The organism is Burkholderia sp. LS-044, from assembly GCF_004803625.1.
Taxonomy (GTDB): Bacteria; Pseudomonadota; Gammaproteobacteria; order Burkholderiales; family Burkholderiaceae; genus Burkholderia; species Burkholderia cepacia.
Genome location: NZ_SSWO01000012.1, coordinates 57,672 through 114,957, shown reverse-complemented (window position 1 = coordinate 114,957; position 57,286 = coordinate 57,672). Strand labels below are relative to the sequence as shown.

50 protein-coding genes (2 of these 50 only partly in view) are annotated in these 57,286 nt (G+C 68.5%); 21 read left to right on the top strand and 29 right to left on the bottom strand.

Annotation, left to right across the window (positions count from 1 at the left end; genetic code table 11):
* A protein-coding gene (locus E9536_RS27610; protein WP_136471349.1) for a bifunctional enoyl-CoA hydratase/phosphate acetyltransferase crosses the window boundary here: on the top strand, nt 1–806 show its 3' portion. Its footprint begins 187 nt before the window's first position; only the last 806 of its 993 coding nucleotides appear in the window; its start codon lies off the left edge, out of view; its stop codon occupies nt 804–806.
* A 41-nt stretch (nt 807–847) separates the two neighbouring features.
* Nucleotides 848–1,888, top strand: coding sequence for a zinc-dependent alcohol dehydrogenase family protein (locus tag E9536_RS27605; RefSeq protein ID WP_059696792.1), 1,041 nt, complete (start codon nt 848–850; stop codon nt 1,886–1,888).
* Nucleotides 1,889–1,981: 93 nt separating this feature from the next.
* On the opposite strand, the gene E9536_RS27600 is transcribed toward E9536_RS27605, so the two are convergent.
* A complete protein-coding gene (locus tag E9536_RS27600) occupies nt 1,982–3,385 on the bottom strand; it encodes an MBL fold metallo-hydrolase (RefSeq protein WP_060082651.1) in 1,404 nt (467 codons plus the stop codon).
* Nucleotides 3,386–3,673: 288 nt separating this feature from the next.
* Here E9536_RS27600 and E9536_RS27595 point away from each other — a divergent pair, with 288 nt between their 5' ends.
* On the top strand, nt 3,674–4,120 hold the full coding sequence (locus tag E9536_RS27595; protein WP_021163484.1) for a hypothetical protein: 447 nt from the start codon (nt 3,674–3,676) through the stop codon (nt 4,118–4,120).
* Nucleotides 4,121–4,154: 34 nt separating this feature from the next.
* On the opposite strand, the gene E9536_RS27590 is transcribed toward E9536_RS27595, so the two are convergent.
* The 10 genes from E9536_RS27590 to E9536_RS27545 form a co-directional block, all read right to left on the bottom strand.
* A complete protein-coding gene (locus tag E9536_RS27590) occupies nt 4,155–5,630 on the bottom strand; it encodes an efflux transporter outer membrane subunit (RefSeq protein ID WP_136471347.1) in 1,476 nt (491 codons plus the stop codon).
* The gene (locus E9536_RS27585; protein ID WP_059696786.1) at nt 5,608–6,693 is read right to left on the bottom strand and encodes a biotin/lipoyl-binding protein; all 1,086 of its coding nucleotides are present in this window, start codon (nt 6,691–6,693) and stop codon (nt 5,608–5,610) included. The genes E9536_RS27590 and E9536_RS27585 overlap by 23 nt, the downstream gene beginning before the upstream one ends.
* Nucleotides 6,690–7,394 (bottom strand): ABC transporter ATP-binding protein, encoded by a 705-nt coding sequence (locus tag E9536_RS27580; RefSeq protein WP_211097502.1) that lies wholly within the window; start codon nt 7,392–7,394, stop codon nt 6,690–6,692. The genes E9536_RS27585 and E9536_RS27580 overlap by 4 nt, the downstream gene beginning before the upstream one ends.
* The gene (locus tag E9536_RS27575) at nt 7,391–8,527 is read right to left on the bottom strand and encodes an ABC transporter permease (protein WP_136471343.1); all 1,137 of its coding nucleotides are present in this window, start codon (nt 8,525–8,527) and stop codon (nt 7,391–7,393) included. The genes E9536_RS27580 and E9536_RS27575 overlap by 4 nt, the downstream gene beginning before the upstream one ends.
* A 28-nt stretch (nt 8,528–8,555) precedes the next feature.
* Nucleotides 8,556–8,744: a DUF2964 family protein gene (locus E9536_RS27570; RefSeq protein WP_059696780.1), complete on the bottom strand. Its 189-nt coding sequence runs from the start codon at nt 8,742–8,744 to the stop codon at nt 8,556–8,558.
* A 182-nt stretch (nt 8,745–8,926) separates the two neighbouring features.
* A complete protein-coding gene (locus E9536_RS27565) occupies nt 8,927–10,051 on the bottom strand; it encodes an ABC transporter permease (protein WP_060082649.1) in 1,125 nt (374 codons plus the stop codon).
* A gap of 2 nt (nt 10,052–10,053) precedes the next feature.
* Nucleotides 10,054–12,846 carry a ribosome-associated ATPase/putative transporter RbbA gene (gene rbbA, locus E9536_RS27560; protein WP_136471341.1) on the bottom strand — a complete coding sequence of 931 codons (2,793 nt, stop codon included), beginning with the start codon at nt 12,844–12,846 and terminating at the stop codon, nt 10,054–10,056.
* The gene (locus E9536_RS27555) at nt 12,843–13,916 is read right to left on the bottom strand and encodes an efflux RND transporter periplasmic adaptor subunit (RefSeq protein WP_027792315.1); all 1,074 of its coding nucleotides are present in this window, start codon (nt 13,914–13,916) and stop codon (nt 12,843–12,845) included. Before E9536_RS27555 ends, rbbA begins: the two co-directional genes overlap by 4 nt.
* Complete coding sequence (locus E9536_RS27550) at nt 13,913–15,409, bottom strand: efflux transporter outer membrane subunit (RefSeq protein WP_136471339.1); 1,497 nt, start codon at nt 15,407–15,409, stop codon at nt 13,913–13,915. The genes E9536_RS27555 and E9536_RS27550 overlap by 4 nt, the downstream gene beginning before the upstream one ends.
* Before the next feature lie 209 nt (nt 15,410–15,618).
* Nucleotides 15,619–15,807 carry a DUF2964 family protein gene (locus E9536_RS27545; RefSeq protein WP_027792317.1) on the bottom strand — a complete coding sequence of 63 codons (189 nt, stop codon included), beginning with the start codon at nt 15,805–15,807 and terminating at the stop codon, nt 15,619–15,621.
* A gap of 279 nt (nt 15,808–16,086) precedes the next feature.
* Here E9536_RS27545 and E9536_RS27540 point away from each other — a divergent pair, with 279 nt between their 5' ends.
* Genes E9536_RS27540 through ftsH form a run of 3 tightly spaced genes read left to right on the top strand, consistent with a single transcriptional unit; the run spans nt 16,087 to nt 19,229 of the window.
* The gene (locus E9536_RS27540; RefSeq protein WP_060082730.1) at nt 16,087–16,734 is read left to right on the top strand and encodes a BON domain-containing protein; all 648 of its coding nucleotides are present in this window, start codon (nt 16,087–16,089) and stop codon (nt 16,732–16,734) included.
* 38 nt (nt 16,735–16,772) lie between these two features.
* On the top strand, nt 16,773–17,282 hold the full coding sequence (locus tag E9536_RS27535; RefSeq protein ID WP_060082646.1) for a BCAM0308 family protein: 510 nt from the start codon (nt 16,773–16,775) through the stop codon (nt 17,280–17,282).
* Between the two features lie 33 nt (nt 17,283–17,315).
* Nucleotides 17,316–19,229 carry an ATP-dependent zinc metalloprotease FtsH gene (ftsH, locus tag E9536_RS27530; RefSeq protein ID WP_059696770.1) on the top strand — a complete coding sequence of 638 codons (1,914 nt, stop codon included), beginning with the start codon at nt 17,316–17,318 and terminating at the stop codon, nt 19,227–19,229.
* A gap of 23 nt (nt 19,230–19,252) precedes the next feature.
* Here the strand turns inward: ftsH and E9536_RS27525 are convergent, their stop codons facing one another.
* Nucleotides 19,253–21,046: an adenosylcobalamin-dependent ribonucleoside-diphosphate reductase gene (locus tag E9536_RS27525; RefSeq protein ID WP_136471337.1), complete on the bottom strand. Its 1,794-nt coding sequence runs from the start codon at nt 21,044–21,046 to the stop codon at nt 19,253–19,255.
* 230 nt (nt 21,047–21,276) lie between these two features.
* Between E9536_RS27525 and E9536_RS27520 the strand changes: the two genes are divergently transcribed.
* From E9536_RS27520 to E9536_RS27510, 3 genes are all read left to right on the top strand, one after another.
* The gene (locus E9536_RS27520) at nt 21,277–22,239 is read left to right on the top strand and encodes a 1-phosphofructokinase family hexose kinase (RefSeq protein ID WP_060082643.1); all 963 of its coding nucleotides are present in this window, start codon (nt 21,277–21,279) and stop codon (nt 22,237–22,239) included.
* On the top strand, nt 22,236–23,027 hold the full coding sequence (locus tag E9536_RS27515) for a polysaccharide deacetylase family protein (protein WP_136471335.1): 792 nt from the start codon (nt 22,236–22,238) through the stop codon (nt 23,025–23,027). The genes E9536_RS27520 and E9536_RS27515 overlap by 4 nt, the downstream gene beginning before the upstream one ends.
* Nucleotides 23,028–23,195: 168 nt before the next feature.
* Nucleotides 23,196–23,384, top strand: a complete 189-nt coding sequence (locus E9536_RS27510; protein ID WP_059696763.1) for a hypothetical protein — start codon at nt 23,196–23,198, stop codon at nt 23,382–23,384.
* 32 nt (nt 23,385–23,416) lie between these two features.
* On the opposite strand, the gene E9536_RS27505 is transcribed toward E9536_RS27510, so the two are convergent.
* Entirely contained in the window at nt 23,417–23,929 is a 513-nt protein-coding gene (locus E9536_RS27505; protein ID WP_059696761.1) for a lecithin retinol acyltransferase family protein, read from the bottom strand.
* Nucleotides 23,930–24,380: 451 nt separating this feature from the next.
* On the opposite strand from E9536_RS27505, the gene E9536_RS27500 reads away from it, so the two are divergent.
* The 4 genes from E9536_RS27500 (at nt 24,381) to E9536_RS27485 (ending at nt 30,065) form a co-directional block, all read left to right on the top strand.
* On the top strand, nt 24,381–24,848 hold the full coding sequence (locus E9536_RS27500) for a hypothetical protein (RefSeq protein WP_060082641.1): 468 nt from the start codon (nt 24,381–24,383) through the stop codon (nt 24,846–24,848).
* A gap of 228 nt (nt 24,849–25,076) precedes the next feature.
* Entirely contained in the window at nt 25,077–26,297 is a 1,221-nt protein-coding gene (locus E9536_RS27495) for a putative glycoside hydrolase (RefSeq protein WP_060082729.1), read from the top strand.
* A complete protein-coding gene (locus tag E9536_RS27490; RefSeq protein ID WP_211097499.1) occupies nt 26,243–28,636 on the top strand; it encodes an exo-beta-N-acetylmuramidase NamZ domain-containing protein in 2,394 nt (797 codons plus the stop codon). Before E9536_RS27495 ends, E9536_RS27490 begins: the two co-directional genes overlap by 55 nt.
* A 295-nt stretch (nt 28,637–28,931) precedes the next feature.
* Complete coding sequence (locus tag E9536_RS27485) at nt 28,932–30,065, top strand: TIGR03364 family FAD-dependent oxidoreductase (RefSeq protein ID WP_247873515.1); 1,134 nt, start codon at nt 28,932–28,934, stop codon at nt 30,063–30,065.
* Between the two features lie 87 nt (nt 30,066–30,152).
* On the opposite strand, the gene E9536_RS27480 is transcribed toward E9536_RS27485, so the two are convergent.
* Nucleotides 30,153–30,800 (bottom strand): hypothetical protein, encoded by a 648-nt coding sequence (locus tag E9536_RS27480; RefSeq protein WP_211097498.1) that lies wholly within the window; start codon nt 30,798–30,800, stop codon nt 30,153–30,155.
* Between the two features lie 293 nt (nt 30,801–31,093).
* On the opposite strand from E9536_RS27480, the gene E9536_RS27475 reads away from it, so the two are divergent.
* A complete protein-coding gene (locus E9536_RS27475; RefSeq protein ID WP_211097497.1) occupies nt 31,094–32,203 on the top strand; it encodes a DNA alkylation repair protein in 1,110 nt (369 codons plus the stop codon).
* Nucleotides 32,204–32,240: 37 nt separating this feature from the next.
* On the opposite strand, the gene E9536_RS27470 is transcribed toward E9536_RS27475, so the two are convergent.
* The 4 genes from E9536_RS27470 to E9536_RS27455 form a co-directional block, all read right to left on the bottom strand.
* Nucleotides 32,241–32,873 (bottom strand): hypothetical protein, encoded by a 633-nt coding sequence (locus tag E9536_RS27470; protein WP_060061308.1) that lies wholly within the window; start codon nt 32,871–32,873, stop codon nt 32,241–32,243.
* A gap of 33 nt (nt 32,874–32,906) precedes the next feature.
* Complete coding sequence (locus E9536_RS27465; RefSeq protein WP_059696753.1) at nt 32,907–34,778, bottom strand: hypothetical protein; 1,872 nt, start codon at nt 34,776–34,778, stop codon at nt 32,907–32,909.
* Between the two features lie 173 nt (nt 34,779–34,951).
* Nucleotides 34,952–35,719, bottom strand: a complete 768-nt coding sequence (locus E9536_RS27460; protein WP_136471329.1) for a hypothetical protein — start codon at nt 35,717–35,719, stop codon at nt 34,952–34,954.
* Between the two features lie 56 nt (nt 35,720–35,775).
* Nucleotides 35,776–36,642: a PASTA domain-containing protein gene (locus tag E9536_RS27455; protein WP_136471327.1), complete on the bottom strand. Its 867-nt coding sequence runs from the start codon at nt 36,640–36,642 to the stop codon at nt 35,776–35,778.
* A gap of 336 nt (nt 36,643–36,978) precedes the next feature.
* Between E9536_RS27455 and E9536_RS27450 the strand changes: the two genes are divergently transcribed.
* The 5 genes from E9536_RS27450 (at nt 36,979) to E9536_RS27430 (ending at nt 41,692) form a co-directional block, all read left to right on the top strand.
* A complete protein-coding gene (locus E9536_RS27450; RefSeq protein WP_136471325.1) occupies nt 36,979–37,359 on the top strand; it encodes a hypothetical protein in 381 nt (126 codons plus the stop codon).
* A complete protein-coding gene (locus E9536_RS27445) occupies nt 37,343–38,290 on the top strand; it encodes a hypothetical protein (RefSeq protein WP_247873514.1) in 948 nt (315 codons plus the stop codon). The genes E9536_RS27450 and E9536_RS27445 overlap by 17 nt, the downstream gene beginning before the upstream one ends.
* A 150-nt stretch (nt 38,291–38,440) precedes the next feature.
* Nucleotides 38,441–39,043: a TetR/AcrR family transcriptional regulator gene (locus E9536_RS27440; protein WP_059696745.1), complete on the top strand. Its 603-nt coding sequence runs from the start codon at nt 38,441–38,443 to the stop codon at nt 39,041–39,043.
* 424 nt (nt 39,044–39,467) lie between these two features.
* Complete coding sequence (locus E9536_RS27435; RefSeq protein ID WP_021162521.1) at nt 39,468–40,187, top strand: response regulator transcription factor; 720 nt, start codon at nt 39,468–39,470, stop codon at nt 40,185–40,187.
* On the top strand, nt 40,187–41,692 hold the full coding sequence (locus tag E9536_RS27430; protein ID WP_136471323.1) for a HAMP domain-containing sensor histidine kinase: 1,506 nt from the start codon (nt 40,187–40,189) through the stop codon (nt 41,690–41,692). The genes E9536_RS27435 and E9536_RS27430 overlap by 1 nt, the downstream gene beginning before the upstream one ends.
* Nucleotides 41,693–41,711: 19 nt before the next feature.
* Here the strand turns inward: E9536_RS27430 and E9536_RS27425 are convergent, their stop codons facing one another.
* Nucleotides 41,712–42,815, bottom strand: a complete 1,104-nt coding sequence (locus E9536_RS27425; protein WP_059696744.1) for an AraC family transcriptional regulator — start codon at nt 42,813–42,815, stop codon at nt 41,712–41,714.
* Between the two features lie 452 nt (nt 42,816–43,267).
* Entirely contained in the window at nt 43,268–44,056 is a 789-nt protein-coding gene (locus tag E9536_RS27415) for an HAD-IIB family hydrolase (protein ID WP_136471316.1), read from the bottom strand.
* A 301-nt stretch (nt 44,057–44,357) separates the two neighbouring features.
* On the opposite strand from E9536_RS27415, the gene E9536_RS27410 reads away from it, so the two are divergent.
* Nucleotides 44,358–45,992, top strand: a complete 1,635-nt coding sequence (locus E9536_RS27410; protein ID WP_059685891.1) for an AMP-binding protein — start codon at nt 44,358–44,360, stop codon at nt 45,990–45,992.
* Nucleotides 45,992–47,146: an AraC family transcriptional regulator gene (locus E9536_RS27405; RefSeq protein WP_081066175.1), complete on the top strand. Its 1,155-nt coding sequence runs from the start codon at nt 45,992–45,994 to the stop codon at nt 47,144–47,146. Before E9536_RS27410 ends, E9536_RS27405 begins: the two co-directional genes overlap by 1 nt.
* Before the next feature lie 95 nt (nt 47,147–47,241).
* Here the strand turns inward: E9536_RS27405 and E9536_RS27400 are convergent, their stop codons facing one another.
* From E9536_RS27400 to E9536_RS27360, 9 genes are all read right to left on the bottom strand, one after another.
* Nucleotides 47,242–47,871: an ABC-type transport auxiliary lipoprotein family protein gene (locus E9536_RS27400; protein ID WP_136471314.1), complete on the bottom strand. Its 630-nt coding sequence runs from the start codon at nt 47,869–47,871 to the stop codon at nt 47,242–47,244.
* On the bottom strand, nt 47,868–49,538 hold the full coding sequence (locus E9536_RS27395) for an MlaD family protein (protein ID WP_060172824.1): 1,671 nt from the start codon (nt 49,536–49,538) through the stop codon (nt 47,868–47,870). Before E9536_RS27395 ends, E9536_RS27400 begins: the two co-directional genes overlap by 4 nt.
* Entirely contained in the window at nt 49,535–50,182 is a 648-nt protein-coding gene (locus E9536_RS27390; RefSeq protein WP_060198443.1) for a paraquat-inducible protein A, read from the bottom strand. The genes E9536_RS27395 and E9536_RS27390 overlap by 4 nt, the downstream gene beginning before the upstream one ends.
* Nucleotides 50,179–50,826, bottom strand: coding sequence for a paraquat-inducible protein A (locus E9536_RS27385; RefSeq protein WP_136471312.1), 648 nt, complete (start codon nt 50,824–50,826; stop codon nt 50,179–50,181). The genes E9536_RS27390 and E9536_RS27385 overlap by 4 nt, the downstream gene beginning before the upstream one ends.
* Before the next feature lie 381 nt (nt 50,827–51,207).
* Complete coding sequence (locus E9536_RS27380; protein WP_124918927.1) at nt 51,208–51,468, bottom strand: hypothetical protein; 261 nt, start codon at nt 51,466–51,468, stop codon at nt 51,208–51,210.
* Nucleotides 51,465–52,154 carry a response regulator gene (locus E9536_RS27375; protein ID WP_027792342.1) on the bottom strand — a complete coding sequence of 230 codons (690 nt, stop codon included), beginning with the start codon at nt 52,152–52,154 and terminating at the stop codon, nt 51,465–51,467. Before E9536_RS27375 ends, E9536_RS27380 begins: the two co-directional genes overlap by 4 nt.
* 113 nt (nt 52,155–52,267) lie before the next feature.
* Nucleotides 52,268–53,710, bottom strand: a complete 1,443-nt coding sequence (locus E9536_RS27370; protein WP_136471310.1) for an efflux transporter outer membrane subunit — start codon at nt 53,708–53,710, stop codon at nt 52,268–52,270.
* 4 nt (nt 53,711–53,714) lie between these two features.
* The gene (locus E9536_RS27365) at nt 53,715–56,858 is read right to left on the bottom strand and encodes an efflux RND transporter permease subunit (protein WP_136471308.1); all 3,144 of its coding nucleotides are present in this window, start codon (nt 56,856–56,858) and stop codon (nt 53,715–53,717) included.
* Between the two features lie 20 nt (nt 56,859–56,878).
* On the bottom strand, nt 56,879–57,286 hold the 3' end of the coding sequence (locus E9536_RS27360; protein ID WP_060061322.1) for an efflux RND transporter periplasmic adaptor subunit. It continues 750 nt past the right edge of the window; only the last 408 of its 1,158 coding nucleotides appear in the window; the start codon falls outside the window, past its right edge; it ends in the stop codon at nt 56,879–56,881.

Sequence of the window (57,286 nt, the reverse complement as noted above, 5' to 3'; positions counted from 1 at the left end):
TGGGGGCGGCGATCGAACCGCTGATCGTCGCGCCGCGCGCCAAGGTGCAACGCATGGCGAACGAGGCGGGCGTCGATCTTTCGAAGTGGACGATCGAGGACGTGCCGCACAGCCATGCGGCGGCGGCCCGCGCGGTCGAACTGGCGGCGGCCGGCCGCGCCGGCGCGCTGATGAAGGGCAGCCTGCACACGGACGAGCTGATGGGCGCGGTCGTCGCGGCCGGTTCGGGCCTGCGCACCGACAAGCGCATGTCCCACTGTTTCCTGATCGAGGCGCCGGCGTATCCGCGCCCGTTCATCCTGACCGACGCGGCGGTGAACATCGCGCCGGATCTCGCGCAGAAGGCGGCCATCACGCAGAACGCGATCGACGTCGCACATGCGCTGGGCGTTGCCTGCCCGCGCGTGGCGGTGCTGTGCGCGGTCGAAACCGTCAATCCGGCGATGCGCTCGACGCTCGATGCGGCCGCGCTCGCGAAGATGGCCGAGCGCGGCCAGCTCACGGGTGCGATCGTCGACGGCCCGCTCGCGTTCGACAACGCGATTTCGCTGCGGGCGGCGCACGACAAGGGGATCGATTCGCCGGTAGCCGGCCGCGCCGACATCCTGGTCGTTCCCGATATCGAAGCCGGCAACCTGCTCGCGAAGCAGCTCGAATACCTGGGGGGAGCCGTCAGCGCAGGCATCGTCGTCGGCGCACGCGTACCGATCGTGCTGACGAGCCGTGCCGACGGCATCGCCGTCCGGATCGCTTCGTGTGCACTTGCGACGGTGCTGGCGCAGGGTCGGCATCACCTGCAGTCCTGATGAATGAACCCGCAACCCTTTCTTTCGATGGAGGAACCGCGATGAAAGCACTCGTCTACCACGGACCCGGGCGCAAGGCGCTCGAGGAGCGGCCGAGGCCGGAACTGCAGTCGCCCACCGACGCGATCGTCCGCGTGACGCGCACGACGATCTGCGGTACCGATCTGCATATTCTCAAGGGCGACGTACCGACCTGCGAACCCGGCCGCATTCTCGGCCATGAGGGTGTCGGCATCGTCGAGCAGGTCGGCGCCGCGGTCGATTCACTGAAGCCGGGCGATCCCGTGCTCATTTCGTGCATCTCGTCGTGCGGCCGCTGCGAGTACTGCCGGCGCGGCCTGTATTCTCACTGCACGACGGGCGGCTGGATCCTCGGCAACCGGATCGACGGCACGCAGGCCGAGTACGTGCGCATCCCGCATGCGCAGACGAGCCTCTACCGGATTCCGCCGGGCGCGGACGAGGACGCGCTCGTGATGCTGTCCGACATCCTGCCGACCGGGTTCGAATGCGGCGTGCTGAACGGCAAGGTGCAGCCCGGCTGCTCGGTCGCGATCGTCGGCGCGGGCCCGATCGGGCTGGCGGCGTTGCTGACCGCGCAGTTCTACTCGCCCGCGCGGATCATCATGATCGACCCGGACAGCAACCGGCTCGAGGTGGCGCGGCGTTTCGGCGCGACCGATTGCATCGACGGCCGCAGCGGCGACCCGGTGGCGGAGGTCATGAAGCTGACCGACGGCGTCGGCGTGGATTGCGCGATCGAGGCGGTCGGCATTCCGGCGACGTTCGAGATGTGCACCTCGCTGGTGGCGCCGGGCGGCGTGGTCGCGAACGTCGGCGTGCACGGGGTCAAGGCCGACCTGCACCTCGAGAAGCTGTGGGATCGCAATATCTCGATCACGACGCGGCTCGTCGACACGGTCAGCACGCCGATGCTGCTGAAGACCGTACGCGCCGGGCGCCTCGATCCGACGCGCCTGATCACGCACCGGTTCTCGCTCGACGACGTCGAGCGCGCATACGACACCTTCGGCCGCGCGGCGCAAACCCATGCGCTGAAGGTCATCATCGAAGTCGGTTGAGAGCCGATCGCCGCGCCGCGCCGCGCGAGCACGGGACCCGGCGCGCGATGTCCGGTTCCCGCCGCGCCGGCCCGGGCGTCGACGGCGTCGCCGTCAGGATGAAAGCGCGGCCGGCTCGTGCGTGTCGCCCGATTCGACCGCGTCGAGATCGACGCACTGCGCGTAAGTCGGCACCTCGCACGGCCAGTGCAGTCGCTCCGCGATACGCCGCCGCATCGCATCGGCCGCCGCGGGTTCGCCGTGCGTGACGAAGGTCCGCACCGGCGCGCGCTGCATCGTGCCGAGCCAGCGGAGAATCTCCTCGTAGTCGGCATGCGCGGAGAGCGTCGTGATCGACTCGACCTGCGCGCGCACGCGCACGTATTCGCCGTGAATCTTCAGCGTCGGCTCGTGCGCGGCCAGCGCCGCGCCGCGTGTGCCGGCCGCCTGGTAGCCGACCAGCGCGATCGTGTTGCGCGCATCGGGCGCGTAGCGGCTGAGGTGGTGCAGCACGCGGCCGCCCGTCGCCATTCCGCTGCCGGCGATGATGACCATCGGGCCGTGATGGTCGGCGATCGCTTTCGACTGCTCGACCGACCGGATCATCGTGGCCGCGTGACCGAGCGCATTCGCTTCGGACGGCGTCAGCCGGTGCTCGAGAATATGGTGACGATAGATCTCGGTCACGTCCGTCGCCATCGGGCTGTCGAGATATACCGGGACACGCGCCATGCGGCCGGACGCCTTCAGCCGCGCGATGTAGTGCAGGATTTCCTGCGCGCGCCCGACGGTGAAGCAGGGCATCACCACGACGCCGCCGCGCGCGAAAGTCTTGTCGAACAGCGCGGCCAGTTCGTTCTCGGGGTCCGATTCCGGATGCAGACGGTCGCCGTACGTCGATTCGACGACCAGGAAGTCCGCATGCGCGGGCGCCAGCGGCGGCTGCATGATCGGGTCGTGATAGCGGCCGAGGTCGCCCGAGAACGCGAGCACTTTGTGATTCCAGTGCATCACGACGCTCGCCGCGCCGAGGATGTGCCCGGCCGGCAGCAGGCGGAACGCCAGGCCGCCGCCCAGTGCGGTGCATTCGTCGAACGCGACGGGCTTCAGCAGTTGCAGCGCGCGTTGCGCATCTTCCAGCGTGTAGAGCGGCTGTGCGGGGTGATGCTTCGAGTAGCCGTGGCGGTTCGCGAAGTCGGCTTCCTCTTCCTGCAGCCGCGCGCTGTCGCGCAGCATGATGTCGCAGAGTTCGGCCGTCGCGGCCGTGCAGTACACGGGCCCGCGATATCCTTCGCGCACCAGTACCGGAAGGTAGCCGGTATGGTCGATATGCGCGTGCGTGAGCACGACCGCGTCGAGCGTGTCGGGCGCGAGCGGCAACGGGCTCCAGTTGCGCAGCCGCAGGTTCTTCGTGCCCTGGAACAGGCCGCAATCGACCAGCACGCGCCGGTTGCCGTGCTCGAGCAGGTACTTCGAGCCGGTCACGGTTTCGGTCGCGCCGAGAAAAGTCAGTTTCATGGATGCCTCACCGGGAGTCGAGGGAGCAGTGAACCGATTACAGCGCGGATGCGCGTGAAGCGATTGATGGAAATCATGGATTGCCGTATCCGTGCCCGGGTCGGACGAGGTTCGTCCTTCAGCCGTTGCGGCTACGGTTTGACGTCAATCAACGCGCGGGCCGGACGGTGGCGCGATAGTGGTCGCATGCGCGAGGGCGATGTCGTGATTCCGCCCTCCGCGCGAGCCGCGTATATGCCGTACACACCATAGGCAGCGAGATTTCGACGCGATAGGGACGAATCCATCATGACGCTGATCGCCAACCTGGACGGCGCGCGGACCGGCTACCGGCTGTGCTTCGTCCGCGCGCCCTGGGCGTGGTTTACGTGCCTGCCGCTCGACCTGCAATGCGGCCAAAGCTGGGCCGACGTGCCCTATCAGGACGTCGCGCAACCGCCTTACAGCGATTCGCGCACTCAGCTGCTGCGCGTGGCGTTCGACGCGCCGCGCCTGCTGCCGCCCGAGGCCGGCCGGCACGGGCAGGACTGGAGCGTCGAGCAGATCAACGGCGGCGCGGTGCCGTGGCTGCGCAGCGAGGAATTCGTCGACGCGATGAAGCTGGCCGTGCCGGCGGGAGCGACACTCGCCGAATTCGTCGAGACGATCGAGGCTGCCGGCGGTACCGTCTACGGCCCGCTCGGCTGGGCCGAGTTGCCGCCCTGGCAGCGGCCGGACATCGTGGCGCATACGTAGACGGGCCGACTCCGGACGACCGCACTGCCGCGTTTCAGCCCGGGTCACCCCAGCCGCCGCCGAGCGCGACGTAGAACGCGACCGTGTCCTGCAGCCGCTGCGCGACTGCCTGCAGCCACGCAAGACGCGCCTGATGGTATTGCACGTCGGCGACCAGCAACTGCACGTAGCCCGAGATCCCCGCGTCGTAGCCGGCCTGCGTAAGCGTCAGCGCATCGTGGGCGGCGGCCATCGCGCGGGCCTGCGCATCGAGCGCCGTTGCGTCGTTCGCGAGTGCGCGCAGCGTGTCGGCGACCTGCGAGAACGCCGACAGCACTACTTGCCGGTAGGTCGCGTCGGCTTCGTCGTACGCATCCTGTGCCGCACGCCGCTGGTTCAGCAGCGTGCCGCCGTGAAAGAGCGGTGCGGTGAGCCCGGCGCCGACGCTCCATGCGCGGCCGGCCGGCGCGAACAGCCGGCCGGCGACGATGCTGTCGAAGCCGCCCGACGCGGACAGCGTGACATTCGGGTAGAGCGCGGCCGTCGCGACGCCGACCTGTGCACTGGCCACGTGCAGTTGCGCTTCCGCCTGCAGGATGTCCGGCCGGCGGCGCACCAGCGACGACGGCGCCGTATCCGGCAGGCTGGCCGGCAGCGCGATGCGCTCGAGCGACAGGTCGGGTGTCTGCCAGTCGGCGGGGTAGCGGCCGGCGAGCAGCGCGAGCAGGTCGTCGGCCTGGGCGCGTTTCTGGTCGAGCGCGGGCAGCGTCGCCTCGAGCGACGCCCGTTGCGATTCCAGCGTCAGCACCGCAACGTAGGCCGCCGCGCCGGCCGTCACCTGTGCGCGCGTCAGGCGGATCTGCTCGTCGAGCAGGCCGATCATCTCGCGTGTGGCCGCGGTTTCGTCCCGATAGGCGGCGCGCGCGACCATCGTGTTGACGACGTTGGCGGTCAGCATCAGGTATGCGCCCGCCAGGGCCTGGCGCTGTGCGTCGACGCCGGCCGTGAGCGCCTCGACCTGCCGCCGCTCGCCGCCCCACAGGTCGAGCGTGTAGCTGACCGTCGCCGACAGCGTGTACAGGTTGAAGATCGAGGCCGGCACTACCTGCCCGGTGCGCAGCGGCGCATAGCGCTGGCGCGACGCGCCGGCCTGAGCATCCGCCTGCGGAAAGAACACGCCTTCGCCGGCTCGCAGCGCATGTTCGCTGCGCCGCAGCGTCGCCTCGGCGAGATCGAGCGTCGGGCTGCCGGTCAGCGCCTCGCCGACGGTCGAGTCGATCGCACGGCTGCCGAAGCGCGTCCACCAGTCGCGTGTGAGCGGCTCGCTCGCCGACAGCGCCTGTGTCTGCCCCCCGGCTGTCCATGCGCCGGTCGCGGCGTCCGCGGCGACAAAACGCGATACATGCGGAACGGGCGGACGGGTGAAGTCGGGCCCGACCATGCATCCGGCCAGCGACGCGACGGCCGCGAGCAGGGCCGCCGCGCGCAGCAGGCCGCGGACGGGGCGATCATTTGCCGGCCACGTATACATCGACGATCTGCCCGGGAAACAACCGGACAGCCTTGTTCGGGACGATACGGAAAATGACCGGCAGCACCCGCACGTCGACGCGCTCGGTGCGCTGGTCGGACAATTCGATCTTCGGCGTGACGTACGGCTGCACGCGGACGAACTGGAGGTCGGCCTCGCCCGACGTACCGCGCACGAACATGTGGGCCTTCAGCGCGTGCAGGTCGGGCAACTGGTGGATCAGGATTTCGTCGATGTAGCAGCGCACCTGCAGGCGGTCGACCGGCGTGCCGAGCACCGCGACGGGCCCGTTGCCCCGCGTGTAGGTATCGTAGAGCCCCTGCGAGGTCAGGTACGAGCCGACGGCCGCGTTCATCGCGAGCACGGTGCCGTCCGCCGGCGCGCGCAGCGTGTAGCGGGCAAGCAGCGCGGCGGCCGCGTCGGCCGCGCGCCGCAGCGCGACGGCCTGCGCTTCCTGGTTGCGCACGTCGTAACTCCACGCGCCGGCTTTCGTCAGGCGATACTGCCGCGTCACGACGTCCAGGTTGGCCGCAGCGACGCGTACCGCGTTCGCGGCCGTGTCGAGCGCATCGCGGCTGACGGCCTTCGGGTCGATGTCGTACGCGCGCCGCTGCTTGTCGTACTGATCCTGCGCGAGCTTCAGGCTGGCCTGCGCGGCCGTGGTCTGCGCGGTGGCCACGTCGAGCACCTCGCGGCGCGGCTGCGCTTTCAGTTCGTCGAGCAGGGCGGCGGCCGCGTCGGCCTGTGCCGCGAGCTGCGCGGCGGTGGCGCGCTGCACCGAGTCGTCGATCGTCAGCAGCACATCACCGGCCTTCACCGGATCGCCGTCGTGCACGAGGATGCGTGTCACCGCGCCCGACACGTCCGGGTAGACGTTCACGTTCGCGCCGGCCGGCTGTTCGCTTTCGACGATGCCGTTCGCATAGACGCCGCGCGCGTACGGATTGGCGGCCGGCTTGAATACCGGTGGCTGCGGCGGTTCCTGACGGCTGTACACCCACGCGGCAACGACGCTTGCCAGGAAGCCGAGCAGGGCGGCCACGAACACGAGCCGGTGCTTCATCGCGCACCTCCGCGGTCGATCCCGTTCAGCTTGCCGTCCTCCATCCGCAGGATGCGATCCGCGTATTCGAAGATCCGTGCGTCGTGCGTGACGATCACGATGCAGCGCGTGTCGTTCAGCACCTGGTGCTTGACGAAGTCGATGATCATGCGGCCCGTGTCGCCGTCGAGCGACGCGGTCGGCTCGTCGAGGATCAGCAGGTCGGGCTGGCTGACGATCGCGCGCGCGATCGCGACGCGTTGCTGCTCGCCGCCGGACAGTTTGACAGGAGGCAGTTGCGCGCGATTGCCGAGCCCGACGACGTCGAGGTAGCCGAGCGCTTCGTGCATCGCCTCGTCCCACGGCCGGCGTTTCAGGATCAGCGGAATCGCGACGTTCTCCACGGTCGTGAGCCGCGGGAACAGGTGGTAGTCCTGGAATACGAAGCCGATCCGGTTCAGCCGGAAATCGGCGATCGCGTCGTTCGGCTGCGTCCACAGGTCGACGCCGTCGATCGACACCGAGCCGGATTCCGGCCGCAGGATGCCCGAGATCACGCTGAGCAGCGTCGTCTTGCCGCTGCCGGACGGTCCGACGATCAGCAGCATCTCGCCGAAGTTCGCCTGCATCGACACGTCGCGCAACGCCTGCGTGCGCGCGTCGCCTTCGCCGAACCACTTGCTGACGCCTTGTGCGTCGATCGCGACGTTCGCCATGGTCAGCCCCGGAAGATGTCGAACGGCTCGATGCGCCGCACGCGCCGCACGCCGAGATAGCTCGAGATCGTCGCGATCACGACCACCATCCCGAACGCGAGCGCCAGGTTGCCGAACGTGACGAGCGCCGCGTAATCCGGAATCTGCAGCTTCGCGAGGCTGATCATCAGCACGCACAGGCCGACGCCGATGCCGTAGCCGGTCAGCGCGGTGAACGTCGCCTGGAACAGGATCATCACGACGAGTTCGCGGCTTTTCGCGCCGATCGCCTTCAGCGCGCCGAACTTGTCGAGGTTCTCGAGGATGAACGCATAGAACGTCTGGCCCGAGATCGACAGGCCGATGATGAAGCTGATGATCGTCATCAGCATGATGTTGGTGCCCAGCCCGGTCTCGTACTTGTAGAAGCGTGCGATCTGCGCGATGAATTCGTCGCGCGTGTACGCGCGATAGCCGAGCGATTGCACGACGGCCTTGATGTGCGCGATGTCCGCGGCCGATTTCGGCTCGACGAGAATGTACGACGTCGTGAAGCGCGGCGACGGAATGTACCGGATCGCGCGAGCGTACGTGGTGTAGAGCGTCGGCGTGCCGAACAGCCCGCTGGCCGCCACCTTCGCGATGCCGACGATCACGCCGCGATGGTCGTTCAGTTCGAAATCGGTGCCGATCGACGGATTCTCGAGTTTCGGAAACTCGGGGTCCTGGATCGCGATGAAGCCGTTCTCCGCGTAGATGTCCTCGATGTGGCCCTGCAGCATCGTCGGACGGCCGAGCAGGCTCGCGTCGTCGAGGCCGACGACCGTCACGGCCTGGTAGGTGCCGGAGCGCAGCTTCACGAGCGCGGCGCCGGAGTAGAGCGGCACCGCATACTTGACGCCGTCGATGCTGCGCACCACGTCGAGCACGTAGTCGGGCATGCCGATGCTGTTCGCGATCGTCTTCACGGCCGGGTCCATCACCCACACTTTCGCGCCGATGTTGATGACGGACGCCGACGACTTGTTCAGGATCCCGGCGAACAGCGATGTCATCTCGATCATCAGCAGCACGGAGAACGTAATGCCGACGGTCAGCGCGGTGAACTTCGCGCTGTCGTTCACGAGCAGCTTGAACGCGAGGCGGAGGATGCCGTTCACGATGGTGAATGCAAGGGATGCGGGCGCATCACGAATCCTCGCCGACGGCCGAATTCAACTGTGCGACGAAAGCAGCGACGCCCGACACCAGCGCGACGATTGCGTACGGGAGGACATGCACGCCGACCAGCATCGCATGTACGACGCCCAGCAGCGACGCGAGTGCGGTGAACACGCCGAGCGTGGCAAGAACGATCCGGTTGGGCAGGCGCATCATGACGTTCTCCGGCGAGGCGGCCGCCGGCCGCCGTGAGCGCGATGCCGCCCTGCCGCCATCGCGGCCGCCGCGGCTATCACAGGACGTGTCGTCATGATCGCGTGAAGGGTGCCGGCACGGTTGATCTGTATCAACGGACGAATGGGGCCGCCGCGCGGGCGTCCGGCCGCCTGCCGGGCCGGTTACGCCATTTGGGCGATCGTCTTGCGAAAGCGGGTCAGCGACAGCAGGAACAGCGCGCAGCCGATCGCGAACAGCACGGCGAACTGGATCCAGACCGCATCGAGGCCCGCGCCGCGGTACAGGATGCGTTGCGCGAGTTCGACGAAATGCGTGGTCGGCGCGGCCAGCATGATGTCCTGCACGGCGAGCGGCATGCTCTCGCGCGGTGTCAGTCCGCCTGACAGCAGTTGCAGCGGCAGCAGCACGAGCACCAGCAACATCCCGAACTGCGGCATGCTGCGCACGAGCGTCGCGAGAAAGATCCCCATCGACGTCGTCGCGAACAGATGCAGCGCCATCCCGGCCACGAACAGCGGGATGGAGCCCGGAATCGGCACGTGCAGCGCTCCGCCCACGACCAGCGTCAGCGACGCGACGGCCGCCACCGTGACGACGAGCCCCATCGACCAGACCTTCGCGAGCATGATTTCCGCGGCGGTGACCGGCATCACGAGCAGGTGCTCGATCGTGCCGTGCTCGCGTTCGCGGATCAGCGCGGCCCCGGTGAGGATCATCGACAGCATCGTCACGTTGTTGATCAGCTCCATCAGCGCGCCGAACCACACTTCGTCGAGATTCGGGTTGAAGCGCATCCGCATCGCGAGATCGACGGGCGGCGACGAGGTGCCGCGATAGCGCCGCACGAATGCGTCGATCTCGCCCGACACGATCTGCTGCACGTAGCCGCCGCCGGTAAAGGCCTGCGTCATGCGGGTCGCGTCGACGTTGAGCTGGATCGTCGCATGACGGCCGGCGAGCACGTCGCGCTGGAAATCCGGCGGAATGTCGAGCGAGAACGTGTAGTCGCCGTTGTCGAGGCCGTGATCGGCCGCGGCCGCGTCGACGATCGGCGGCGGTGCGAACTGCGGCGGGAAGAACGCCGACGCGATGCGCGCCGACAGCGGCGATGCGTCTTCGTCGACGATCGCGATCGGCACCTTGTGCAGCGTTTCCGGGCGCGCGGTGGCCGCGACGTAGATCGACGCGCTGAACGTGTAGACGATCAGCACGAGCAGGATCGGATCGCGGGCGAGGCTCCAGAGCTCCTTGACCCCGAGCCGGAAGATGACGAGCAGGCGCGACATGGTCAGCGCTCCTGTTTGCGCAGCAGGACGGCGGTCATGGCCAGGATGGCCGGCGCCGCCGCGAGCAGCGGCCAGAACTGCGACGACAGGTCGCCCAGGCCGAGCGCCTTGTTGTAGACGCCGCGGCTGATCGCGAGCATGTAGGTGGCCGGGTAGACCGCCCCGATCCACTTGCCGGCGCCTTCCAGCGACGACAGCGGCGTGAGCAGCCCCGAGAACTGCACGACGGGAATCAGCGTGCCGACGATCGTCATGAAGATCGCGGCGATCTGGCTGCGCGTGAACGTCGACGCGAACAGGCCGATGCCCGTGGCCACCACGTTGAAGACCAGCACCGCGGCCGCGAGCGTGAAGAAACTGCCCTTGATCCGCACGCCGAACGCGACGTCGGCCAGCACGACCATCAGCAGGAAGTTCAGCATGGCGAGCATCACGTAGGGCGCCTGCTTGCCGAGCAGGAATTCCGCGCGTGTGACGGGCGTGACGTACAGGTTGACGATCGACCCGAGCTCCCGTTCCCGGACGACGGCGAGCGCCGTCAGCATCGCGGGCAGCATCAGCAGCAGCATCGGCATGATGGCCGGAATCATCGCCGGCAGGCTCCTGACGTCCGGGTTGTAGCGATAGCGCACGGCGATCTCGACGGCCGGTGCGAGCGACGCGCCGAGCCGGCGCTTCGCCTGGTCGCGCAGCCAGTTCTCGTGCATGCCGGCGACGTAGCCGCGGATCGTCTCGGCGCGCATCGGCATCGCGCCGTCGATCCACGCGCCGATTTCGACCCGGCGGCCGTGCGCGACGTCCCGCGCGAACCCGGGCGGAATCTCGATCGCGAGCGACAGCTGGCCGTTGCGCATGCGGCGGTCGATCTCGCGCTCGTCCGCGAGCGGCGCGCGCGGCACGAAGTAGCGCGAGCCGCCGAGGTTCTGCGCATAGTCCTGGCTCAGGATCGACTGGTCGCGGTCGAGCACCGCGAACGTCAGGTTGTCGACGTCGAGGCTGATGCCGATGCTGATGACGCACATCAGGACGAGCGACCCGAACAGGGCCAGCGTCGCGCGCAGCGGGTCGCGCCGCAGCTCCAGCACTTCCCGCCACAGGTAGCTGCCGGCACGCGCCGGGCTGAACCACGCGGCCGCGCGGGCGGCGGGGGCCTCGGGCGGCGCGTTCAGCCAGCCCGCGTCGGACGCGGCGTCCATCGGGACGCTGTCCGCACGCTGCGCATCGGTCAGGTACGCGATGAACGCCTCCTCGAGCGTGCCGGCGCCGCGCATGCGCACGAGTTCCCCCGGCGACGCGCTGGCGAGCACCCGGCCCGCGTGCATCAGCGAGATGCGATCGCAGCGCTCGGCTTCGTTCATGAAGTGCGTCGAGATGAAGATCGTCACGCGATCCTGCCGGGCGAGCTCGATCATCAGCCGCCAGAAGTCGTCGCGCGCGACGGGATCGACACCCGACGTCGGCTCGTCGAGGATCAGCAGTTCGGGCTTGTGCACCATCGCGACCGCGAGCGACAGCCGCTGCCGCATGCCGAGCGGCAGGCTTTCGGGTAACGCGTCGAGTACGCCGGTGAGCCCGAAGCGCCCGGCCATTTCGTCGACCCGCCCCGGTACGTCCGCCTCCGGCACGCCGAACAGGCGCGCATGCAGCACGAGGTTCTGCCGGACGGTCAGCTCGCCATACAGCGAAAACCCCTGCGACATGTAGCCGACCCGCCGGCGCGTGTCGATGTCGTCGGCCGCGACCGGCTGGCCGAACAGCGTTGCCGTGCCTTCGGAGGCCGGCAACAGGCCCGTGAGCATCTTCATCGTCGTCGACTTGCCGCAGCCGTTGGAGCCGAGGAAGCCGAAGATCTCGCCGCGGCGGATTTGCAGGCTCACGTGATCGACCGCGACGAAATCGCCGAACCGCATCGTCAGCCCGTCGGCCTCGATCGCGTAGCCGGCGGCGGGTTCGGGCTGAAACGGCGCGATCCGGATCGGCTCGTGCCCGCGCCGCTGCGCGTCCGGGAGCAACGCGACGAATGCGCCTTCGAGCGTGTCGCACCCGGTGCGGGCCAGCAGCTCGTCCGGGCTGCCGGTCGCCAGCACCCGCCCGGCGTCCATCGCGATCAGCCGGTCGAAGCGCCGGGCTTCGTCCATGTACGCGGTCGCCACCAGCACGCTCATCGCCGGGCGGGCGGCCCGGATGCGCGCGATCAGTTCCCAGAACTGGGCGCGCGACAGCGGATCGACGCCGGTCGTCGGTTCGTCGAGGATCAGCAGGTCAGGATCGTGGATCAGCGCGCAGCACAGGCCGAGCTTCTGCTTCATGCCGCCGGACAGCTTGCCGGCGGGGCGATCCAGGAACGGGTGAAGGCCGGTGCTGCGCGTGAGCGCGTCGATCCGGCGGCGCCGCTCCGCCGCATCGTGGCCGAACAGCCGCGCGAAGAACTGCAGGTTTTCCTCGACGGACAGCGTCGCGTAGAGGTTCCGGCCCAGGCCCTGCGGCATGTAGGCGATGCGCCGGCACACGCGCGCGCGATGACGGCGCGACGCCAGGTCGCCGCCGAGGGCCCAGACGCGCCCCTGCTGGATCGCGCGTGCGCCGGACACGAGCGCGAGCAGGCTCGACTTGCCGACCCCGTCCGGGCCGATCAGCCCGACCATGCGGCCGGCCGGGATGTCGAGCGTCACGTCGTCGAGCGCGGCCTTGTCGCCGTAGCGCAGCGAGACGCCGGACAGCCGCGCGACCGGCGCGGGTGCCGGCGGCGTTTCGGTCGCGCCGGCACCGGTATCGGCCGGGAGCGCCGATTTCATTGCGGCACCTTGATCGCGAGGCGCGCGGGCCACGCGGCGTTCGGATCGACCTTCAGCCACGCAACACCCGGCAGCCCGGTCTTGACGAGCTTCAGGTGGCGCTGCAGCAGGTCGCGGTCGATGCGCGCCTTCACCCGGAACATCAGCTTCTGCCGCTCGGTGGCCGTCTCGACCGTCTTCGGCGTGAACTGCGCGGTGCTCGACACGTACGACACGCGGGCCGGAATCACGTATTCCGGCGCGGCGTCGAGCACGATCCGCACGTCGGCGCCGAGCGGCACCCGGCCGACGACCGTCTCGGGCAGGAAGAACGTCATGTAGACGTCCGACAGGTCGACCACGTTGAGCACCTTGCCGCCGGCCGGCAGCACCTCGCCCGATTCGGCCACGCGATACTGCACGCGCCCGTCGCGCGGTGAGGTCAGGTCGCTGTCCGAGATGTCGGCCTGCACGCGCGCGACGGTCGCCTGTGCGGCCGTCACCGCCGAGTGCGCGGCGACCAGCTGGGCGCGGGTCGCATCGATCGCGGCCTGGGCTGCCTGCACCTGCGCGCGCGCCGCATTCACGGTCGCCCGCAGGCTGCCGGCGCGCGCGCGATCGTCGTCGAGTTCCTGCATCGACGACGCACCGTCGCGCGACAGCGTTTCGGAGCGCGCGAGCCGCCGCGTCGCCGCATCCAGTTCGCTTTCCCGCTGGACGACGACGGCCTCGGCCGCCGCCTTGTCGCTGCGCCGCTGCGCGACCTGCGCGTCGATGCTCGCCGCCGTGTTCACGGCCTGCGCCTCCCGGGCGCGCGCCTCGTCGAGCTGTGCCTGCAGGACGACCACGTCCATGCGCGCGAGCGGCTGCCCGGCCTTCACGAAGTCGCCTTCGTCGACGAGCATCGCGGTGACGCGCCCCGGCAGCTTGGTCGCGACGTCGATCTCGGTCGCCTCGATGCGGCCGTTGCCGCTCACGAGGCCGGCATCGGCCTGCCCGTCACGCCAGCGCGTCCATCCGAAATACGTGATGCCGATCGCGAGCACGGCGACGCCTGCCCCGATCAGAAGAGGGCGCTTGAGGGTTTTCATCGTGTGGAATCCGGATTCGTCGATTCGTTGGTCGGTCGCGCGGCGGCCGCGTCGCCGTCTTGCGTGGCGCCGCCGAGCGCGCCGTACAGCGCGACGCGGCTCGACAACAGCGCGCGACGCGTCATCACCCATTGCTGCTCCGCGTTCATCAGGTCCCGCTGCGCGTCGAGCACCTCGAGGAAGCGGGTCGCGCCGCTGTCGTAGCGCAGCTTCGCGAGGCGGGCCCGTTCGGCCTGCGAATCCAGCGTGGCGCGCTCGATACGCACCTCGTCGGCCAGCCAGTAGCGGGATGCAAGCGCATCGGACACGTCGCGAAACGCGCTCTGGATCGTCCGCTCGTACCGCGCGAGCGCTTCGTCGTGCTGCGCGTGCGCGAGCGCGAGATTCGAGCGGTTGCGGCCGCCGTCGATCAGCGGCAGCGTCACGTTCGGGATCACCGACCAGACGCCGGTGCCGGACGTCAGCAACTCATGCAGCGCGCTGCTGCCCGAGCCGATCGAGCTCGTCAGCGCGATGCGCGGAAAGAACGCGGCGCGCGCCGCGCCGATGTTGGCGCGGGACGCCTGCAGTTCGTGTTCGGCCGCGATCACGTCCGGCCGCTGCGCGAGCAGCGACGAGGGCAGGCCGGGGGCGAGCGACGGCGCGACGGCGGCGTCGTCGAGCGCGAGCGGCGTGCCGGCCAGATCCGGCGGCGCACCGACCAGCAGGGCCAGTGCATCGGCCGCCGATGCGCGCGCCTGTTGCAACTGGGCGCCGAGGGATTCCGCTTGCTGCAGCAGGATCTCGGCCTGCGTCAGGTCGAGGCGCGAGATCGCGCCGGCCGCATGGCGAAGCCGGAAAATCCGCAGCGACTCGCGGCGCGTGTCGATCGTCGCGCGGGTCAGCGCGATACGCTCGTCGTACTCGCACAGCGTCAGGTACGCGTTGGCGACCGACGTGATCACGCTCAGCGTCGCGGCACGCCGGGCCGCATCGCTCGCGAGATAGCGCTGCAGCGCCGCGTCCTTCAGGTTGCGCACGCGGCCCCAGAAATCGAGCTCCCATTGCGTCTCGGCCAGCCGCACCTCGTAGGCCTGGCCGATGAACGGGGTGGGCGTGAGGAGCCCGCCGGGTGCGCGAAACCGCGCATAGGCCGCGCCGGCGCCGATCGTCGGCCACTGATCCGCGCTGCGGATGCCGTAGACGGCACGGGCCTGTTCGACGCGCGCGACGGCCGCGCGCAGGTCGCGATTGTTGGCCAGCGCCTGCGCGATCAGCGCCCGCAGGCGCGCATCGACGAAGTAGTCCTGCCATGCGGGCACCGGCGCGGCCGCGGGCGTGGCGCCGGCCGACGGATCCGGAAAGGCGGCGGGGATCGGCGCGGCGGGACGTTGGTCCGGCGGGGCGAGCGACAGGCATCCGGAGAGCAGGCCGATACCCGTTGCGAGCGCAACGAAACGCCCGTACCGGGAAGCTGCAATGCGGAACACGACGGGAAGCGCGGTGGCGCGCATGGAAAGCCTCGGCGAATACGGAAACGCGGGGTGGCGCCGCCTCGTGGCGTCGCCGCTTCGGGTTCACTTATATCCGACGATTGACGCTCCTACCCTTGATCTGCATCACTTCGGCGGGAATGCGTTTCGAGCGGTGCTTCGGTTGACAGGCGCGCCGGAACATGGCCCCGGGCCGGCGGGTTGCGCCGGGCCCGACGCGGTCGCACGCGTCACGGCCGGTCGCCAGGGGCGAGGTTCAGCAGGACGGCGAACGAGAGGATGCTCAGGATCAGCGTGACGATCGAGTATCTGAAAACCCGCTCGTCGAACAGCATGCCGTGAATGATGCCGGCCAGCGATGCGAGCGCGATGAATACGCTGAGCGTCGCCAGCGAGATGCGGTATTGCCTGCGGTTCATGACGGTCTCCCGGGGAGCGGCTGTCGCAACGATACGAAGCGTGCGGGCCGCCACGAATGTCGCGGCGGCCGGGGACATGATCGCGTCGCACCCCGTCGCGCAGTTGATCTGCGTCAACGGAAAAATCGGGATCGAGTGTGCGCGAGTGCGGCTGCCGCAAGCACGGCGTTGATTGATCCTCGTCAAACCGCCGGCGCCGCCTTGCGCGATGCTGAATCCGGTGCGGCCCCATCGCCGATCGCGAATGTCGCGACCGGCACGGGCCGACAGGAGACGGCAATGAAGTCCGATGCAGCACTCAAGCAGGATGTCGAGCAGGCGCTGTTCTGGAATCCGGCGGTCGATGCACGGCGGATCGACGTCGACGTACGCGATCGGATCGTGACGTTGCGCGGCACGGTCGACAGCTGGGCCCAGAAACTGGAGGCGCAGAAAACGGCGCTGCATGTCGAGGATGCACGCGCGCTCGTGCTCGAACTGAACGTTGCACCGCAGGAGAACGCGTGCGCGGACCAGGAACTGGCGATCGCGATCACGTTCGCGCTCGGCTGGCAGGAGGCGCTGCGCGATCACAAGATTCGCGTCGAGGTCGATCACGGTTGCGTGACGCTCGACGGTGAAGTCGATCATGCATACCAGAGCCGGGCGGCGGAAAAGATGGTCAGCCGGATGATCGGCGTCGTCGGCGTCGCGAACCGGATCCGGGTGCGCACGGACCACACGGTGCCGGACGTCGGCACGCGGATCGCCGAAGCGCTTGCGCGTCGCGCGCGGCGCGAATCCGCGGGAATTGCGATCGACGCGGCCGACGGCGTCGTCACGTTGACGGGCAAGGTCGCGTCGCTCGCCGAAAGGCGCGCCGCGTGCGGGGCGGCCGGATCGGTGAGAGGTGTCCGGGAGGTCGTCGACCGGCTCACCGTCGGCTGACGGCTCGCCAGTGCCGTCCACTGCGAGGAGACGCAGTCATGAACCGTTCGAATTCCGGCCCCGGCCGACACCCTCTGCGCCACGACAGGCGCATGCAGCCGCATACGAAGGACAGTTACCGCGATCCGAAGCGGCCGAAGGGCGACAGGATCTGCGAAGGCTGCGGCGCCGTCTGCGACGCGGGCCGCTGGACGTGGTACGCGACGCCGCTCGACCGGCGCCAGCTCGAATGCCCGGCCTGCAAGCGCATGCGGGAAAACCTGCCGGCGGGCGAACTGGTGCTGCACGGCGCGTACCTGTGCGCGCACCGGGCGACGATTCTCGACCTGCTCGAGCGCCAGGCCATTCTGGAGACGAGCGAGCACGCGCTCGAACGCATCATGGAAATCGAGAAATCCGCCGATACGCTCGTCGTCCGCACGACGGGCGTGCACATGGTGCGACGGCTGGGGGAAGCGTTGCTGCATGCGCATCACGGCGATCTCGCGATCCACTATCGCGACGGCGAGGACATCCTGCGCGCGCAATGGACGCGCAACGACGCATGAACGGAGGGGTGTCCGGCGAGCGGGCCTGATGCGATGAAAAAATCATTCGATTACTCCGGACTGCTGATCCCGTTCGTGTTTGCCGCGCTGGTGGCGTATCAGCTGCTGATGACCCGGCCGGCAACAACGTCGATCCCGTATAGCGACTTTCACCGCCTGGTCGACGCGCGGCTCGTCGACGATCTGGACATCGGCCAGTCGTCGATCTCGGGCGTGCTGCGCATGCCCGAGGCCGCTGCGAACCTGCCGGCCTCCGACGCGGCCGCCGTGAAGAAGGCCGGGCCGCCGTGGCGCTTCACGACCAACCGGGTCGCTGACGATCGCCTCGTCACCGAACTCACGGCCGCCGGCATCCGCTATCGCGGCGTGTCGGATTCGGGCTGGCTGGAAACGCTTGCCGGGTGGATATTGCCGGTGATCGTCCTCATGACGTTCTGGAGCTTCATGATGCGCAGGCCGGGCGGGGTCCGGGACTTCAGCGGCATGGGAAAAAGCCAGGCACGCGTGTACGTGCAGCAGGAAACCGGCATCACGTTCGACGACATCGCCGGCATCGACGAGGCGAAGGCCGAGCTGCAGCAGATCGTCGCGTTCCTGCGCAACCCCGAACGCTACCAGCGGCTCGGCGGCAAGATCCCGAAGGGCGTGCTGATCGTCGGCGCGCCCGGCACCGGCAAGACGCTGCTCGCGCGCGCGGTGGCCGGCGAGGCGGCCGTGCCGTTCTTCACGATCAGCGGCTCGGCGTTCGTCGAGATGTTCGTCGGGGTCGGCGCGGCACGCGTGCGCGACCTGTTCGAGCAGGCCCAGCAGAAGGCGCCGTGCATCGTGTTCATCGACGAGCTCGATGCGCTCGGCAAGGCGCGCGGCGTCGGCCTGATGTCCGGCAACGACGAGCGCGAGCAGACGCTCAACCAGCTGCTCGTCGAGATGGACGGCTTCCAGGCCAATTCGGGCGTGATCATCATGGCCGCGACCAACCGGCCGGAGATCCTGGATCCGGCGTTGCTGCGGCCCGGGCGCTTCGACCGCCACATCGCGATCGACCGGCCCGACCTGACCGGCCGCAAGCAGATCCTTGCCGTGCACACGAAGCGCGTGAAGCTGGCCCCCGAGGTCGACCTTGCCGAGCTGGCGCAGCGCACGCCGGGCTTCGTCGGCGCCGATCTCGCGAACGTCGTCAACGAGGCCGCGCTGCATGCGGCCGAACTCGGCAAGCCGGCGATCGGCATGGCCGACTTCGACGAGGCGATCGATCGCGCGATGACGGGCATGGAGCGCAGGAGCCGCGTGATGAACGACGAGGAAAAGCGGACCATCGCGTACCACGAGGCGGGGCACGCGCTCATCGCGCAAAGCCGCGTGCATTGCGATCCGGTGAAGAAGGTGTCGATCATCCCGCGCGGCATCGCGGCGCTCGGCTACACGCAGCAGGTGCCGACCGAGGATCGCTACGTGCTGCGCAAGAGCGAGCTGCTCGAGCGGCTCGACGTCCTGCTCGGCGGCCGCGTCGCCGAGGAACTCGTGTTCGGCGACGTGTCGACGGGCGCGCAGAACGACCTCGAGCGAGCGACCGCGCTGGCGCGGCACATGGTCATGCAATACGGGATGAGCGCGAAGCTCGGCCTGGCGACGCTGGACGACGCGACGCCGCAAGGCGGTTCACCCGGCGTATGGACGCCGGGCGACGGCCGGTGCAGCGAACACACCGCGCAGTTGATCGACGAGGAGGTGCGCGCGCTGCTCGAAGACGCGCACGTCCGCGTCGCGGCGACGCTCGGCGAGCATCGCGACGCGCTGGAACGGATCGCGCGGTGCCTGCTGCAGCACGAGTCGATCGATCACGACACGCTGGTGGCGCTCATTACGCCGCCGGACGATCGCGGTGCGGCGCCCGAGCCGGCGCGAGCCGATGCGGAGCCGGTAGCGGCCACGGACACGTCGGCCTGACCCGCGACCGGCGATCGGGCTGCTCAACAGCCGATGCAGACCGCGCCGTCGCGCAGTTGCGCGGTGTCGTCGGTAACGACCGACGCGAGCCGCGGGTCGGGGCGGAACACCGTGATGCCCTTGAGCCGGTCGCGCCACGCCGCGAAGAACAGCGCGTCGACCTGCGCCAGCGAACATTGGCTGTCCAGCGTCACGGTCTTCGAGATGCCGGCGTCGACGCAGGGCTGGAGCGCCGCGAGCATCGCGACGTGATCGAGCGGTGCGATCTCGGCCGCGGTAGCGAAATAGTCCGGCAGCTCGACGCGGTCGCCATGCAGCGCGCGAAACAGCCGGTAAGCATGGTTCTGCACCCGGAACGCGTGCACCTGCCCGTCTGCCGTGCGGACCATCCGGCGCTGCGTCCAGCCGACGGCCGGCTCGATGCCGTTCGAGCAGTTGTCGCAGAACGCGAGACTGACGCTGCCGGCCGGCGCGAACGACAGCAGATGGCTGTTGCGCAGCCCGTGCCGGTCGATCGCGTGATGCACCTTCAGCGGCAGCCGCATGCGGTAGGCGGGGCCGGTCAGGTAAGCGGCCGGATCGTAGGCGGGAAACGCGCCGCGCTCGGCGGCCAGCGCGGCCGATGCGGCATACGCGTGCTCGCGCATCGTCAGCGCGATGCTGCGCGCACATGCGCGCGCCTCGACGCTGTCGTAGCGTAGCCGCAGCATCGTCAGCGCGTCGCCCAGGCCCGTCACGCCGACACCGATGCGCCGTGTCCGATGCGCTTCACGTGCATGAGCGGCGAGCGGCCATGCGGTGAGGTCGAGCACATCGTCGAGCAGGCGCACCTGGACGTGCACCGCGTCGACAAGCGCCGCGAAATCGAAGTGCGGCTCGCCGCCGATGCCGAACGGATGAAGCACGAACCGCGACAGGTCGATCGGCCCGAGCACGCAGCTGCCGTAGGGCGGCAGCGGCTGTTCGCCGCACGGATTCGTCGCGTCGATCCGCTCGTGCTCGCGCAACGGGTTTGCGTCGCGGATCGTGTCGAGGAACAGCAGCCCGGGTTCGGCGCTGTCGCGTGCGGCGTTGACGATCGTTTGCCACAGCTTGCGAGCAGGAACCGTCGCATGAAGGTAGCGCCCGTCCTGCCGCCGCGGCGACGCAACGTCGGCTGCGTGGCGCGGCGCGTGATGGACGAGCGCCCATGGCAGATCGTGCGCGACCGCTTCCATGAACGCGTCCGTGATGCCGACCGACAGGTTGAAGGTCGGCCAGCGCGATCGCCCGCGCTTGGCCGTGACGAACGCGGCCAGATCCGGATGATCGCAGCGCAGGACGCCCATCTGCGCGCCGCGGCGCGGGCCGGTGAACGGCAGCGTGCGGCACATCGCATCGAAGCGGTCGATCGCCGCGCAGGCGCCACGTTCGGACGACAGGCGGCGTTCGTACGCGCCGGCGGGCGGCACCGGCGAGAAGTCGTAGCCGATCCCGCCGCCCATCAGCAGCGTGAGCCGGGCGTCGTCGAGCGCCTGCGCGAGCGCCGCGTCGGTGCCTTGCAGCGGCGTCTCCACGGGAACCGCGAGCGGGTGGACGAAGCAGTTGATCATCGTTCCGCCTGCCGTCGAGCCGGCATTCGCCATGATGCGGCCGGCGCCGATCGCGCCGCGCTGCAGGTTCAGGAAGAACGTGCGCTCGGCCCGGGCGCGCAGCGCGGGCGGCTCGGCGAGTGACAGTGCACGGGCGACACGCTGGAAGACGGCCGCGCGCGACGTTTCGCCGGGCTGCGCATAGCGCTCGGCGAGCACGGTGGTGCAAAGCGGCTGCTCGTCCATGGCGGGGCTCGGCGACGACGGATGATTCACTGTAAGGGCCTGCCCGCCCGCGTCGTTGATCGAGCGCAATCCGGCACGGTTGCGGCATCGTTTGACGGTCGTCAACGCGGTGCGAAGGGGCATGCGTAAGGTGGTGGCAGGGCCGGCCTGCGTCGATGGCCGGAACGCGGCACGGCCGCGGGCGGGCGCCGCGCAAGCCCGCGAATCGTGTCTTCCACCGACCACGCGCCATGACCGAGATCGTTACCGTCACGTTGAATCCGGCCGTCGATGTCTCGACGTCGGTCGAACATATCGTCGATACGCACAAGCTGCGCTGCGCGCGACCCAGGCGGGACCCGGGCGGCGGCGGGATCAACGTCGCCCGGACCGTTCACCGGCTCGGCGGCGACTGCGTTGCGCTGTACCTGGCGGGCGGGCCGACGGGCGACGTGCTGACGCTGCTGCTCGAAGCCGAACACGTGCCGTCCGTCCGCCTGCGGATTGCCGGCGAGACGCGCGAGAACGTGTGCGTGACCGAGACCGCGACGGGGCGTGAATACCGTTTCCTGATGCCGGGGCCGTTGGTCACGGCCGCCGAGTGGCGCGACTGCGCGGCCCGCATCGCGGCCTTGCAACCCGCGCCGCGCTATCTCGTGCTGAGCGGCAGCCTGCCGCCCGGCGCGCCGGACGACCTGTATGCGACGCTCGCGCGGACGGCCGCGGCGAACGGCAGCCGGGTGGTCGTCGACGCGGCGGGCCCGGCGCTGCGCGCCGCCCTCGACGCCGGTGTCCATCTCGTGAAGCCCAGCCTCGACGAACTGAGCGCGCTGGCCGGTGAACCGCTCGACGAAGCGTCGGCATGCCGGAAGGCGGGCGAGCTCGTCGCGCAGGGGCGCGCCGACATCGTTGCGCTGACACTCGGCGCGCGCGGCGCATGGGTCGTCACGCGCGAGCGCGCGCTGCGCCTGCCGGGCAGGCCCGCGGCCGTGTGCAGCACGGTGGGTGCCGGCGACAGTTTCGTCGGCGGGATGATCTGGGCGCTGGCGCGTGGCGTGCCGTTCGACGACGCGTGCCGGTATGCGCTGGCGGCATCGGCCGCGTCGGTCGAGCATCCCGGTACGGCACTGTGTACACGCGAGGACGTCGAGCGGATTCATGCGGAACTGGTTGCGCAGGCACGCGGCACGGCCATGGCGCGAGGCGCGGCATGAGCTTGCGCGCGATCGTCTGCCTGCTGCTGCTGTCGTGCCTGCCGCGGATGTCGTCCGCCGGCGCCGGCACGGTCGCGCCCGTGTCGCAACGCGTGCTGATACTCGTCTATCACCGGTTTGCGACGCAACGCGTGGATTCGATGACGGTGCGCACCGGGACATTCATCGAGCAACTGCACGCGATCGAGGCGAGCGGCTACCGTATCGTGCCGCTCGCCGACGTCGTGCGCTGGCACGATGGCCGGACGGATGTGCTACCGGCGCGCGCGGTAGCGATCACGGTGGACGACGGTCACCGTTCCGTCTACGACGTGCTGCGCCCGCTGCTGGCGGCGCATCCGGTGCCGGTCACGCTGTTCATCTATCCGTCGGCGATTTCCAACGCCCGCTACGCGATGACGTGGGATCAGTTGCGCGCGCTCGGCCGATCCGGCGGATACGATATCGAGTCGCATACCTACTGGCATCCGAATTTCGCCACCGAGCGCGCGCGGCGCACTGAAGCGGATTACCAACGATTCGTCTCGTTCCAGTTGGACCGGTCGCGCGAGCGGCTCGAGTCCGAAACCGGTCGGCCGATCCGGCTGCTGGCCTGGCCGTTCGGCGTCCATGATGCGCAGACCGACCGGCTGGCCGCTCGCGAAGGCTATGTCGCGGCGTTCACGATCGATGCCCGCCCCGTTCGGCTGACGGATCTCCCGATGGCGTTGCCGCGCTATCTGATGACGGATGCGTGCGGCACGCGATGCATGAACGGATTGCTGCAAACCGCCGGGGACCAGCCGTGACCGGTCACCGGATCGCGGGGTTACCGCCATCGTTCGCCGATGTCGTCTCCGTCGGGGTTCACGCCGGGCCGGATCCCGTGGAGCCCGCTGCACCATCGCTTCGTTCCTGCCGCGATTACCGCCGGCCGGCACTGCGGGATCGGCCAGCCTGTACGAGCCGGACCGACCATGCCGTGGAATGACGAACGCTATCCGCCGTCGATGCGGAACCTGCCGCCGCCGGTTCGCGGCAAGGCGATCGAGATCGCCAACGCGCTGCTGCGGCAAGGGCGCGCCGAGGGCAGCGCGATCCGTATCGCGATCGCGCAGGCGAAACGTTGGGGGCGGGCGCATGCTGCCTTTCGCCCACGCGGGTGAGGGGCGGGGGCGTCAGGTCGATTCAGGTCGCGCTAGGCCCCGCATCGAGCCGGGCAGGCACGCGGCGCCGGCGTGCGTTCGACGGATGCCGCATGCAGCCGCCCGGCCAGCACGCACGCAAGCAGCATGGCGACGACCGCGATGCCGTGAAGCGGGTTGCGCAGGCACGACGCGACCTGCTCGCTCCTGCCGACGCCGAACAGGCACCACAGGCAGAAGTGTTCGCAGTTGTTGGTGAGCAGCCGGTAGCGGCATTCGCCGAGGCGCGAGGTTGCGCGCCGCGCCGCCTCCGTGCCGTCGTACGGAGCCCGCGCGTGCCGGACCATCGCGAGACCGAAACCGGCGCAGAAGTCGTCGAGGGAGACGACTTCGACCGGGCCGCCGCCCGGACTGCGTGCCAGGCCCGCGTAGTGGATCACGTTGCCGTTGCCGATGTAGATCCCGTGGTGAACGTAACCGGGGCGCCGGGTCACGAGGTGGGCGCCGACCGGAAGGTCGTGGTGCGGCGCGGCATCGTCGGCATGGGCTGTGTTCGGGTGAGTCATGGCCAGCTCCTGGAACTGGTGGCGGCCGTGCGGAACACTTGCTCGCGAGCCGCGGTACGCGTTGCATCCTGTCACGTCTCCAGTATTGGCGGCGGAACATGGCCGGACAATCAGCGCGGTCTGAGCTTGCTGTCCGACGTCGGGTCGCCGTGTCGGAAATTTCCGACGCGCCGCGCAATATCGGCTGACAGCCGGAACGGACAATGGCGCCGCGCCGCCGCGCGTGGCGCGTCGTGCGGGCCCGCCGCGCCGCCCGATCGTGAGCCGCGGGCCGGCTCGCCGCGCCGCTGGCCGGTCGGGAGCACTTGACCTGCGTCAACCGGAAATCGACGTTCCGCGCGACGCTGGCTTCGTCATCGATGCGAATGCGTCACGTCGCGGCACGCCGGCCGTGACGCGCCCGGACGAACGAGCCGCATCGCCACCCGCGTGCCTGAATCGGGAGAACGAAATGCGGACTGGAATCGTCGGGTCGCTACTGCTGTCGACCTGTTTGATGGCCGCCGCCGCGAGCGTGCCGGCTCAAGCGCTGCCCGAGCCGATCGTGCGGAACGGTGCCGTATACATCACGGGCGGCGTCGGCGAGGAGGAAGTCGCGGCGTTTCGCGCCGCTGCGCCGCGTTACAACCTGCGGATCACGTTCGCGACGAAGGCCGGTCATTACCTGTCCGACATCGACGTCACGTTGGCGTCCGGCAAGTCGACGATCCTCGACGCGCACACGGCCGGCCCGTTCCTGTTCGCGCGCGTGCCGCCGGGGCGATATACGGTATCGGCGCGCGATCGGGCCGTTCAGGAAGTCCGTCACGTCGTCGTGCCGGCGCACGGCGCCGTCGATATGCGGTTCTACTGGCGGAACCCGGACCGGCGCGATGTGATGCGGCTTTGCAGCGGTTGTCCGGGCGCAGGCACGCCCTAGACGCGCATTGCGATCGACGCGTTTCGGGCAGCGGCGCAGCGCGTGCCGTTGATCTGCCTCACGCGGCGTGGCGGCGGATTCGCAACAATATCCGCAGGAATTCGCGTCGCGAGGTGTGCTTTGAAGAATCGGGCAATCGTCCATTGGCCGCGTGCCGGGCGGCACCGGCATGAGCCGTTTCGAGGCGGATGGCAGGGCGCAGCGACGCTCGGCCGCGTGCTGGCGGGCATGCTGCTGGCGCTCGCGTGTGTCGCCGCCCGGGCGGGAACCGTCCCGGTGACGGTCGTCGATGCCGGCAGCGGCCGGCCGGTGTCGGGTGCGCTCGGTTATGCGTCGGGCAGCAGCCTGGTCGCATCGGCCGCCGGCATGTTTGCCGCGCCGGCGGGCGACGTGACGCTCAGCGTGACCGCGCCCGGCTATGCACGCGCGGAGGTCGTGCTCGCCGCCGGCGAGACGGCACGCACGGTGCGGCTCGTCCCGTTCCGTCCGAAGGCCGTCTACCTGTCGGTCTACGGTGTCGCGGATCGCACGCTGCGCGACGCGGCGCTCGCGCTCCCGGGCCGCACGGCCGTCAACGCGTTCGTGATCGACGTGAAGGGCGATCGCGGGATGACGCCGTATCGCAGCGACGCACGCGAAGCGATCGGCGCGGCCAGCGGCGAGCCGGGCCCGCGCGTCGCGGACCTGCCGGCGCTGATCCGCGCATTCCACCTGCGCGGGCTCTACCTGATCGCGCGCATCGTCGTATTCAAGGACGATCCGCTCGCGGCCGCCCATCCCGACTGGGCGGTGCACGACGCGGCCGGCGGAATCTGGCGTGATCGCGAGCATCTGCGCTGGATCGATCCGACCGTGCGCGCCGCGTGGGAACACAACTTCGATGTGGCCGAGGAGGCCGCGCGGATGGGTTTCGACGAGATCCAGTTCGACTATCTGCGCTTTCCGGATGCGAGCGGCCTGCGGTTCCACGAACCCAACACCGAGGCGAACCGCGTGGCCGCGATCACCGGATTCCTGGAGGGCGCGCGCGCACGGTTGCGGCCTTACAACCGCTACCTGTCGGCCGATATCTTCGGCTACGTGTGCTGGAATGCCGACGACACGCAGATCGGGCAGCGGCTCGGCTCACTGGGCGGGCTGGTCGATTACATTTCGCCGATGCTGTATCCGTCGGGCTTCACGTGGGGGCTGCCGGGCTGCCGCAAGCCGACCGATCACCCCGGCGAGATCGTCGGGCGGTCGCTCGCGGAAGCGATGCGCCGCACGGGGCTCGACGGCGTGCGGTTCCGGCCGTGGCTGCAGGCATTTCGCGACTATGCGTTCGACCGGCGCGCGTTCGACGCGGCGGACATCCGCGCGCAGGTCGACGCCGCGGACGCGGCCGGCACGGACGGATGGATGCTGTGGAATCCGCGCAATCGTTACGATCCCGCTGCGCTGCCGCGCTGACCGGTGCGCTGCTGTTCGCGCTGGCGCCGGCCGGCGCTCGCGCGGTGCGCGACGCGGCACCGGCGACGGCGACGGCGGCGCAACGCCAGGCGGCCGCGATCGATGCGGCGATCGCGGCTGAAATCGCCGACGGCCATCTTGCCGGCGCGGTCGTCGTGACCGGCGACGCGGACGGCGTGCAGGTGCGCGTGGCGCGCGGCTTGCGGGTGACGGGTGAGCACGCGGAGGCGATGACGGCCGATACCGTCTTCGATCTCGCGTCGCTGACCAAGCCCGTGGCGACGGCAGTCGCGATCTTCCAGCTCGCGGAGCGCGGCCTGCTGGGCCTCGACGCACCGGCCGCGCGCTACTGGCCCGCATTCGCGGCGCACGGCAAGGACACGATCACGATCCGCCAGCTGCTCGCGCACGTGTCGGGCCTGCCGGCCGGCGTGTCGTCGTCGCGCGCATTGCGCAGCCGTGCGGCCGTGCTGGCCGACATCGTCGCGATGACGCCCGCGGAGCCTCCCGGCACCCGTGTGCGCTACAGCGACGTCAACTACGTGGCGCTCGGCGAGATCGTCGCGCGCGTGTCGGGGCAGCCGCTCGACACATGGTGTGCGGGTCACGTGTTCGCGCCGCTCGGCATGGCCGATACCACCTTCAGGCCGGGCACGGCGATACGGGCGCGCGTCGCGCCGACGCTCGTTCGCGACGGGCGGTTGCTCAGGGGGCGCGTGCACGATCCCGTCGCGGCGGCGATGGGCGGTGTCGCGGGCAATGCGGGGTTGTTCTCGAGTGCCGGCGATCTGGCGCGCTTCGCGCGCATGCTCCTGAACGGCGGCACGCTCGGCGAGACACGCGTGCTCGGCGACGGCAGTGTCGCCGCGCTCGAGACGCCGGCCACGCTCGACGCCGAAGGCGACTGGCATACGCCCGGCTGGCGGGTCGGGCCGCCGCTCGTGGCGAACCGCTACCGGCTGCCGCCGGCCGGTGCGCTGGAGCATCTCGGCTATACGGGCACGGCGCTGTGGATCGATCCCGTGACGCGCCGTTTCGCGATCGTGCTGACGAGCCGGCTGTATCCCGACGAAACCGGCACCGCGATGCCGCTGCGCGCGCTCGTGGTCGGCCTCGTATCGAGCGCGGCCGCGCCGGTGACGTCATTGCAGATCGCGACACGCGTGCCGACGATGGCTGCGGCCATCGCGCAGGCCGGCCGGTTGCCGGTTTCGCGCGGGCCGGTGCTGGCCGGCATCGACGTGCTCGCGGCAAGCGGCTTCGCCGCCGTGGCCGGCAAGCGAATCGCATTCCTGACCAACAGGAGCGGATTCGACCGGTTCGGCCGGCGTTCGGCCGACCTGCTCGCACGGGTGCCGGGCGCGCGGCTCGTCGCGCTGTTCGCGCCCGAGCACGGGCTCGGCACGGATGTCGACGAAACGTTCGGCGACACGACCGACGCCGCGACCGGCGTGACCGTTCACAGCCTCTACGGGGACCGGCGCAGGATCGCGCCCGAGTGGCTCGCCGACGTCGACGTGCTGGTGATCGACCTGCAGGATGCAGGCGTGCGCTTCTTCACGTATCTGGCCACGCTCGGCTACGCGCTGGAGGCAGCGGCCGCCGCGCACCGCCCGGTGCTCGTGCTCGACCGCCCCGACCCGCTGGGCGCCGACGTGGTCGGCGGCCCCGTGGCCGATGCCGAGCCGGCGACGTTCACCGGTTATTACCCGTTGCCGCTGCAGCCCGGCATGACGCTCGGCGAGCTCGCGCGGCTCTTCAATGCGCGCCTGCATATCGGCGCGGCGCTCACCGTGGTGCCGATGGCGAACTACGCACGCGCGATGCGTTTCGACGACACCGGGCTCGGCTGGGTGCCGCCGTCGCCGAATTTGCGGGATGGCGCCGCCGTGTCGCTCTATCCGGAGACGGGGCTCATCGAGGGGGCGGCACTCAGCGTGGGGCGCGGAACCGCGACGCCGTTCGGCATGGTCGGCGCGCCGTGGATCGACGGGCGCGTGCTCGCCGGCGATCTTCGCGCGACGGGGCTGGGTGCGACGTTCACGCCGGTCCGGTTCGTACCGACGGAGGGGCCGTATCGCGGCAGGTTGTGCGAAGGCGTGCACATCCAGCGGCGGCCCGGCGCGACGTGGCCGGGTGAAATCGGGCTGGCGCTCGCGCTGGCGTTGCGTCGGCGATATCCGGTGCAATTCCGGATCGATGCAATCCGCGCGTCGATCGGCTCGCGCGAAGTGGCAGACATGCTGGATGCGGGGCGGCCGCTCGGCGATATCGAACGGGTGGTCGAGACGCGGAGCGTTGCGTTCGCGCGCGAACGTGCGGCATTTCTGCTGTACTGACCTCGGCATCGCGCTGTCCTGCCGCGCCGGTCACGTTGCGCCACGCGCCGGCTACGGCATGTGCGAATGCCGCGCACCAACGGATCGATGCGATTCTCCACGGCGTCGTGCAATGGCAAAATTTGCCAAAACATGCCGTTTTGTGGCTTTTTCACGCGGATGTCATCTCGCGTCGCGATAGTGCGGGATCGCGCGCCAGTCCCGGGGATCTACCCGAGGAACGCGGCGCACTGCAACCGATACGCACGCTCCGAACGGGCGGTGTATCACATCTCGACAGAAGGAGCGTGCCATCGTGAACGCCATCGCAGCGGCGGATGCTTACGACGTGATCGTCGTCGGCGCGGGCATCGTCGGCCTCGCCCATGCCTATACGGCGGCGCTCGAGGGGCTGCGCGTCTGCGTGATCGAACGCGACGCCGCATGCGTGGGCGCGTCGATCCGCAATTTCGGTTTCGTCACGGTTACCGGGCAGCACGCCGGGCACAGCTGGCGGCGTGCGCGGGCGAGCCGCGAGGTCTGGGCGGACGTGGCGCCGCAAGCCGGCATCGACGTGCTTCACAAGGGCCTGCACCTGATTGCGCGTCGCCCCGAGGCGATGTACCTGATCGATGCGTTCATGCAGACCGGCATGGCCGACGGCTGCCGGATCATGACGCCCGGCGAAGCGGCGGCCGTGGCGCCCGAGCTGCGGCTGGACGGCGCGCAGGGCGTCCTGCACAGCCCGCATGAACTGCGCATCGAGCCGCGTACCGCGATCGGGTTGCTGGCGTCATGGCTGGCCGAACGCTTCGGCGTGCGGTTCCGCTACGGCGAGCTGGTGCACGAGGTGCGCACGCCGACGGTACGGACGTCGCGCGGCGTGCTGCACGCGGAGCGCGTGATCGTCTGCGGCAATGCGGACAGCCGTCACCTGTACGGCGACTGGTTCGCGCGGCACGAGGTCCGCCTGTGCCAGTTGCAGATGCTGCGCGTGCGGCCGCGCCGCCCGCTGGCGCTGCGCGCCGCGGTGATGAGCGACCTGAGCCTGCTGCGTTACGCGGGTTTTGCGGCGCTGCCCGCCGCCGGCGCGTTGCGTGCGCGCCTGAACGCGGAGGAGCCCGTATGCGTCGGGTACGGCATCCACCTGATCGTGGTGCAGAGCGCTGACGGCAGTCTCGTGGTGGGCGATTCGCATGAATACGGCGCCGCACCGCTGCCGTTCGCAACGCAGGAGATCGATGCGCAGATCCTGCGCCTGCTGCACGAGACGCTCGATGTGCCGGAGCTGGATGTGGTCGAACGCTGGACCGGCAGCTATCCGTCGGCGCCCGATGCCGATTGCGTGATCGAAGCGCCGGACGACGGCACGCGTGTCGTCGTCGTGACGAGCGGCGCCGGGATGAGCACGGGCTTCGGGATCGCGCAGGACGTGTTTGCCGCGTGGTGACGGCGTGGACGAGCCGGGGAGGCTCGCGCGGCTGAACCGGCCGGCGCCTGCCGATCGACAGCAGGCACCGGCGCGATCATGCAGCCGTCACGCGTGACGGCGTGCGCCGCATTCGCCGCAGAACAGGTCGTCGGCGGCCATCGGCTTGTGACATTGCGCACACGCCGTGGCTTCGTCCGTGGCGGGCGGTGCCGTATCCGACGCCGGCAGCGAAGCCGTGCCGGCCGCACCGGCGGCGTGTGACGCGCGTGCTTTCGCGAGGTGATCGGCGGCGCGCTCGCGTGCCTGTTCGGCGTGGCGTTTCGCGTCCGCGACGTGCTGGCTCAGTTTCTCTTCGGTCGCGGAGAAATCGACGCCGCTGATCGTCTGCAGATAGATGAGGCACGTGCCGTTGACGAACGTCAGGAACGGGATCACGAGGCCGATCGCGACCAGCAGGCCGTTGCCGAAGCCGTACGCGCCCAGATAGGCCATGCTGCGGTAGTCGAATCCGCCTTCCGCCGCGTCCGCGCCGAGGCCGTACGCGCCGGCATGACGGCCGAAGCCGCCCAGGCCGCCGAGCGTGCTCATCAGGCCGCCCAGCGGGCTGGTGCCGGTTGCCGCCGAGATCGACGATGCGATCGCGGCGCCCGTGCCGAGAATGCCGAGTACGACCGCGGACAGGACGCCGACGAGCAGCAGCAGCCCGAACATCCTGACGATCACGCCGAGCAGCTGGCGGCGGCCGATCTGCAACAGGCGCGCGGCGGTCTGCAGCGTCGAGTTGCCTTGCCAGATGGCGGGCGCGGCCAGCGGTCAGTTGCGAAACCGGCTTTTCGGCGACGATCCATCCGCTGAGCCGCGGCGAGAACCGACGCATGAATGAATACCGTGCTCTCGCTCGCGATTCGCGATCCGCCCGTGCCGGCTGTACGCGCATCGGCGCAAGCCGGACAGGTAAAGTCTGCTGACAGAATCTGGCAGGGGCTTCGGCGATACTGTGCGTTTTCGCACCCGATGATCCGCGACGCGCGTCGGATCTCCACGTCATGACAACCACTCAAGTTCCCGTCCCGTTGAAGGAGTCGCTGGGGAAGCCGCAATTCCATGCGCTGTCCGACGCGCTGCATTCGATCGAGCCTGCCTTCGACCGGCCGGCATTTCTGGCGACGGCGCTCGAAGGCCTCGACGGCTTGACGTTGATGGAGCGCGTCAGGCGCGCCAGTCTCGCGATCGACACGGGCGCACGGCCGCTGCCGGGCGGGTACGATGCCGTGCTGGCGTTGTTGCAGGAGGCCGCGCCGCGATTGGGCCGGGGTTTCGTATCGCTCATCGCGCCCGATTACGTCGGGCAGTACGGTCGTCACGCGTTCGACCGCTCGATGGACGCGCTGAAATACTTCACGCCGTTCGGCACGTCGGAATTCGCGGTGCGCGAATTCCTGCGCATCGACCTGGCGCGTGCGCTCGCAACGATGGAAGCCTGGTCGCACGATGCGGACGATGCCGTGCGCCGGCTGGCGAGCGAGGGAAGTCGCCCGCGTCTGCCCTGGTCGTTCCGGCTCCGCGAGATCGAGGCCGACCCGTCGCTGGCCGCGCGGATTCTCGACAACCTTCGCTCCGACCCGAGCGCCTATGTGCGCCGCTCGGTCGCGAATCACCTGAACGACGTGGCGAAGACGCATCCGGCGTGGGTGCTCGATCGGGCCGAACGATGGGGCGGCGACCATCCGCATACGCGATGGATCGTCCGTCATGCGCTCCGCACGCTCGTGAAGCAGGGCAATGCGCGAGCGCTCGCGCTCCTGGGTGCCGACAGCGCGCCGCGTCTGGAAATCGGCCCGTTCGGCGTGACGCCCGCGCAGGTGGTGCTCGGCGAGTCGATTACGCTCGCGTGCGAGCTGCAATCGACGGCCGAGACCGCGCAGCGGCTCGTCGTCGATTACCGTATCGCGTATGTGAAGCAGAATGGCGACGCGTCGCCGAAGGTGTTCAAGCTGAAGGGGCTGACGCTCGAACCCGGGCAACGCGTCACGCTGCAGCATAGTCGTCCGATGCGCGATTTCACGACGCGCCGGCACTATGCGGGCCGGCACGAGGTGGAGCTGATCGTCAACGGTCAGGTCGTTGCGCGATCGTTTTTCGAGCTCGCCGTGTGAGTCAATTCAGTGCCTGCGCAAAGGCAGGAGGCTTGCGCTATTGCACCAGTACCGCCTTGACGCAAGCCGGACCCGGTGGCTCGCCGTTATCGGAGTGTGCGCCGATGGCGTAGACCGAGACATGCATGCGTTGACGCTCGAAAGCATCGAAGAGCCATCGGCCGTGTTCGCCATAGTGAGGGTGACGACTGAACCCCATGGACTCCAGTGCCTCCGTGAACCGGGCGAAGTCGGGCTCGCACGCCGGCAACGGGGAGGCCGGCGCGCCGGGAATCGGATCGAACATCAGATCCACACGCGTACCGGTATCACCGATCGTCAGCCGTTGGAGACTGAATGCCCAGTTGCCCGGCAGGCGTTGACCATAGCCGAACTGATCCTTGTCGATCGCTTTGGTCTGCACGCCAAAGATGCGGTGTACCGTTTCGGGCGTGATGTCGGTCACCTGGCTGCTGTCCTGAAGCAGCGCCAGCATGCGTTGTAGCGCCTGCGTCGTGCTCAGGTTCGCCGGCGCCCGGGATTCGACGGGCGATTCGCCTGCGCGGTCCGGCGCGGCCGAGTCCGCGAGCTGTCCGTATACGCAGTCAAAGGGCAAGCAAAAACTCAAGGCCGCCACGACAACCCCCGACGTGCGGAACAGGCTGCGGGCAATGGGCGGTTTGGCGGTCATGGCAATGTCCGGCGCGATGTTCGGGGCATGCGTCTAACGCACGCCAAGCGAATAGTCCTGGCCGTACACCGAGCGAAGTTCTCCCGGCTTGCCCAGGAGCCTGAGCGGGCGATACCTGGCGTTGGACAGGATGCGCGTGGCGCGCGGGTAGAACCCCGGGTCGGAAGCCAGCCCCCTTACGTGCGCCATGTCGGCCGCGATGCGCGTGAGCGTGTAGCGCGTCAGGTCGCACTGGATCTGGCCGCCGGCGATCTCGCAGGCTTGCTTGTCGTAGTCCGCGTTGGGCGGGGTAGGGTACAGGCCGTCGATCACGATGGCTTCGCCCGGCGCTACGCTGAACGAAGCAAATTCGCGCTTGAGCCTGGTCGAGACTGCCAGCCCGTCGACGGATTTCTCGCGGGTGACGGTCTTCCATCCCGCAGGCTCGGTCATCTCCGACACCGTGCTCTTTTCCGTCGCCCAGAATGCGCAGCCGCCGCTCTGGACGAAGACCGACGAGCAGTACGTATTCGTGACCTCACGGTCACGATACTGCGCGTTGAACCATTCCTGCGACTGGATGAAGTCGGTGTTCTTCTTGGGCAGCAAGGCGATCAGCCCCAGCGGCGAGCTGCCCGGCTTCTGCCGGGTGCCGAGTTGCGACATCGCCTCGGAGGTCGTTTCGTAGGTGTTGCCGGCGACGGTGTACGTGCCCGGATTGACGATGTAGACGAAGTACTGGGCGTTGCCCGCCACGAAGGTCGATACGTAGCCGTGCAGCCCCACTTCGGTGAAGGGTTCGTCCGGCCCCACGCGTATCACGTCATGGGCATCGGTCTTGTTTTGCCAGATGGTGGTGGCCGTCACGTCGGTACGGAACGCCCATTTCCTTGGGTCGATCGCCTCGTTGCCGGTGTATTTTTTGTCGAGGTTGATCGCGGGCACGATCACGAGGGACTTGCCGGCCACCACGGCGCGGTTGATCAGCCAGTCGATGCCGGTGTGCCAGCTTTCCAGCTTGCGCTCGCGGGGAAGCGCCGGGGGCGCTTTCGATTCGCCCGGTGGTGCTGCCGTCATGGCCGCGACGAGCGTGCAGATTTCCTTGCGCAGCGTTTCGTCGTCCATCTCCTGCTTCGGGTTGAGTCGTGCGACCACGGAGATCACGCCCAGCGCCTCCTCCAGCATGAAGCGGATCGGGAACGAGCGCTTCTCTCCCTGTTCCGGGAGCGGCTGGACGATCGTGACGTCGGTCAGCGTGCCGTATCGTTCGTTCGACGTCACGCTCAGCTTTGCCGCGGTGGCGGCTTGTGTCAGCCGCGAGGCCGCGTCGGCCGGGTTCAGCGCCTTGATCGGCAACCAGGTGGTGTAGTGGCGGCCCGTGACGCCATCCAGCGCGGGGCGGAAGTTATAGGTGCAGGTGGTAAAGGCGGGCGCGCCGAGAAACGCGTCGCTGGACGACGCGGGCGCCGTGGCGGCCACGCCTGAGCCCACTGCGTTGCGGCTCATGTCGACGCGGCCGAGCATGCCGCACATGCCGCCCCGGATGGCTTCGGGTGCTGCCTGCATGCCCGGGGGCAACGTCGTCGCCACGGAAATGGTTTTCGTGTCCTGATTGGCCGTCAGCGTAATGGCGAAGCCGCGTGCGCGGTCGCTTTGCTTTTGCTGGATGGTCAACTGGCCCGCCGGGCCGGTGTAATTTTCGTCGCCGATCACGAAGCCGTCGCTCGCGGCAATCTGCTTGAGTTGCGCGATGGCGTTGCGTGCGTCCAGTCCCGGCACCGTGGAGAAGGTCGAGAAGCGCGTGCCGGTGCCGGTGTCGGCTTCACGCCTGAAATTGGCCTCGCAACCGGCCGCAGCCGCGGCGTGGTGCCAGCCGAGACCCAGCATCAGCCCGGCGAAGGCCAGGCGCAGGCGTGCGGAACGCATGGTGCTGCGTTTCCCGTGTAGTGATGTCGTCACGTCGATGTCCCCCAGTCGATCAGAAGTTCAGGTGTGCGGTCGAGCGCTCGACGCCTCGCGGTTTCGGCTGCCGTTGCGGCCGCGGGCAGGTGTCGTCATGCACGGCGCGTGCGAGCGGCGCGATGTCGAGGCGCGCTCGCTCAGGCGTCGGCGCGCTTGCACCGCATGCTCGTGATACGTTGGTCCGGCCTGTTGCGGTAGAACACGAAGGTGGTTGCCCCGGGGCCGTGCTTGCCGCCATCTTCGTCGACGTAGGTTTCGGCAAACACCGGTACGGCCGCGTTGGCGATACTGACCCGGTAGAACACGTTCTTTTGCGTGTTGGGTGCGGTGGTGCCGTAGTCCCGCGCGCAACTGCCGGCGATGCGCTTGACCGCGGCACCTCTGCCGAACTGGCGCAGCAGAATGTCCTGCGTGTCGTCGTTCGGGTAGAACTTCCGCAGCACGATCGACAGGACGGCGGTCGCATTGCCGTTGAGTACGACGCCGACGTGGCCTTCGTTGTCTTTTTTGACGCCGGCGCTCTCGCCGACCTTGCCGTCCGGCACGTCCACCTCGCCAAAACCCGCAAGCAGCAGGCTGCCGCCACGGTAGCGCGTGGCCTCGCGGGCGTTCGTGTCCGGATTGACGAGCGGCCCGGCGTCGTCCCAGTGCACGCCGGTGACGCTGTCGAACGCTGGCCAGGTTGCCGGCTTCACTCCGCCGAACACGCCCAACAGCGCCTGCAGCGGCAAATCCGCGGCCATCGCCGGCTCATGGGGGGCAGGCCGGGATGCGGCGGACGCAGGTGCTGTCATCGGGCGGACGGACGGCGTGGCGCGCTCGCACGCGTTCAGGCCGACCAGCAGCGCGCAAGCGGACAGCGTACGCAAGACGTTGGCCGAGGTTCGCATGGGCAGACGTTGCATGAGGCGCTCCGCATTCATGGAGGGCGCGGCCGGGCAGCGCGGCGGGCGATGGGGGATCAGCGGCACTTGACGTCGTAGTCCGTGACGGACGGGAGAGCGCCTTCGCCTACGGTGGTCAAGGTCAGCTTGCCGGCAGGGCCCGTGTAGCCGAAGTCGCAAAAGGCGAGCCCGGTGCCCGCGCAGGACTCGGTCTCGACAATGCCGCGCCTGACCAGGGCGGACTGCCGCGGCTCTCCGCTGGCGCCGCCTCGCACCGGATTCCATCCGTTGGCGATCAGTGCCTTGCGGGCCTTGTCGATCGGCATGTTGTAGACGTTGGGCACCTTCGCGCGGCCTTGGCATACGGCGTCTTCGTCGGCCACCCTGGACAGGCGCAACGTGCCGTCGCGGTCGACGTGCAGGTCGCCGGCGGGCGAGGGCGCGATGTCGCCATCCCAGATGCGCACGGCGCCGCTTTCGAGCGGGGCCAGTCTGCCGATGGCGGTATCTTCCGCCGATTTGCCATAGGCCAGCGCGATCAGCCTGCCGTTCTCGAACACGGCCACGTTGCCTTGCGTGATGCTGCAGGTGCCGCTGGTCGCTGCCTCCATCTGGCCCGCGAAGCTGATCGCGCGGTAGGGTCCCAGCGGCATGTCCGACATGACGGCCCAGCCTTGCGCTGCCACCAGCCTGGCCGCCGCCGATTTCGGCTGGATGACCAGTTGCGAGCAGTCTCCGCGATCGTTGGCGCTACCAGCCATGGGTAGATTCGCGAGCGGCTTCATGCGGATGTCCTTCAACTCGGACACGACGCGTGGCGCGGATACGGTCGTTTGTGCGGCGGCCGGCACGGTGAGCGCAAGGCCGAGCATCAGGCCGGCGCCATACAGGCAGCTCGATGCGAACGATGCGGCGAAACGAGGCGGAAAGGAGGCGCGCGGCATGGCGGAGAAATCCGTAGAGGTCGTGGAAGCGGGCTACGAGGTACGGTGCGTTTGTGTTTGCCTGTTGCCGGCATCGCGAGAGGGAATGCGTCGCCGGGTAACGTTTTTATGAAGCGCTTCCGCTTCCCGAATATCAGGATCGGAAAATATATTCAAAGGCAATAAAGCGGAGGCCGTTGCGCATGCATCGGCTGTTTCCGCTTCGACATTCGGGATTCTAGTCAAAGTAGATCGACTAGTATACATTCGTCATATCTTGCTTCCCGATCCGTAAAGACAGGCACCTGTTATCCGGCAGGAGGCGACGCCGAATCCGGTACAGGCAGGAATTTCACCATGACGCTGAAAGCCGGTATCGATGAAATCGCCCGGAGCCTCGACGGATTGCATCCGCCCTGGTTGCCCGCGTACGACATGCGGGCCTATGCGGCGAAAGTGGATTCGGAATGCGGATATGGCTCCGACATGATGGTCGCCATCGAGATCGATACGAGAATGTTCGAGGAGATTGTTGCATTCGTGCATGTGTGCGGCGCGTTTGCTTCGCTGCAACCGTCCACTGCGCGACAGTACGCATGCGTGCGCAATGACAGCGCGGAAATCGACGACGTGCTTGCACTCAATGCTTCCCGGGCATGTCCGACATACACGGGGTTGCTGAAGTCGCTCGGGGCATCGTCGTGCGATGTGCGCTGGATTGATGTTCAACCCCAATGAGGGCTTGGTGCCGATTCAATCTGTACTGCGACGCATCGCGTTCGCAGTCGCGATCGGCGCCGGGCCGAAGATGACCAAGCCTTTCGGACGCCGTGCCATGCAGACAAGCGTATTCAGGAACCCCCCCGTTTTGTTCGCCCTGGTCAATCAGGCGCTCGCCCGCATCCCGCGTCGACGCCGGACGGCTCTTGGCGCGACAGTCGGGCTAATGCTGGCCGCCAGCGTGTTTTCGGGGTGTGCGCCCCTGTCGGCGTCTGCGCCGACGGATCCTCAGCAACAGCTTGCCGCAGAGCAGCGCAATGCGAATGCGTTGTACAGCCAGAAGGTGTTGGCCTACAAGCCGATGTTCGAGAATCCCGGCGGCTATGGTCGAGCGCAGATACTGGACGCATACGAGGCGGTCCTCCAGCAGTACTCCGTTGCTGCAATCACGTATGTCCGTACCATCTATCCCGACGCTCGACAGACGCTTCCGCCTGCCCTGCAGCCATTGCCGGCGCCGTCGGGGCCGGTTACGCTGGCGGTCGTCAATCGCGACTACGAGCATGTGCTTGGAATGGGCGCTGCGATGTGGGAGATGGATATGGCGGCGAACTTCGGCCGGCCGTCCCGGTTCCCGATACCGAAATACACCGGCCCGGTGCTCATCATGCCGCCTACGCCACCGTTTCCGCCCCTGCAGGATGTTCGCGATCCGAAGTTCGCACGGCTCGTGGCCATGACGAAGAAACTGGACGATGCGCAGAAGGCGGATCTGGCACGAGAGCATGCCGCGATCGAACAGCAGTATGCCGAGCAGGCCGCGTGGCGGGCTCGACACCCGATGGGCCAGTACGATCACATCGATCCGAGAACCGGACTACCGTATGCGGCCCCGCAACAGGAGACGCAGCGGTGGTGCATGATGAACGGCGGCCGGGTGCCTTGCTGAGATCGCCGAGAGCAGGGGGCATGGCGGCCACGTGTTTGACGCCCTGCAAGGCGTGGTCGTACCGGCAGCCTGCAACGCTTGCCCTGCAACCTGAAGAATCGGTGCTGGCGGTGGTGCTAAGATGCCGCCCCGTAGTCAGGAGAAGCATGCATGCGCGCGAGCAAACGCCAGCAGGTGGTGGACAAGGCCGGTGAGTTGTTTTCCCGCCATGGCTTTCATCCGGTCGGTATCGACCGGATCATCGCCGAGGCCGACGTGGCTCGCATGACGCTCTACCATCACTTCGCGAGCAAGGACGATCTGATCAAGGCGGTGCTGGAGCAGCGCTACACCTTCATCATGGACAGCATTGCCGCCAAGCTCGAACCCATGGCGGATGCCACTGCGCGCCTGAAGGGGATCTTCGACTGGTACGGCGTCTGGTTTCGCAGCCCCGAGTTTGCGGGCTGCCTGTTCGAGCGTGCGCTGGCCGAGTTCGGCGCGACCTGTCCCAAGGTGACCGACGTCGCAGTGCGCTACCGGGACGACCTGTTGGCCATCATGGAGCGATTGCTGTCCGAGATCATTCCGCGTCGCCGCGCACATCAGCTGGCCGGCGTGTATGTGATGTTGCTGAGCGGGGCGACAGCGGATGCGCGTGCGATCGGAGATCCACGTGCCGCCGCACGGGCGTGGGAGGCGGCGAAGGTGTTGCTGAATGAGTCGACGGTCGCAACCGGGAGTACGCGTCAAACGCGTAGCCGTCCGGGTTAGGCGTTTGCTGTCGGCCTCCCGCTGCGCGTTCCGTGCGCCGCGCGTGCCGGTCGGCGGCACTGAATGTCGGAGGCGCCATTCACATTCACACAGCGTGCAGCGCGGATTCGGATCGGCAATCCGGGGCGCGCCGCCATCGCTCGACAGATCCGAGCCCGAGTGTCCAGCTTGCGTCCGGACGGAACGGCGCAGGTCCCGTTTCATGGGGCCGGATTGGAAAGCCATGCCGGCATTGGCTCACGGGGCGGACACGATGCAAAGATAAACGAAATGTGATCCCTCCCTCCCGCAAAATTTTGCACAATGGCGGCAGCGCGGCGCATTGCCGCGATTCGCTCCCCGGGAACCCGGCCAGCCGGCCCGGGCCCGGGGCCGGCCCGAACCGATACCCGACCCCGGCACAGACGTGCCGCCATCCGCCGCCATGGACCAACCGAAACGCATCCTGATCGTCGAAGACGACGCCGACATCGCCGACGTGCTCAGCCTGCACCTGCGCGACGAGCGCTACGAGGTCGTGCACAGCGCGGACGGCGCCGAAGGGTTGCGCCTGCTCGAGCAGGGCGGCTGGGATGCGCTGATCCTCGACCTGATGCTGCCGGGCGTCGACGGCCTGGAGATCTGCCGGCGCGCGCGGGCGATGACGCGCTACACGCCGATCATCATCACGAGCGCGCGTTCGAGCGAGGTGCACCGGATCCTCGGCCTCGAGCTCGGCGCCGACGACTATCTGGCCAAGCCGTTCTCGGTGCTCGAACTCGTCGCGCGTGTGAAGGCGCTGCTGCGCCGCGTCGATGCGCTCGCGCGCGATTCGCGGATCGATGCGGGTACGCTCGACGTCGCGGGGCTGGCGATCGACCCGATCGCGCGCGAAGCGAGCGTGGACGGCGCGCGCATCGACCTCACGCCGCGCGAATTCGACCTGCTGTATTTCTTCGCGCGGCACCCGGGCAAGGTGTTCTCGCGGATGGACCTGCTCAATGCCGTGTGGGGCTACCAGCACGAAGGCTACGAACACACGGTCAACACCCATATCAACCGGCTGCGCGCGAAGATCGAGGCCGATCCGGCGGAGCCCGTGCGGATCCTCACCGTGTGGGGCCGCGGCTACAAGCTTGCCGCACCGGGCCAGCGGGACGGATGATGAAGCTCACCCTCACCCAGCGGCTGTCGCTCGTGTTCTCGGTGCTGCTGCTCGCGTGCTCGGGCGCATCGGCGTGGCTGCAGATCCGCGCGAACGACATGCGCGAACAGGAAGTCGTGCAGGGGCTGTCGCGTGACCTGGCCGCCAATATCGTCAACAGCGTGACCCACAGCGCGCCGCTGATGGACGCGAACGGGCTGCGCCCGGACGCCGTGCGCACGCTGTTCGGCCAGCTGATGGGCGTGAACCCGAGCGTCGAGGTCTATCTGCTCGACAACGCGGGGCGCATCAAGGGCGACGATGCGCCGCCCGGCCACGTGAAGCGCGACCGCGTCGATCTCGCCCCCGTGCAGCGCTTCATCGCGGGCGAACCGCTGCCGATCCTCGGCGACGACCCGCGCAGCCCCGACGCACGCAAGGTCTTCAGCGCCGCGCCGCTGCAGCGCGCGGGGCAGCCTCCGTCGGGCTACATCTACGTGGTGCTGCTCGGCGAGGCGCACGACCGGCTGGCCGCGCGCGTGGACGCCGGCAACGTGCTGCGCACGACGCTGTGGTCGATGGCGCTCGTCGCGCTGCTCGGCCTGCTCGCGGGCCTCACCGCGTTCAGCTTCATCACGCGCCCGCTGCGCCGGCTGACGGACGCGATGCGCCGCTTCGACGCGAACGGCGCGCCCGACACGCAGCCGCCGGTGCCGCGCTCGCGGCCGGGCCGGCGCGGCGACGACATCGTCGTGCTCGAGTCCGCGTTCGCGCAGATGGCCGACCGGATCGGCGACCAGTGGCGCGCGCTGACGCATCAGGACCAGCAGCGGCGCGAGCTGATCACGAACATCTCGCACGACCTGCGCACGCCGCTCACGTCGCTGCACGGCTACCTGGAGACGCTGTCGCTGAAGGCCGATACGCTCGCCGACACCGAACGGCGTCGCTACCTGTCGATCGCACTCGCGCAGAGCGCGAAGGTCGGGCGGCTCGCGCAGGCGCTGTTCGAGCTCGCACGCCTCGAATCGGGCGGCGTGCAGGCCGAGCGCGAGCCGTTCTCGCTCGTCGATCTCGTGCAGGACGTGTTCCAGAAGTTCGAGCTGACCGCGCAGGCGCGCGGTGTCGCGCTGCATGCGCGGATTCCGGCGCGGGTACCGGTCGTGTCGGCCGATCTCGGGATGATCGAGCGCGTGCTGACCAACCTGCTCGACAACGCGCTGCGGCACACGCCTGTGCATGGCGAGGTCGAGGTCGCGCTGGAGCCGCGCGGCGACCGCGTGCTCGTGACCGTGGCCGATACCGGGGAGGGGATTCCGGCGGCGCGGCGCGAAGGGTTGTTCCAGCGGCCGCAGCGGCCGATGAGCGGCGGCGCGGTGACGAGCGGCGGGCTCGGGCTGCTGATCGTGCACCGGATGCTGGCGCTCAACGGCAGCAGTATCCGGCTGGTCGACCGGCCCGGGCGGGGGGCGGTATTCGAGTTCGCGCTGGCGGTGGCCGTGCCCCCGACCGGCGACGGGCGCTGAGCGCGGTCACTGCTCGCGCTCAGCCGCCGCGCTTGTTGCGCCGCACGTCGCTCGGCGTCATGCCGGTCCAGCGCTTGAACGCGTGGCGGAAACCCACCGCATCGCTGAAGCCGAGCGTCGATGCGATGTCCTCGGTGCTGAGCGTGGTCGTGCTGAGATAGTCGATCGCGAGCGCCTTGCGCACGCTCGCCAGCAGTTCGCTGTACGAGGTGCCTTCGGCTTCGAGCTTGCGGCGCAGCGTGCGCGACGTGATGCAGAGGATCGCCGCGATCGCGTCGATATCGGGGAATTGTCCGGGCGTGCGGGTGAGTTCCTGGTACACGCGCCGCGTGACGCCGGCCTGGCTGCGCAATTCGTCGAGCAGGCTCGCGCAGTGCGACGACACTTGCGCGGCGGTAATCGGATTCGCGAGCTGCGGCGCGCGCGCGAGCCACGCGGCCGGATAGCTGAGCACGTGATGCGGCTGGTCGAACGCGATCGGGCATTCGAGCGCATCGCCCAGCAGCGCCGCGTGCGCCGGCTGCGGCTGCGCGAACTGCGCGCGCGCCGGCACGCACCACGCACCCATCACGTCCTTGATGATCGTCACGTGCAGCGCGAACTGCATGTCGATCAGGAAACGGTACAGCGGCTCGTCGAGATCGGGCAGCGCGACTTCGTGCCGGTCGGGAAACAGCCACGACGCGGTATCGCCCTGTTCGACCCAGCGGATCGCGAGCATGCCGTTCGCGAGCCGGTGATATTTGACGGCCGATTCGAACGCGTGCGCGAGCGATTCCGAGCACAGCATCGCGTAGCCGTACATCCCGTAGCTCGACACGTGCAGCCGGTGGCCGACGCGCACGCCGAGGTCGGAGCCGTCATAGCGGCCGATGGCATTGCGCGCGGCCGTGAGGAACTGCAGCGGCGACGTGAGCGTGAACGGGTCCGCGACGGCGGCCGGCGTGAGGCCGGTACCGTCGAGCACCGCGACCGGGTCGATGCCGGCTTGTGCGGCCACGTCGAGCAGCACGGCCAGCTTGGCCGGCGTGAAGCGCTGCTGGCGCAACGCGTGGGCCGGCTCGAGGTCCGGCAGGCGGGCTGCGCGGGCGGTCGTCGGGTTCAAGGGCACACTGCGCGGCATGGGAACATCCTGCGTCCGAATCGATATCGTTTACGGCACGCAATTCTGCTCGGGATCGGTCCCATGCGCCACAGGGTTCACCCTGACGATCACGCGACAGGATCACGCGACAGTCGATGCGCGAGCGCGGTCAGCCCCGCTAGGGCCTGTTCACGCTAATAACGGGCTTGCGCTGGCCCCCAGAAGGGCCGAGCGCAAGGATTGCGACGACCAACGGAAGTCCCCGTGGGACGAAGCGAATACTCGACGTATTCGCGAGGAGCATGACGCGGCGATCGGCCCTTCTGGGGGCCAGCCCCACGAACGAATTTTTCTAAACAGGGGAACGTGCCTTTCCGCCCACATTGCGGCGTCGTGCGTCGCTTGTTTGGCACGGCCAAACGGCGCTCCTTACTCCTTGCACTGCGAGCGGAAAGGCACGTTCGCAAGCCCGTTATTAGCGTGAACAGGCCCTAGTCCGCGCGCGTGCGCAGGATCGCGTCGGCGAACTCCACGAACCCGCTGCCGCCCGGGCCCTGCGTGATCCAGCGCGGCAACGCGGGCAACTGCCGCAGATACTCGACCACGGTGCTCATGCCGGCCGTGTGCGTGAAGTAGCCGAACATCGGCGCATCGTTGGTGGAGTCGCCGGAATAGGCGACACAATCGCGCGCCGCGCCGGCGCCCGCATCGACACCGAACGTTTCCGACAGCACGCGCAGCGACATCGACAGCTTGTCGTACCCGCCGACCCACCCGATGATCCACAGGTTGTTGATGGTCGCGTCCGCGCCGGCCTCGACCAGCGCGTCGCGGATCCGGTCGTCCTGGTCGCCGCCGGTGCGGGCGTATGCGAGCGACGTCAGCCTGAAATCCTGGTCGTCGGCGGGGCGGGCGGCGGGGACGGCCGCCTCGACCTGCCGCGCGATGCGCCGGAGTGCGTCGCGCGCGCCGGCGAGCGCATCGTCCGCATGCCAGTAACGGCGTTCGACGCCGTGCCCGTCCGGGCCGCGCCGGATGAAAAGGCCGCCGTTCTCCGCGATCACGCCGTCGACCGGCCACATGCGCGCCATCTGGTCGCACCAGCCCGCCGGCGCGGCCGTCACCGGGATCACGCGGATGCCGCCCGCCTGCAGGCGTTCGAGTGCCGTGTAGGTGCGGGCGGACAGGCGGCCATGATGGGTCAGGGTCTCGTCCATGTCGGTCAGCAGGAAGCGGACGGACGAGAAGGTGTCGGCGGGGGCCAGGGAAAGCGGCTGCATGGTTTCGACAGCGGAATGACAGGCGTCGATTATGAAGAAGGGCGCCCGGCCGTGCCATGCCGCTTGCTGCTTTGCAATTCGTGCCGGGGAATAAGCGGTTTCCTGCGCCGGCCGGCGAAGTTGTCTGGACAAGCGCGCCCGCCCGCGTGTCCGTTTCGATCATCTTTTCGGCCGCCCGGATCATTTTCAAAGCGGCCCGCGCGGGCGATAGTCGCCGGTCAGGCGACGGCCCGCGCTTCTGGCGTGCAGGCCGTCGTGCGAACGGCGCGCGGCCGGCGCGCCGTCCCCCGTGGAGTGAGACATGACGAAGAGACACTGGACCGGGTCGTATGGCTCGATCCCCGCCGAGATCGATCCCGATCGCCATCCTTCCGTAAGCGCGCTGCTGGACGACGCGATGCACCGTTTCGCCGATCGTCCGGCGTTCCATTCGTACGGCCGCACGCTCACCTATGCCGACGTCGACCGCCTGTCGACGGCGCTGGCCGCTTATCTGCAGCAGGTCGTGGGCGTGCGCAAGGGCGATCGCGTGGCCGTGATGCTGCCCAACGTGCTCGCGTTTCCGGTCGCGTTCGTCGCGGTCGCGAAGATCGGCGCGATCCAGGTCAACGTGAACCCGCTCTACACGGCGCGCGAGCTCGAGCATCAGCTCAACGACGCGGGCGTCGAAGTCGCCCTGGTGTGCGGCGGGTCGATGGGCACGTTCGCCGAGGTGGTCGGCGGCACGCGCGTGCGTACCGTGCTGAGCGTCGGGCGCGGCGATCTCGGCGTCGTCGATGCGCCGGCCGGTGCATGCGACGCGCTGCCGCCTGGTTCGATCCCGCTCGCCGACGCCATCGCCGCCGGCGAATCGCTCGCGTTCGAGCCGGTGCCGCTCGGCGGCGCGGACCTGCTGCTGCTGCAGTACACGGGCGGCACGACCGGCCTGTCGAAGGGGGCCGCGCTGTCGCACCGCAACCTCGTCGCGAACATCGCGCAGTTCGGCGCGATCGTGCCGGCCGCGCGCGAGCCGGGCGAGGAGGTCGTCGTCACGGCGATCCCGATGTATCACATCTTCGCGCTGACGGTGAACTTCCTGTCCTACTTCGCGATCGGCGCACAGAACTGGCTGGTCGCGAACCCGCGCGACATGGACGGTTTCATCGACGTGCTGAAGGCCGCGCGGCCGACGGTGTTCGTCGGCGTGAACACGCTGTATGCGGGGCTCGCCGGCCATCCGCGCCTGACGGAAGTCGACTGGTCGCGGCTGAAGCTGTCGGCCGGCGGCGGCGCGGCCGTGATCGACGTGATCTCGTCGCGCTGGAAGGCGGTGACGGGCAACTTCATCCGCGAGGGTTACGGGCTGTCGGAAACGTCGCCGGTCGTGTCGTTCAACCCGCAGTCGATCGACACGTTCACGGGCACCACGGGCCTGCCGCTGCCGTCGACCGACGTGAAGCTGCTCGACGACCAGGATCGCGAAGTCGCGATCGGCGAAGCCGGCGAAATCTGCGTGAAGGGGCCGCAGGTGATGAGCGGCTACTGGCAGAAACCGGACGCGAATGCGGCCGCGTTCACGACCGACGGCTATTTCCGCACGGGTGACGTCGGCGTGTTCGACGAAGCCGGTTTCCTGCGGATCGTCGACCGCAAGAAGGACATGATCATCGTGTCGGGCTTCAACGTGTACCCGAACGAGGTGGAAGCCGTCGCGACCGCCATGCCGGGCGTTGCCGAATGCGCGTGCATCGGCGTGCCGGACGCGCGCACGGGCGAGGCCGTCAAGCTGTTCGTCGTGCTGGCGCAGGATGCGTACGTCTCGGAGGAACAACTCGTCGCGCATTGCCGCGCGAGCCTCGCGGCCTACAAGGTGCCGAAGCTGATCCGCTTCGTCGACCGCCTGCCGAAGTCGACCGTCGGCAAGATCCTGCGCCGGGAACTCAGCCGCACCGACTGATGGCGTCGGCGCGCCGCGCAAGGCCCGGCGCGCCCCGGGCCCGGAAGGCTCCGCGCGGGCCGCTCAAGTACAATGCGAGCGGTTCGACCGACGGGGACGCGATGACCGGTTCAGATGCACTTTCCGCCCAGCCCGGGCCCGGGCGGGCGCTGCCTTCGCCGAGCGCGACGGTGCCGATCTCGCTCGTCAACGGCTTCCTCGCGAGCGCGGGCGTGCAGCGCGACGTGGTCGAGCGCTACCTGCGCGGGGCCGGCATCCCGATCGAGCTGCTCGGCGAACCGCATGCGCGCGTGACGGAAGAGCAGTTCTCGACGCTGTACCGCACGCTCGCGATCGACCTCGACGACGAGATGCCCGGCATCTTCTCGCGCCCGCTGCGCGGCGGCACGCTGAAATACCTGTGCCTGAGCCTGCTCGACGCGCGCAACCTCGAAACGGCGCAGTATCGTTTCGGGCAATTCTTCCATATCCTGCTCGACGATTTCTTCGTCGAATCGAAGCGCGACGGCCTCGTCGCGCAGGTGCTGCTGCGCCCGAACGACGCGATCGGCCCGATCGGCGCGCTCGGCCAGGAGCTGATGCTCAAGCTCGTGCACGGCGTGTGCTCCTGGCTGATCGGGCAGAAGATCCCGCTGCTGCAGATCGAGTTCGCGTGCCCGCGGCCGCGCCATGCGGTCGACCACCTGTATTTCTTTACCGGCTCCGTGGCGTTCGACTGCGAGCGCACGCTGATGCGCTTCAGCGCGGACTACCTCGATGCGCCGATCCGGCAGAGCAAGCGCAACCTGCGCAAGTTCCTCGCGCGCGCGCCCGGCGACTGGATCTTCGAATCGTTCAGCGAACAGCTCGTGTGCCATCGCGTGCGGCAGTACCTGTCGGCCGCGTTGCCCGACCTGCCGGTGATCGACCAGGCGGCCGAGCACCTGCATTGCTCGGTGCGCACGTTGAGCCGCCACCTGGCCGCCGAAGGGACGACGTTCCAGGTGCTCAAGGACGAACTACGTCGCGACATCGCGATCCAGCGGCTGACCGACACGCCCGACACGATCGCGGCGATCGGCGCCGACATCGGCTTCGACGATCCGAGCGCGTTCCATCGCGCGTTCCGGCACTGGACGGGGAGCACGCCGGGCACTTACCGGCGGCGCGCGTAGCGCATCGCTTCAAAGGTTCAAGGACCAACGTAGCCGGTTCCCATAACCGGCTCCCTTCGCGCGCTCCCATGGATGGCTCCCATCGGCGGGATGATTTACGAATCGGCGGGACAGGCGGGGCGCCCGCTGCCGAAGCTGCGCACGGTGCTCGCAATCCGGGCGGCGAACTGCCCGATCATGCGCTGCTGCACGCGCACCATGTCGGCATGACTTCCAGGGGCGGCCTCGTCGAGCCGCGTGCTGCACGAAATGCGCGGGCCCGGCATGTCCTGCTGCACGCCGACGACCCAGTCGGCTTCGAACTGGGCCCGGCTCCCGGGCCACGCATCGAAGCGGCGCACCTGCGTGCGGATGCTCATGACGGTCTGGTTTGACGGGCGCGGCAGGCCGGTGACGTTGCGCGCCCCCAGCTGCTCGACGAGCGCCGACGAAAGCGCCGCGCGCAGCTCGTCGCCGAGCGGGGCGATCCAGCGTTCGTTGTCGAGTATCACCGCGGTGCCCGCGCCGCTGCGAACGACCATCTGCTGCTGGTCGAGCTGGGCGGGGATGCCGACCGGCAACACGTTGATCGCGAGCGGCGCGGTGCCGCGCGCGGCCGTCGCCGTCGCGGACGTGGCCGGCGAGATGAGCGTGTAGTAATGCACCGGGTTCGACGCGCACGCGGTCAGCGCGATGACGGCACCGGCGCCCAGGGCGATCGTCCTGGCGCGAATCGGGAAGCTCATGGTTGTCGTGGCTCCTGCTGGACAGGCGGGGTTGAAGTGTCGGCCGGCGCGAGCGGTGCATGATCGGCCCCGGTTCCCCGGAGCAGCGATTCGGGACGGCGGCCCAGCATGTCCGTCAGCGTGCGCAGCGATCGCGCGGTACGCTGGACTTCGGTCAGCGTGTTCGCCAGGTTTTCCTGAAGCGGACCGTCCTCGGCGATACCCTGGCGCAACGCGCCGAACGTCTGGTTCGCCTGGTCGAGCGTGCGCGCCGTCGACGGCAGCAGCTGGCCGTTCACTTGCCTGAGCGTCGCGTCCAGGTTCGTCAGGCTGGAATCGACGTGCTTGCCGATCGATTCCAGCGGCATCTTGTTGATCTTCTCGACGATGTCGGCGATCTGCTCCGGCAGCTTGTCGAACGTGCTCGTGACGGTGGGAATGGTCAGCGGCGTCGCGTTGGCATCGAACGGCACCTTCGGCGCGTTCTTCACGAAATCGAACGAGATGTAGAGCTGCCCGGTCAGCAGGTTGCCGGTACGCGTCTCCGCCCGGAGCCCGTGCTCGACCAGGCCCGCGAGAAACTGGGCCGCGCGCGGATTGCCGTTGCCGTCGGTCTTCTGCAGTTTCTCGACGACGGGCCCGAGCCGATACGGATAGACCTTGACCATGACGATGGACTGGAAGCGCCGGGACGCACGGTCGAAGTCGAGCCGGGTCGAGACGACCGCGCCCATTTCGATGCCGGAGAATTCCACCGGCGCCCCGACCGCGAGTCCGCGCAGCGGCTGTTCGAAACGCAGCCGGATGAGCTGGGACGGGCCGTCCGGCGCGGCCATCGCGGCGGCTTCGTCGACGGCGAGCGTAAACAGCTTGCCGGCAGGGGCGGCCGTCGTGCCGCCGTCTTCCGGTGTCGCGAACGCGATGCCGCCGCCCACGATCGTCGCGACCGACTGGGTTTTCAGCTTCAGGCCGTTCGCGTCGAGCGAAAGATCCATGCCGCTCGCGTTCCAGAAGCGCGTATCGGTCGTCACCAGCCGGTCGTACGGCGCGTCGATGAACACCTGCAGGTTCATGTCGCGACTGTGCATGTCGAGCTTGTACGACGCGACGTGGCCCACCATCAGATGGCGGTAGTAGACCGGCGAGCCGATATCGAGCGAGCCGAGATCGGCGGCCCGCAACGCGAAGCTCGTCCCCGGCGTGCCGTTGATGACGGTCGGCGGCGTTTCGAGCCCGGTGTAGGCTTTGCGCGCCTTGTCGGAGCGGCCCGTGTCCATGCCGATGTACGCGCCGGAGAACAGCGTATCGATGCCCGATACGCCGCTCATGCCGACGCGGGGTCGCACAACCCAGAAGCGCGTGTCGTCGCGAATGAGGTTGCGCGCATTCTTCACGAACGAAACCGTCGCGACCACGTGTGAACTGTCGTCGCTCAGCGAAATGGCGGTCACGGTGCCGATCACGACGTCCTTGTACTTGACGGGTGTCTTGCCGGCCTCGAGGCCTTGCGCGGTGTTGAACGTGATCGTGATTTCCGGTCCGACGGACAACCACGCGTGGATCACCATCGACAGGCCGATCAGCGCCGCGACGAGCGGCACGAGCCAGACGAGCGAAAGCCGCATGCGGTTGCGTGACACGGGCGGGTCGTGGGGTTCGAGGCCTTGCGGGCCGGATGCAGGATTCATGCTTCTTCGGCGTCCCAAATGAGGCGTGGGTCAAAACTCATCGCGGACAGCATCGTGAGGATGACGACCATGCCGAAAAACAAAATGCCGGCGCGCGGTTCGATCTCGGACAGCGGACCGAACTTCACCAGCGCACAGATGATCGCGACGACCAGCACGTCCAGCATCGACCAGTAGCCGACCAGCTCGACCGCGCGGTACAGCACGGCCCGCTCGCGCATGGCCGACACGCTGCGCCGGCCGGTCGTGACGAGCAGCATGGCGATCGCGAGGAACTTCGTACACGGCACGACGACACTCGCGATGAAGATCACCGACGCGATGCCGTACGAGCCGGCTTTCCAGAACACCACGACGCCGCTGAGGATCGTCGATTCGCTGTGGCTGCCGAGCAGCGTGGTGCGCATCACCGGCAACAGGTTGGCCGGGATGTAGAAGATCAGGCTGGCGATCAGCAGCGCCCACGCACGCACGATGCTGTCCGGACGACGCGCGTGCAGCGCGGACCCGCACCGCGGGCAGCGTGCCGTTTCGGCGGCGTGCGGATGGGTGTCGGTTGTGGCGGATGCGTGCGCGCGGCAGACGAGGCCGCACGCATGGCACCCGACCATGCCCAGCTGACCGGCGCGCACGGGCAGGCTCACGGGCGGCCTCCGGCGGGTTCCACCGGCACGACCCGGTCCCATAGCTGGCGTGCGTCGTGCCCCGCGATCAGCAGGATCAGCACCATCAGCACGGCCGTGGCCCACAGGCCGGCGCCGGGAATGATCTGCATGAGGCTGGACAGCTTGATGATCGCGATGAGGATGCCGAGCAATCCGACCTCGATCATGCTCCATGGCCGCAGCGCGACGAGCAGCCGCATCAGCGGGCCGAACGCGGGCGCGCGACGCCCCGCACGGGCAAAGGCCAGCAACCAGATCAGCGTCGCGATCTGCAGGAACGGCACCACGACGATGGCGAAGGCCGTCGGAATCGCGATCGGCGCGGCGAAGCCGTGGGCCAGCGCGAGCGCGGATTGCCACAGCGTGGCTTCGCTGTGCAGCCCCTGCACGCCGATCCGCATGATCGGGCAGAGGTTGGCGATCGCGAAGACCACGCCGGCCGCGACCGCCAGCGCGAGCCACCGGTCGATATCGAGCCAGCTCGATCGAAACAGCACCGCGGAACACCGTTCGCAACGCGCGACCTCGTGAGGCGCCAGCGCGCGGCGTCGGTAGATGCTGTCGCAATGCTCGCAGGCGATCAGGGTCGGAAACGTGTCCATGTGTTCGGGTGGCTCGCGCATGCGGATTCGATGACTTGCTTCGCAGTGTGTGTGGCGTCGATGGACGTTGTTATGCGGTTCGATGGAGAAACGATGGAGCCGCTATCGAAACGCGCAGGCCGCCGCGCGGCCTTGCCGGGGCGGCTTTCCGCGCGCGCACGATCCGTTACGGCAATGGCGAGCCGGGGTTCGACGGGAGCGCCATCGTTCGCCGGCCTTTCGACGAATCGAATGGGCAGCAGCGCCGTGCACGATGTCCGCCATCGAAGCGGGCGCGACGAACGACGCGAAGCCGTTGCCCCCGCATGCTCGTCGAGACGTGCATGACGCAACCCGATCTGCTGCGCGTAGCGGAGGTTCAGGCGATGTCGTTTCACGAGGGCGGCGAATGCGCGCGGCGGGTTACGAACGCGTCCTGCGCGCCAGCTTGACGAGGTCGACGACCGTCGCGACCAGCCCGGCCAGCAGCACGGCGGCGAGCACCAGATAGCTCGGCGTCTCCCGGATCACGACCGCGATCGGGTTGTCGGTCGCGGGAGACGAAACGACGAGGATCAGGCCGTAGACGACGAACCATCCGGTCGCGACCGTCAGCACGACAGCAACCGTCAGGAGCCCGACGATTCGCGCGACACGCAGCCTCGATCGATGATGCGGGTTCACTGGCTGCTTCGCAGCCGATAGCCGACGCCGCGCATCACCTCCGGCATCCCGGACGCGCCCGCGCATTCGAGCTTCTTGCGCAACCGGCTGATATGGCTGTCGACGGTGCGTTCCAGCGCATCGACGTCGGCGAGGCAGGCGTCGATCAGTTCGCTGCGCGTGAACACGCGGTTCGGCGAGCCGGCCAGGTGGGCGAGCAGCCGGAATTCGGTCAGCGTCAGCGCGATGCTGGTTTCCCCGCTGTCCGTGCGGACCGTGGTCAGATAGCTTTGCGTATCGATTTCGAGGTTGCCGACCTTGATGAAGCGTCCCGCGGCGGCGGTTTCCAGACGGCGCAGGATCGCCCGGATGCGCGCGACCACCTCGGCCGGGTTGAACGGCTTCGTGATGTAGTCGTCCGCGCCGAAGCGCAGGCCCTGCAAGCGATCGATTTCGCGGTCGAGCGCCGTGATGATGACGATCGGCGTGTCGCCGCGGCGGCGCAGTTCGACCAGGACTTCCCAGCCGTCCTTGTTCGGCATCCTGACGTCGAGCAGGATCAGGTCGGGTTTCAGCACGCGCTGCACGTCGAGCACGGCCTGGCCGTGACCGACGCGATAGGTGCGAAAGCCGTCGTGAGCCAGGTAGGCGTCGAGTATGTCGGCGATCTCCGGATCGTCTTCGGCAATGAGTATCAGAGGGTTCATCGGTATCACTGAAAGTGAACGTGACCTGCAGGCGGGCCGGCGGCGCGGCACGTGCGCCGCCGGACTTCACCGTGCGTTCGGGCGTCGCGAACGGATCGGCGACGACGCGTTGCTCAGTTGTTCGCCACGTTGTTGGCGGGAGGCACATCGGTGTCGACCAGTCCGCCACCGAGCGCCTTGTAGAGTGCGACCGCGTTGCCCAGTTCGGCGTTGCGCAGATCCAGCAGGGCCTGACGCGCGGCATACAGCTGGCGCTGCGAGTCGAGCAGTTCCAGCCGGTCCTCGATGCCGGCCCGATAGCGCAGGTTCACGAGATCGGTACGGCGCTCGGCGCTCTTGACGACGCGGTTTTGCGCATCGATCTGCCGGGTGAACGTCTCGCGCCCGGCGAGGCCGTCGGCCACTTCGCGGAACGCGGTCTGGATCGCGCGTTCGTATTCGACGACCGCGCTGGACTTGCGCACTTCCGCGAGATTCAGTTCGGCACGCAGCCGGCCGCCCTGGAAGATCGGCAACGTGACCTGCGGCGCGAAGCTCCACACGTTCTGGCCGCCGGCGAACAGGCTGCCCAGCCCCGGGCTCAGGAAACCGATCGACGACGTCAGCGACAGCCGCGGGAAGAACGCCGCGCGTGCCGCGCCGATGTCGGCGTTGGCGGCGACGAGGTTCTGCTCGGCCTGCTGGATGTCCGGCCGGCGGTACAGCAATTCCGACGGCAGGCCGGCCGGCAGTTGCGTCATCACCGGCTGGCGTTCCAGCGACAGCGGGTCGGGCAGGTTTTTCGGCAGGTCGGTGCCGACCAGCAGCCGCAGCGCGTTGCCCGCCTGCTCGACGGCGCGCGAGCGTGCTTCGAGATCGGCGCTGGCGCTCGCGACCTGGCCTTCGGCCTGCGCGATGTCGACGCCGCTCGCCTGATCCGCGAGCTTGAGCCGGCGCGCGAGGTCGAGCGACTGGCGCCAGTCGTTCAGCGTGCGCTCGGACAACGCGCGCTGTTCCTGCGCGAGACGCTCCGCGAAATACGCGTTGGCCACGGAGCCGACGAGCGCAATCTGTACCGCGCGGCGGCCGTGATCGGTCGCGAGGTAGCGCGCGAACGCCGCATCGGACAGCGACTTCACGCGGCCGAACAGGTCGATCTCGAACGCGCTGACGCCGACGTTCACGCCGTACTGGTTCTGCGTCGTCTCGAAGATCGGCGGGTTCGATTGCGAGTCGGCCGGCGTGCGCTGGCGCGTGAAGCTCGCGCCGGCGGCGATCGACGGCAGGCGCGCGGAACGCTGGATGCCGTACTGTGCTTCGGCGGCCTGCACGTTCAAAGCGGCCAGGCGCAGGTCGCGGTTGTTCTCGAGCGCGAGCTCGATCAGGCGCTGCAGGCGGCGGTCGCCGAACATCGTGCGCCAGCCGAGATCGGCCGCGTTCGCGTGCTGGTCTGCCGCGGCAGCGGTCGTGTAGGCGGTCGGCACCGGCATCGCGGGCTTGACCAGCTTCGGGGCCATCGAGCATGCCGACAGCGCGAGGGCGGCGGACACGGCCGCGGTAAGAATGAGCAATCGCATGGCATCAACCTTCTTGTTCGTGGGTCACGGTGGCGGGCTTCTTGCCGGATGCGCGCCATGCCGAGATGCGTTCCTGGATGCTCATCACGAACACGAAGAAGACCGGAACGAAGAAAATGGCCAGCACGGTGGCGGTGATCATGCCGCCCAGCACGCCGGTACCGATCGCGTGTTGCGTCTCGGAGCTGGCGCCGGAGGCGATGACGAGCGGCACCACGCCGAGCCCGAACGCGAGCGACGTCATCAGGATCGGGCGCAGGCGCAGCCTGGACGACTGCACGGCAGCCTCGATCAGCCCCATGCCTTCCTCGCGCAGCTGCTTCGCGAACTCCACGATCAGGATCGCGTTCTTCGCCGACAGGCCGATCACGGTAATCATCCCGACCTTGAAGAACACGTCGTTCGGCAGCCCGCGGAGCATCACCGCGCCGAGTGCGCCGATCAGGCCGAGCGGCACCACCAGCATCACCGACAACGGAATCGCCCAGCTCTCGTAGAGCGCCGCGAGCACCAGGAACACGACGATCATCGACAGCGCCATCAGCATCGGCGCCTGCGATGCCGATTCACGCTCCTGCAGCGACTGGCCGGTCCAGGCCACCGTGAAGCCAGGCGGCAACTGGGTTGCCAGGCGCTCCATCTCGGCCATCGCCGCGCCGCTGGAGTAACCGGTTGCCGGACTGCCGGAGATACGCGCGGCCGGGTAACCCTGGAAGCGCACCATCTGCAGCGGGGCTTCCGACCAGACCGGATGCACCACTTCGGACAGCGGTACCATGCCGCCGGTCGCGTTGCGCACGTAGAGTTTCATCACGTTATCGATCTGCATGCGTGCCGGGGCATCCGCCTGGATGATCACCTGCTGCATGCGGCCGGCGTTCGGGAAGTCGTTCACGTAGGTCGAGCCCATCGCGGCCGACAGCGTGTCGCTGATGGTCGTGAACGACACGCCGAGCGCTTCGGCCTTCTCGCGGTCGATGTCCAGCCGCACGCTCGTGCCGGCCGGCAGGCTGTCCGGATAGACGCCGGTCACCACCTTGCTTTGCGCGGCCAGTTCGAGCAGCCTGGTTTCAGCCGCCTTGAGCGCAGCGAAGCCCTGGTTGGCGCGATCCTGCAGGCGCATCGTGAAGCCCGAACTCGTGCCCAGCCCGTCGATCGCCGGCGGCAACAGGCTCATGACCGTACCTTCGGTCACGCCGCCCGTCGCGGCCTGCGCGCGCATCGCTTCTTCCAGCGTGGACGAACCTTCGCGCTTGTCCCAGTCCTTGAGCACCGCGTAATTCAGTGCCGCGTTGGAGCCGAGGCCGGAGAAGCCGTAGCCGATGATGGAGATGCTCGACTGGATCGCCGGACGCGACGCGAGATGCTTCTCGAGGGTCTTGACCACGTCACCCGTGCGCTCGACGGTCGAATCCGCCGGGAGCAGGAAGCCGGTCATGAAGTAGCCCTGGTCTTCCTCGGGCAGGAACGACGACGGCAGCACGCGGAAGCCGAACACCAGCGCGACAGCGATCGCGACGAACAGCAGCATCACGCGGCCCGTGCGGCCGACCAGGCGGCCGACGCGCGTTTCGTACCAGTCCGTGAGGCGGTCGAAGCGACGGTTGAACCAGCCGAAGAAGCCGCGCTTCTGGTGATGGCTGTGGTCGACCGGCTTGAGCATCGTCGCGCACAGGGCCGGCGTCAGCGTGAGCGCAAGCAGGGCCGAGAACATGATCGACACGGCCATCGACAGCGTGAACTGCTGATAGATCACGCCAACCGAGCCGCTCGACATCGCCATCGGGAGGAACACGGCCGTCAGCACCAGCGTGATGCCGATGATGGCGCCGGTGATTTCCTTCATGGCCTTGATCGTCGCGTCCTTCGGCGACAGGCCTTCTTCCATCATCAGGCGTTCGACGTTCTCCACGACGACGATCGCATCGTCGACGATGATGCCGATCGCGAGCACCATGCCGAACATCGTCAGCACGTTGATCGAGAAGCCTGTCATCAGCATGACCGTGAAGGTGCCGAGCATCGCCACCGGCGCGACGATCGCCGGGATCAGCGTGTAGCGCACGTTCTGCAGGAACAGGTACATCACCAGGAACACGAGCACCATCGCTTCGAGCAGCGTGTGAATCACCTTCTCGATCGAGATCTTCACGAACGGTGCGGTATCGAACGGGATCGAGTAGGTCATGCCGGAAGGCATGGTCTTGGCGATCATGTCGAGTTGCTCGCGCACGGCCTCCGCGGTCTTCACCGCGTTGGCGCCCGGCGCCAGCTGCACGCCGGCGAAGGTGGCGGGTTTGCCGTTCTCGCTGTTGACGAAGGTGAAGGACTGCGGGCCGAGTTCGACCCGCGCGACGTCGCCGAGCACGACCTTCGAGCCGTTCGCATTCGCGCGCAGCACGATCTTCGCGAACTGCTCCGGCGACGTGAGCTGGCCTTGCGCGGTGAGCGGCACCGTCACGCGTTGGCCCGGCAGTGCGGGTGCCGCGCCGAGGCTGCCCGGGGCGATCTGCACGTTCTGCTGGCTGACGGCCGTCGTCAGGTCGTTCATCGACAGGCCGTAGGTGATCAGCTTCTGTGGATCGACCCAGATACGCATCGCCTGTTCGGAGCCGAACAGCTGCACCTTGCCGACGCCTTCGACACGTCGCAAGTCCTCGACGACGTTGCGCGCCATGTAGTCGGCAAGCGCGTTTTCGTCGTAGCGGCCGCTTTCCGACTTCAGGCCGACAAACAACAGGAAGCCCGATGAGGCCGACTGCACGATCACGCCGTTTTGCCGCACGACGGGGGGCAGGCGCGGTTCGACCGACTTGAGCTTGTTCTGGACTTCGACCTGCGCCATCGCCGAATCGGTGCCGGGCTTGAAGGTCGCGGTGATGGTCGCCTGGCCGGAGGTATCTGCCGACGATTCGAAGTACAGCAGGTTACGCACGCCGGACAGCTCGCGCTCGATGAGGCTCAGCACGCTGTCGCTCATCGTTTGCGGCGTGGCGCCCGGGTAGGTGGCGGTAATGGTAACGGTCGGCGGCGCGACCGACGGATAGCGCGCAACCGGCAGTTCGGGGATGGCGATCAGGCCCAGCAGGATGATGAAGAGGGCGATCACCCACGCGAATACCGGGCGCCGGATGAAGAATTGGGACATGACTGGAGGCTCCCCGTGACTCAGTGCGCGGCAGCGGTCTTGACCGCTTCAGGCGACTTCCATGCGGTCGCCGTGACGGCCGCGCCGTCGCTCAGGCGCTCCATGCCTTCGACGACGACCTTTTGCCCCGCCTGCAGACCCGACTTGATGCGGTAGCTGCGATGCGTCAGCTCGCCCACTTCGACGCCCTTCAGGTGCGCCTGATTCTTCGCGTCGATCACCCAGACCTGCGGTTTGCCGCCGGCGCGGACGATCGCCTGTTGCGGCACGGTCAGCGCATCGGCGTAGTGCGCGCGCGGGATGCGGGCACGCACGTACATGCCCGGCAGCAGCTCGCGCTTCGGGTTGTCGACCAGCACGCGCAGCAGCACGTCACCGGTACCCGGATCGACGTTGACGCCCGAGAACAGCATGCGGCCCTTCACGTC

Excerpts from the sequence above, each read along its gene's own strand:
- E9536_RS27375 (WP_027792342.1), bottom strand. The coding sequence starts at position 52,154 with ATGAACCCTCTGATACTCATTGCCGAAGACGATCCGGAGATCGCCGAC.
- rbbA (WP_136471341.1), bottom strand. The coding sequence starts at position 12,846 with ATGAAATCGGCGCTCCCGGCCGATACCGGTGCCGGCGCGACCGAAACG.
- E9536_RS27460 (WP_136471329.1), bottom strand. The coding sequence starts at position 35,719 with ATGCAACGTCTGCCCATGCGAACCTCGGCCAACGTCTTGCGTACGCTG.
- E9536_RS27455 (WP_136471327.1), bottom strand. The coding sequence starts at position 36,642 with ATGCCGCGCGCCTCCTTTCCGCCTCGTTTCGCCGCATCGTTCGCATCG.
- E9536_RS27395 (WP_060172824.1), bottom strand. The coding sequence starts at position 49,538 with ATGAATCCTGCATCCGGCCCGCAAGGCCTCGAACCCCACGACCCGCCC.
- E9536_RS27445 (WP_247873514.1), top strand. The coding sequence starts at position 37,343 with ATGTTCAACCCCAATGAGGGCTTGGTGCCGATTCAATCTGTACTGCGA.
- E9536_RS27510 (WP_059696763.1), top strand. The coding sequence starts at position 23,196 with ATGCCGTGGAATGACGAACGCTATCCGCCGTCGATGCGGAACCTGCCG.
- ftsH (WP_059696770.1), top strand. The coding sequence starts at position 17,316 with ATGAAAAAATCATTCGATTACTCCGGACTGCTGATCCCGTTCGTGTTT.
- E9536_RS27545 (WP_027792317.1), bottom strand. The coding sequence starts at position 15,807 with ATGAACCGCAGGCAATACCGCATCTCGCTGGCGACGCTCAGCGTATTC.
- E9536_RS27490 (WP_211097499.1), top strand. The coding sequence starts at position 26,243 with ATGGATGCTGTGGAATCCGCGCAATCGTTACGATCCCGCTGCGCTGCC.
- E9536_RS27465 (WP_059696753.1), bottom strand. The coding sequence starts at position 34,778 with ATGCGTTCCGCACGCCTGCGCCTGGCCTTCGCCGGGCTGATGCTGGGT.
- E9536_RS27535 (WP_060082646.1), top strand. The coding sequence starts at position 16,773 with ATGAACCGTTCGAATTCCGGCCCCGGCCGACACCCTCTGCGCCACGAC.
- E9536_RS27365 (WP_136471308.1), bottom strand. The coding sequence starts at position 56,858 with ATGTCCCAATTCTTCATCCGGCGCCCGGTATTCGCGTGGGTGATCGCC.
- E9536_RS27400 (WP_136471314.1), bottom strand. The coding sequence starts at position 47,871 with ATGAGCTTCCCGATTCGCGCCAGGACGATCGCCCTGGGCGCCGGTGCC.
- E9536_RS27475 (WP_211097497.1), top strand. The coding sequence starts at position 31,094 with ATGACAACCACTCAAGTTCCCGTCCCGTTGAAGGAGTCGCTGGGGAAG.
- E9536_RS27435 (WP_021162521.1), top strand. The coding sequence starts at position 39,468 with ATGGACCAACCGAAACGCATCCTGATCGTCGAAGACGACGCCGACATC.
- E9536_RS27450 (WP_136471325.1), top strand. The coding sequence starts at position 36,979 with ATGACGCTGAAAGCCGGTATCGATGAAATCGCCCGGAGCCTCGACGGA.
- E9536_RS27470 (WP_060061308.1), bottom strand. The coding sequence starts at position 32,873 with ATGACCGCCAAACCGCCCATTGCCCGCAGCCTGTTCCGCACGTCGGGG.
- E9536_RS27550 (WP_136471339.1), bottom strand. The coding sequence starts at position 15,409 with ATGCGCGCCACCGCGCTTCCCGTCGTGTTCCGCATTGCAGCTTCCCGG.
- E9536_RS27600 (WP_060082651.1), bottom strand. The coding sequence starts at position 3,385 with ATGAAACTGACTTTTCTCGGCGCGACCGAAACCGTGACCGGCTCGAAG.
- E9536_RS27505 (WP_059696761.1), bottom strand. The coding sequence starts at position 23,929 with ATGACTCACCCGAACACAGCCCATGCCGACGATGCCGCGCCGCACCAC.
- E9536_RS27605 (WP_059696792.1), top strand. The coding sequence starts at position 848 with ATGAAAGCACTCGTCTACCACGGACCCGGGCGCAAGGCGCTCGAGGAG.
- E9536_RS27440 (WP_059696745.1), top strand. The coding sequence starts at position 38,441 with ATGCGCGCGAGCAAACGCCAGCAGGTGGTGGACAAGGCCGGTGAGTTG.
- E9536_RS27555 (WP_027792315.1), bottom strand. The coding sequence starts at position 13,916 with ATGAAAACCCTCAAGCGCCCTCTTCTGATCGGGGCAGGCGTCGCCGTG.
- E9536_RS27415 (WP_136471316.1), bottom strand. The coding sequence starts at position 44,056 with ATGCAGCCGCTTTCCCTGGCCCCCGCCGACACCTTCTCGTCCGTCCGC.
- E9536_RS27495 (WP_060082729.1), top strand. The coding sequence starts at position 25,077 with ATGCTGCTGGCGCTCGCGTGTGTCGCCGCCCGGGCGGGAACCGTCCCG.
- E9536_RS27370 (WP_136471310.1), bottom strand. The coding sequence starts at position 53,710 with ATGCGATTGCTCATTCTTACCGCGGCCGTGTCCGCCGCCCTCGCGCTG.
- E9536_RS27425 (WP_059696744.1), bottom strand. The coding sequence starts at position 42,815 with ATGCCGCGCAGTGTGCCCTTGAACCCGACGACCGCCCGCGCAGCCCGC.
- E9536_RS27525 (WP_136471337.1), bottom strand. The coding sequence starts at position 21,046 with ATGGACGAGCAGCCGCTTTGCACCACCGTGCTCGCCGAGCGCTATGCG.
- E9536_RS27595 (WP_021163484.1), top strand. The coding sequence starts at position 3,674 with ATGACGCTGATCGCCAACCTGGACGGCGCGCGGACCGGCTACCGGCTG.
- E9536_RS27405 (WP_081066175.1), top strand. The coding sequence starts at position 45,992 with ATGGCGTCGGCGCGCCGCGCAAGGCCCGGCGCGCCCCGGGCCCGGAAG.
- E9536_RS27565 (WP_060082649.1), bottom strand. The coding sequence starts at position 10,051 with ATGTCGCGCCTGCTCGTCATCTTCCGGCTCGGGGTCAAGGAGCTCTGG.
- E9536_RS27520 (WP_060082643.1), top strand. The coding sequence starts at position 21,277 with ATGACCGAGATCGTTACCGTCACGTTGAATCCGGCCGTCGATGTCTCG.
- E9536_RS27585 (WP_059696786.1), bottom strand. The coding sequence starts at position 6,693 with ATGAAGCACCGGCTCGTGTTCGTGGCCGCCCTGCTCGGCTTCCTGGCA.
- E9536_RS27385 (WP_136471312.1), bottom strand. The coding sequence starts at position 50,826 with ATGCGCGAGCCACCCGAACACATGGACACGTTTCCGACCCTGATCGCC.
- E9536_RS27515 (WP_136471335.1), top strand. The coding sequence starts at position 22,236 with ATGAGCTTGCGCGCGATCGTCTGCCTGCTGCTGCTGTCGTGCCTGCCG.
- E9536_RS27430 (WP_136471323.1), top strand. The coding sequence starts at position 40,187 with ATGAAGCTCACCCTCACCCAGCGGCTGTCGCTCGTGTTCTCGGTGCTG.
- E9536_RS27590 (WP_136471347.1), bottom strand. The coding sequence starts at position 5,630 with ATGTATACGTGGCCGGCAAATGATCGCCCCGTCCGCGGCCTGCTGCGC.
- E9536_RS27540 (WP_060082730.1), top strand. The coding sequence starts at position 16,087 with ATGAAGTCCGATGCAGCACTCAAGCAGGATGTCGAGCAGGCGCTGTTC.
- E9536_RS27570 (WP_059696780.1), bottom strand. The coding sequence starts at position 8,744 with ATGATGCGCCTGCCCAACCGGATCGTTCTTGCCACGCTCGGCGTGTTC.
- E9536_RS27410 (WP_059685891.1), top strand. The coding sequence starts at position 44,358 with ATGACGAAGAGACACTGGACCGGGTCGTATGGCTCGATCCCCGCCGAG.
- E9536_RS27500 (WP_060082641.1), top strand. The coding sequence starts at position 24,381 with ATGCGGACTGGAATCGTCGGGTCGCTACTGCTGTCGACCTGTTTGATG.